This is a genomic window from Pseudomonas mandelii (genome assembly GCF_002251635.1).
GTDB classification, from domain to species: Bacteria; Pseudomonadota; Gammaproteobacteria; order Pseudomonadales; family Pseudomonadaceae; genus Aquipseudomonas; species Aquipseudomonas mandelii_B.
Genome location: NZ_NMOJ01000168.1, coordinates 1 through 57,671, shown reverse-complemented (window position 1 = coordinate 57,671; position 57,671 = coordinate 1). Strand labels below are relative to the sequence as shown.

The 57,671-nt window shown below is 60.7% G+C and carries 53 protein-coding genes and 2 pseudogenes (1 of these 55 running past the window's edge); 22 read left to right on the top strand and 33 right to left on the bottom strand.

Annotated elements, in window-relative coordinates; all coding sequences use genetic code 11:
- Window positions 1–1,136: the 3' portion of an MFS transporter gene (locus B7L09_RS21485; RefSeq protein ID WP_094470532.1), read on the top strand. It extends 103 nt beyond the left edge of the window; the window shows 1,136 of its 1,239 coding nt (coding positions 104–1,239); its start codon lies off the left edge, out of view; its stop codon occupies window positions 1,134–1,136.
- On the opposite strand, the gene B7L09_RS21480 is transcribed toward B7L09_RS21485, so the two are convergent.
- The 5 genes from B7L09_RS21480 to B7L09_RS21460 all read right to left on the bottom strand — a co-directional run bounded on the left by B7L09_RS21480 (window position 1,133) and on the right by B7L09_RS21460 (window position 6,101).
- On the bottom strand, window positions 1,133–3,334 hold the full coding sequence (locus tag B7L09_RS21480; protein WP_094470531.1) for a xanthine dehydrogenase family protein molybdopterin-binding subunit: 2,202 nt from the start codon (window positions 3,332–3,334) through the stop codon (window positions 1,133–1,135). The genes B7L09_RS21485 and B7L09_RS21480 overlap by 4 nt on opposite strands.
- Window positions 3,331–4,320 (bottom strand): FAD binding domain-containing protein, encoded by a 990-nt coding sequence (locus tag B7L09_RS21475; protein ID WP_094470530.1) that lies wholly within the window; start codon window positions 4,318–4,320, stop codon window positions 3,331–3,333. Before B7L09_RS21475 ends, B7L09_RS21480 begins: the two co-directional genes overlap by 4 nt.
- On the bottom strand, window positions 4,317–4,841 hold the full coding sequence (locus tag B7L09_RS21470) for a (2Fe-2S)-binding protein (RefSeq protein WP_064454231.1): 525 nt from the start codon (window positions 4,839–4,841) through the stop codon (window positions 4,317–4,319). The genes B7L09_RS21475 and B7L09_RS21470 overlap by 4 nt, the downstream gene beginning before the upstream one ends.
- A 182-nt stretch (window positions 4,842–5,023) precedes the next feature.
- On the bottom strand, window positions 5,024–5,575 hold the full coding sequence (locus B7L09_RS21465; protein ID WP_094470529.1) for a DJ-1 family glyoxalase III: 552 nt from the start codon (window positions 5,573–5,575) through the stop codon (window positions 5,024–5,026).
- A 67-nt stretch (window positions 5,576–5,642) separates the two neighbouring features.
- A complete protein-coding gene (locus B7L09_RS21460; protein ID WP_094470528.1) occupies window positions 5,643–6,101 on the bottom strand; it encodes a DUF4879 domain-containing protein in 459 nt (152 codons plus the stop codon).
- A gap of 214 nt (window positions 6,102–6,315) precedes the next feature.
- Between B7L09_RS21460 and B7L09_RS21455 the strand changes: the two genes are divergently transcribed.
- Both B7L09_RS21455 and trmA read left to right on the top strand, forming a co-directional pair.
- Window positions 6,316–7,611 carry an NCS2 family permease gene (locus B7L09_RS21455; protein ID WP_094470527.1) on the top strand — a complete coding sequence of 432 codons (1,296 nt, stop codon included), beginning with the start codon at window positions 6,316–6,318 and terminating at the stop codon, window positions 7,609–7,611.
- On the top strand, window positions 7,608–8,687 hold the full coding sequence (gene trmA / locus B7L09_RS21450) for a tRNA (uridine(54)-C5)-methyltransferase TrmA (protein WP_094470526.1): 1,080 nt from the start codon (window positions 7,608–7,610) through the stop codon (window positions 8,685–8,687). The genes B7L09_RS21455 and trmA overlap by 4 nt, the downstream gene beginning before the upstream one ends.
- Before the next feature lie 53 nt (window positions 8,688–8,740).
- Here trmA and B7L09_RS21445 read toward each other — a convergent pair whose 3' ends face one another.
- From B7L09_RS21445 to B7L09_RS21435, 3 genes are all read right to left on the bottom strand, one after another.
- Window positions 8,741–9,187 (bottom strand): DUF2442 domain-containing protein, encoded by a 447-nt coding sequence (locus B7L09_RS21445; RefSeq protein ID WP_094470525.1) that lies wholly within the window; start codon window positions 9,185–9,187, stop codon window positions 8,741–8,743.
- On the bottom strand, window positions 9,184–9,612 hold the full coding sequence (locus B7L09_RS21440; protein ID WP_094470524.1) for a DUF4160 domain-containing protein: 429 nt from the start codon (window positions 9,610–9,612) through the stop codon (window positions 9,184–9,186). Before B7L09_RS21440 ends, B7L09_RS21445 begins: the two co-directional genes overlap by 4 nt.
- A gap of 212 nt (window positions 9,613–9,824) precedes the next feature.
- Window positions 9,825–10,031 carry a tautomerase family protein gene (locus B7L09_RS21435; RefSeq protein ID WP_094470523.1) on the bottom strand — a complete coding sequence of 69 codons (207 nt, stop codon included), beginning with the start codon at window positions 10,029–10,031 and terminating at the stop codon, window positions 9,825–9,827.
- A gap of 111 nt (window positions 10,032–10,142) precedes the next feature.
- On the opposite strand from B7L09_RS21435, the gene B7L09_RS21430 reads away from it, so the two are divergent.
- The 3 genes from B7L09_RS21430 to B7L09_RS21420 all read left to right on the top strand — a co-directional run bounded on the left by B7L09_RS21430 (window position 10,143) and on the right by B7L09_RS21420 (window position 12,501).
- Entirely contained in the window at window positions 10,143–11,054 is a 912-nt protein-coding gene (locus tag B7L09_RS21430) for a LysR family transcriptional regulator (RefSeq protein ID WP_094470522.1), read from the top strand.
- A gap of 140 nt (window positions 11,055–11,194) precedes the next feature.
- Window positions 11,195–11,635, top strand: a complete 441-nt coding sequence (gene aroQ / locus B7L09_RS21425) for a type II 3-dehydroquinate dehydratase (RefSeq protein WP_094470521.1) — start codon at window positions 11,195–11,197, stop codon at window positions 11,633–11,635.
- 5 nt (window positions 11,636–11,640) lie between these two features.
- Window positions 11,641–12,501, top strand: coding sequence for a shikimate dehydrogenase (locus B7L09_RS21420; protein WP_094470536.1), 861 nt, complete (start codon window positions 11,641–11,643; stop codon window positions 12,499–12,501).
- A gap of 66 nt (window positions 12,502–12,567) precedes the next feature.
- Here the strand turns inward: B7L09_RS21420 and B7L09_RS21415 are convergent, their stop codons facing one another.
- Both B7L09_RS21415 and quiC read right to left on the bottom strand, forming a co-directional pair.
- A complete protein-coding gene (locus tag B7L09_RS21415; RefSeq protein WP_094470520.1) occupies window positions 12,568–13,245 on the bottom strand; it encodes a TetR/AcrR family transcriptional regulator in 678 nt (225 codons plus the stop codon).
- 102 nt (window positions 13,246–13,347) lie between these two features.
- Window positions 13,348–15,249: a 3-dehydroshikimate dehydratase QuiC gene (quiC, locus tag B7L09_RS21410; protein WP_094470519.1), complete on the bottom strand. Its 1,902-nt coding sequence runs from the start codon at window positions 15,247–15,249 to the stop codon at window positions 13,348–13,350.
- 387 nt (window positions 15,250–15,636) lie between these two features.
- Here quiC and B7L09_RS21405 point away from each other — a divergent pair, with 387 nt between their 5' ends.
- The gene (locus tag B7L09_RS21405; protein WP_255142336.1) at window positions 15,637–16,938 is read left to right on the top strand and encodes an MFS transporter; all 1,302 of its coding nucleotides are present in this window, start codon (window positions 15,637–15,639) and stop codon (window positions 16,936–16,938) included.
- Window positions 16,939–16,987: 49 nt separating this feature from the next.
- Here B7L09_RS21405 and B7L09_RS21400 read toward each other — a convergent pair whose 3' ends face one another.
- Together B7L09_RS21400 and B7L09_RS21395 are read right to left on the bottom strand one after the other, a co-directional pair.
- Entirely contained in the window at window positions 16,988–17,866 is an 879-nt protein-coding gene (locus B7L09_RS21400; RefSeq protein WP_094470517.1) for a DMT family transporter, read from the bottom strand.
- Between the two features lie 227 nt (window positions 17,867–18,093).
- Window positions 18,094–18,870, bottom strand: a complete 777-nt coding sequence (locus B7L09_RS21395; RefSeq protein ID WP_094470516.1) for an IclR family transcriptional regulator — start codon at window positions 18,868–18,870, stop codon at window positions 18,094–18,096.
- Between the two features lie 253 nt (window positions 18,871–19,123).
- Between B7L09_RS21395 and ypfJ the strand changes: the two genes are divergently transcribed.
- Both ypfJ and B7L09_RS21385 read left to right on the top strand, forming a co-directional pair.
- Window positions 19,124–20,017, top strand: coding sequence for a KPN_02809 family neutral zinc metallopeptidase (ypfJ, locus tag B7L09_RS21390; protein ID WP_094470515.1), 894 nt, complete (start codon window positions 19,124–19,126; stop codon window positions 20,015–20,017).
- Window positions 20,018–20,977 carry an alpha/beta fold hydrolase gene (locus tag B7L09_RS21385; RefSeq protein WP_094470514.1) on the top strand — a complete coding sequence of 320 codons (960 nt, stop codon included), beginning with the start codon at window positions 20,018–20,020 and terminating at the stop codon, window positions 20,975–20,977.
- Between the two features lie 96 nt (window positions 20,978–21,073).
- Here the strand turns inward: B7L09_RS21385 and B7L09_RS21380 are convergent, their stop codons facing one another.
- From B7L09_RS21380 to B7L09_RS21370, 3 genes and pseudogenes are all read right to left on the bottom strand, one after another.
- Window positions 21,074–21,667 carry an HAD family hydrolase gene (locus B7L09_RS21380; protein ID WP_094470513.1) on the bottom strand — a complete coding sequence of 198 codons (594 nt, stop codon included), beginning with the start codon at window positions 21,665–21,667 and terminating at the stop codon, window positions 21,074–21,076.
- Entirely contained in the window at window positions 21,664–22,533 is an 870-nt protein-coding gene (gene tesB, locus B7L09_RS21375; RefSeq protein WP_094470512.1) for an acyl-CoA thioesterase II, read from the bottom strand. Before tesB ends, B7L09_RS21380 begins: the two co-directional genes overlap by 4 nt.
- Window positions 22,534–22,638: 105 nt before the next feature.
- Window positions 22,639–23,207: pseudogene (locus B7L09_RS21370) on the bottom strand (GNAT family N-acetyltransferase).
- Between the two features lie 74 nt (window positions 23,208–23,281).
- On the opposite strand from B7L09_RS21370, the gene B7L09_RS21365 reads away from it, so the two are divergent.
- Together B7L09_RS21365 and B7L09_RS21360 are read left to right on the top strand one after the other, a co-directional pair.
- On the top strand, window positions 23,282–24,202 hold the full coding sequence (locus B7L09_RS21365) for a histone deacetylase family protein (protein WP_094470511.1): 921 nt from the start codon (window positions 23,282–23,284) through the stop codon (window positions 24,200–24,202).
- 294 nt (window positions 24,203–24,496) lie between these two features.
- Window positions 24,497–25,732: a TIGR03862 family flavoprotein gene (locus tag B7L09_RS21360; protein ID WP_094470510.1), complete on the top strand. Its 1,236-nt coding sequence runs from the start codon at window positions 24,497–24,499 to the stop codon at window positions 25,730–25,732.
- Window positions 25,733–25,872: 140 nt separating this feature from the next.
- Here B7L09_RS21360 and rhlE1 read toward each other — a convergent pair whose 3' ends face one another.
- Window positions 25,873–27,207 carry an RNA helicase RhlE1 gene (gene rhlE1, locus B7L09_RS21355; protein ID WP_094470509.1) on the bottom strand — a complete coding sequence of 445 codons (1,335 nt, stop codon included), beginning with the start codon at window positions 27,205–27,207 and terminating at the stop codon, window positions 25,873–25,875.
- 65 nt (window positions 27,208–27,272) lie between these two features.
- Window positions 27,273–28,199 carry a drug/metabolite exporter YedA gene (gene yedA / locus B7L09_RS21350; protein WP_094470508.1) on the bottom strand — a complete coding sequence of 309 codons (927 nt, stop codon included), beginning with the start codon at window positions 28,197–28,199 and terminating at the stop codon, window positions 27,273–27,275.
- 163 nt (window positions 28,200–28,362) lie between these two features.
- Here yedA and B7L09_RS21345 point away from each other — a divergent pair, with 163 nt between their 5' ends.
- Window positions 28,363–28,818, top strand: coding sequence for an Lrp/AsnC family transcriptional regulator (locus tag B7L09_RS21345; protein WP_094470507.1), 456 nt, complete (start codon window positions 28,363–28,365; stop codon window positions 28,816–28,818).
- Between the two features lie 285 nt (window positions 28,819–29,103).
- Here the strand turns inward: B7L09_RS21345 and B7L09_RS21340 are convergent, their stop codons facing one another.
- From B7L09_RS21340 to B7L09_RS21320, 5 genes and pseudogenes are all read right to left on the bottom strand, one after another.
- The gene (locus B7L09_RS21340; protein WP_255142342.1) at window positions 29,104–29,460 is read right to left on the bottom strand and encodes a BRO-N domain-containing protein; all 357 of its coding nucleotides are present in this window, start codon (window positions 29,458–29,460) and stop codon (window positions 29,104–29,106) included.
- Window positions 29,461–29,513: 53 nt separating this feature from the next.
- Window positions 29,514–29,636, bottom strand: a pseudogene (locus B7L09_RS32450) (DUF6124 family protein); the annotation flags it as partial.
- 460 nt (window positions 29,637–30,096) lie between these two features.
- The gene (locus B7L09_RS21330; RefSeq protein WP_094470506.1) at window positions 30,097–30,708 is read right to left on the bottom strand and encodes a 3'-5' exonuclease; all 612 of its coding nucleotides are present in this window, start codon (window positions 30,706–30,708) and stop codon (window positions 30,097–30,099) included.
- Between the two features lie 22 nt (window positions 30,709–30,730).
- The gene (locus B7L09_RS21325; RefSeq protein ID WP_094470505.1) at window positions 30,731–31,210 is read right to left on the bottom strand and encodes a LabA-like NYN domain-containing protein; all 480 of its coding nucleotides are present in this window, start codon (window positions 31,208–31,210) and stop codon (window positions 30,731–30,733) included.
- 262 nt (window positions 31,211–31,472) lie between these two features.
- Entirely contained in the window at window positions 31,473–32,237 is a 765-nt protein-coding gene (locus B7L09_RS21320; RefSeq protein ID WP_094470504.1) for a DUF2076 domain-containing protein, read from the bottom strand.
- 177 nt (window positions 32,238–32,414) lie between these two features.
- Here B7L09_RS21320 and B7L09_RS21315 point away from each other — a divergent pair, with 177 nt between their 5' ends.
- Together B7L09_RS21315 and B7L09_RS21310 are read left to right on the top strand one after the other, a co-directional pair.
- On the top strand, window positions 32,415–33,089 hold the full coding sequence (locus B7L09_RS21315; protein WP_094470535.1) for a YciC family protein: 675 nt from the start codon (window positions 32,415–32,417) through the stop codon (window positions 33,087–33,089).
- Window positions 33,090–33,156: 67 nt separating this feature from the next.
- Window positions 33,157–34,236, top strand: coding sequence for an endonuclease/exonuclease/phosphatase family protein (locus B7L09_RS21310; RefSeq protein WP_094470503.1), 1,080 nt, complete (start codon window positions 33,157–33,159; stop codon window positions 34,234–34,236).
- A 49-nt stretch (window positions 34,237–34,285) separates the two neighbouring features.
- Here the strand turns inward: B7L09_RS21310 and B7L09_RS21305 are convergent, their stop codons facing one another.
- From B7L09_RS21305 to B7L09_RS21285, 5 genes are all read right to left on the bottom strand, one after another.
- Window positions 34,286–35,122, bottom strand: a complete 837-nt coding sequence (locus B7L09_RS21305; RefSeq protein ID WP_094470502.1) for an ABC transporter ATP-binding protein — start codon at window positions 35,120–35,122, stop codon at window positions 34,286–34,288.
- Window positions 35,110–35,913 carry an ABC transporter permease gene (locus tag B7L09_RS21300; protein WP_010467403.1) on the bottom strand — a complete coding sequence of 268 codons (804 nt, stop codon included), beginning with the start codon at window positions 35,911–35,913 and terminating at the stop codon, window positions 35,110–35,112. Before B7L09_RS21300 ends, B7L09_RS21305 begins: the two co-directional genes overlap by 13 nt.
- 9 nt (window positions 35,914–35,922) lie before the next feature.
- Window positions 35,923–36,909 carry an ABC transporter substrate-binding protein gene (locus B7L09_RS21295; protein ID WP_094470501.1) on the bottom strand — a complete coding sequence of 329 codons (987 nt, stop codon included), beginning with the start codon at window positions 36,907–36,909 and terminating at the stop codon, window positions 35,923–35,925.
- Between the two features lie 395 nt (window positions 36,910–37,304).
- Complete coding sequence (locus B7L09_RS21290; protein ID WP_094470500.1) at window positions 37,305–38,675, bottom strand: aspartate aminotransferase family protein; 1,371 nt, start codon at window positions 38,673–38,675, stop codon at window positions 37,305–37,307.
- A gap of 21 nt (window positions 38,676–38,696) precedes the next feature.
- A complete protein-coding gene (locus B7L09_RS21285; RefSeq protein ID WP_094470534.1) occupies window positions 38,697–40,187 on the bottom strand; it encodes an aldehyde dehydrogenase in 1,491 nt (496 codons plus the stop codon).
- A gap of 225 nt (window positions 40,188–40,412) precedes the next feature.
- On the opposite strand from B7L09_RS21285, the gene B7L09_RS21280 reads away from it, so the two are divergent.
- Window positions 40,413–41,333 carry a LysR substrate-binding domain-containing protein gene (locus B7L09_RS21280; RefSeq protein WP_094470533.1) on the top strand — a complete coding sequence of 307 codons (921 nt, stop codon included), beginning with the start codon at window positions 40,413–40,415 and terminating at the stop codon, window positions 41,331–41,333.
- Between the two features lie 166 nt (window positions 41,334–41,499).
- On the opposite strand, the gene hrpB is transcribed toward B7L09_RS21280, so the two are convergent.
- Window positions 41,500–44,016 (bottom strand): ATP-dependent helicase HrpB, encoded by a 2,517-nt coding sequence (gene hrpB / locus B7L09_RS21275; protein ID WP_094470499.1) that lies wholly within the window; start codon window positions 44,014–44,016, stop codon window positions 41,500–41,502.
- Between the two features lie 110 nt (window positions 44,017–44,126).
- Between hrpB and pmcY the strand changes: the two genes are divergently transcribed.
- Window positions 44,127–44,546, top strand: a complete 420-nt coding sequence (gene pmcY / locus B7L09_RS21270; protein ID WP_094470498.1) for a periplasmic Zn2+ metallochaperone PmcY — start codon at window positions 44,127–44,129, stop codon at window positions 44,544–44,546.
- Between the two features lie 29 nt (window positions 44,547–44,575).
- Window positions 44,576–45,481: a cation diffusion facilitator family transporter gene (locus B7L09_RS21265; RefSeq protein ID WP_094470497.1), complete on the top strand. Its 906-nt coding sequence runs from the start codon at window positions 44,576–44,578 to the stop codon at window positions 45,479–45,481.
- Here the strand turns inward: B7L09_RS21265 and B7L09_RS21260 are convergent.
- Window positions 45,466–46,488 (bottom strand): DUF6515 family protein, encoded by a 1,023-nt coding sequence (locus B7L09_RS21260; protein ID WP_094470496.1) that lies wholly within the window; start codon window positions 46,486–46,488, stop codon window positions 45,466–45,468. The two genes, B7L09_RS21265 and B7L09_RS21260, sit on opposite strands and share 16 nt — an antisense overlap.
- Before the next feature lie 435 nt (window positions 46,489–46,923).
- Here B7L09_RS21260 and B7L09_RS21255 point away from each other — a divergent pair, with 435 nt between their 5' ends.
- Together B7L09_RS21255 and B7L09_RS21250 are read left to right on the top strand one after the other, a co-directional pair.
- Window positions 46,924–47,403: an Lrp/AsnC family transcriptional regulator gene (locus B7L09_RS21255; protein WP_094470495.1), complete on the top strand. Its 480-nt coding sequence runs from the start codon at window positions 46,924–46,926 to the stop codon at window positions 47,401–47,403.
- A gap of 211 nt (window positions 47,404–47,614) precedes the next feature.
- Window positions 47,615–47,824: a DUF2788 domain-containing protein gene (locus B7L09_RS21250; protein WP_003228500.1), complete on the top strand. Its 210-nt coding sequence runs from the start codon at window positions 47,615–47,617 to the stop codon at window positions 47,822–47,824.
- Here B7L09_RS21250 and B7L09_RS21245 read toward each other — a convergent pair.
- From B7L09_RS21245 to B7L09_RS21230, 4 genes are all read right to left on the bottom strand, one after another.
- A complete protein-coding gene (locus tag B7L09_RS21245; RefSeq protein WP_094470494.1) occupies window positions 47,819–48,460 on the bottom strand; it encodes a pseudouridine synthase in 642 nt (213 codons plus the stop codon). The two genes, B7L09_RS21250 and B7L09_RS21245, sit on opposite strands and share 6 nt — an antisense overlap.
- A 70-nt stretch (window positions 48,461–48,530) precedes the next feature.
- Window positions 48,531–50,030, bottom strand: coding sequence for an AMP nucleosidase (amn, locus tag B7L09_RS21240; protein ID WP_176457744.1), 1,500 nt, complete (start codon window positions 50,028–50,030; stop codon window positions 48,531–48,533).
- A 176-nt stretch (window positions 50,031–50,206) separates the two neighbouring features.
- A complete protein-coding gene (locus tag B7L09_RS21235; protein ID WP_094470492.1) occupies window positions 50,207–51,856 on the bottom strand; it encodes an acyl-CoA dehydrogenase family protein in 1,650 nt (549 codons plus the stop codon).
- A 74-nt stretch (window positions 51,857–51,930) separates the two neighbouring features.
- Entirely contained in the window at window positions 51,931–54,315 is a 2,385-nt protein-coding gene (locus B7L09_RS21230) for a hybrid sensor histidine kinase/response regulator (RefSeq protein ID WP_094470491.1), read from the bottom strand.
- Window positions 54,316–54,729: 414 nt separating this feature from the next.
- Between B7L09_RS21230 and B7L09_RS21225 the strand changes: the two genes are divergently transcribed.
- The 3 genes from B7L09_RS21225 (at window position 54,730) to hemL (ending at window position 57,482) form a co-directional block, all read left to right on the top strand.
- Complete coding sequence (locus tag B7L09_RS21225; protein ID WP_094470490.1) at window positions 54,730–55,527, top strand: hydroxymethylpyrimidine/phosphomethylpyrimidine kinase; 798 nt, start codon at window positions 54,730–54,732, stop codon at window positions 55,525–55,527.
- Window positions 55,528–55,559: 32 nt separating this feature from the next.
- Entirely contained in the window at window positions 55,560–56,183 is a 624-nt protein-coding gene (gene thiE / locus B7L09_RS21220; RefSeq protein WP_094470489.1) for a thiamine phosphate synthase, read from the top strand.
- Between the two features lie 15 nt (window positions 56,184–56,198).
- Complete coding sequence (gene hemL, locus B7L09_RS21215; RefSeq protein WP_094470488.1) at window positions 56,199–57,482, top strand: glutamate-1-semialdehyde 2,1-aminomutase; 1,284 nt, start codon at window positions 56,199–56,201, stop codon at window positions 57,480–57,482.
- The last annotated feature ends 189 nt before the right edge of the window (window positions 57,483–57,671 follow it).

The following is a 57,671-nucleotide window of genomic DNA, read 5'->3' as shown; positions in this document are numbered from 1 at the left end:
CCATCGGCTGGAACCTCTACCAATTGACCGGCAATGTGNTGGACCTGGGTCTGGTGGGGCTGGTGGAATTTGCCCCGCGGGTGCTGTTCATGCTGCACACCGGACACGTTGCGGACCGCTATGACCGGCGCAAGGTCGCGGCGATCTGCCAGTCTCTGCAAGCGTTGATCGCCCTGTCCCTGGCCATCGGCAGCGCGACCGACCATGTCACCCGAGAGTTGATCTTTATCCTGGCCTTTCTGCTCGGCGCCGCACGCTCGTTTGAAATGCCCACTACCCAGGCGCTGCTGCCGAGCATCGTGCCCAGCGCACTGTTTCCGCGAGCCGTGGCCTCCTCACAATCGGCNCAACAATCCGCCACCATCGTCGCCCCGGCCCTGGGTGGTTTGCTCTATGCCTTCGGCAGCGTCTGGGTGTATGGCCCGACGGTGATCCTCTACATCATTGCCTGCTTGTTGATGCTCAACCTGCCGGCCCGGCAAACGCCGCTGAACAAGGGCAAGGCAACCCTGGATTCGTTGCTCGCGGGTATCCGCTTCATTCGCAGTCGCCCGGACATTCTCGGGGCGATTTCCCTGGATCTGTTTGCGGTATTGCTCGGCGGTGCCACGGCGTTGCTGCCGGTGTTCGCCAAAGACATCCTGCTGACCGGCGCCTGGGGCCTGGGCCTGCTGCGCTCAGCCCCGGCAGTCGGTGCGCTGCTGATGTCGCTGTACCTGGAGCGATTTGCCGTGGAGCGCAAAGTCGGGCGGGTGATGTTCACGGCCGTCGGTGTGTTCGGTGTCGCGACCATCGCGTTCGGGCTGTCGACTTCGTTCTGGTTTTCCCTGGCCGTGCTGGTGGTGCTCGGCGCGGCGGACATGATCAGTATGGTGATCCGCGCCTCNTTCGTGCAACTCGAAACCCCGGACGAAATGCGCGGCCGGGTCAGCGCCGTGAATGGTTTGTTCATCGGTGCTTCGAACCAGTTGGGCGAGTTCGAGTCCGGCATCACCGCCCATTGGTTCGGCACCGTGCCCGCCGTGGTCATGGGCGGGATCGGTACGCTGCTGGTGACNGGGGCGTGGATCAAACTGTTCCCGACCCTGGCCAACCGCGACCGCATGCATGTGCCGGTGGAAGAAGNNAAGGTCTAAAGCACCTTGTCCAGGGTGATGGGAAAGTCCCGTACCCGCTTCCCGGTGGCGTGATAAATCGCATTCGCGACCGCCGCCGCGACCCCGACAATGCCGATCTCACCCACGCCCTTGGAACCGAGCGCATTGACGATCTCGTCGTGCTCTTCGACAAAAATCACATCAATGTCGCCGATATCGGCATTTACCGGGATGTGATACTCGGCCAGGCTGTGGTTCATATTGCGCCCCAGTTGGTGGTCGGTCTGGGTTTCTTCGTGCAGCGCCATACCAATGCCCCACACCACACCGCCCAGGATCTGGCTGCGCGCCATCTTCGGGTTGACCACGCGCCCGGCGGCAATGGCGCTGACCACCCGCCGCACCTTGATCGTGCCAAGGTCTTCGTCTACCTGAACTTCGACAAACACCGCCGAGTGAGTAGCGCTCGCATAGCCTTGACGCTTTTTGTCCGGCTCGCTGTCGACCTGCACTTCCAATGCCTCTTCACCACTGTCCTTGACCAATTGTGCCAACGACACCCGCGCATCGCCAAATGACAGATATCCGCCTTCAAAAGCCGCTTGTTCCGAGGTCACACCACTGAACGCGGGTGAGGTTTGCCGCGCAACGGCGAGCAGTTTTTCCTTTAAGGCTTCGCACGCTTGCTGCACGGCGGTGCCGACGGACGACACGGTAAACGAGCCGCCCTGCAACGGCGCGGTGGGCAATGACGAATCCCCCAGCAAAAAGCGGATATCCGCCATCGCCACACCGCTGGCCTGGGCGGCAATCTGGGTCATGACCGTATAAGTGCCGGTGCCGATATCAGTGGTGGCGCTGCTCACCGTCAATTGGCCCTTCGCATCGATCCGCGCCTTGGCGCTGGCCTTCATCTGCAAGGCTTCCCACACACCACCGGCCATGCCCCAGCCGATCAACTGGTTGCCGTCGCGCATGCTGCGCGGTTCCGGGTTGCGCTGGGCCCAGCCGAAGCGCTCGGCGCCTTCGCTGTAGCACTCGCGCAAGGCTTTGCTCGACCAGGGTTTGTCCTCGTTCTGGTTACGTTCGGCATAGTTGATCAGCCGCAGTTGCACCGGGTCGATGCCCAAGGCGCAGGCCAGTTCATCCATGGCGCACTCCAGGCCGATCACGCCCAGCGCAGCCCCCGGCGCCCGCATGTCCAGCGGGGTAAATACGTCCAGAGGCACCAGTTTGTAAGTCAGCTGCACGTTGTCGCAGTGGTAGAGCATGCCGCTCCACTCCACTACGTGTTCACTGAAGTCTTCGAAACGGGAAGTCTGGCCAATCGCGGTATGCCCCAACGCCAGCAGGCGGCCATTGGCAGCGGCGCCCATCTGCAAGCGCTGCAAAGTGCGCGGCCGGTAGCCGAACGTGAACATCTGTTGCCGGGTGAGCGTGACACGCACCGAGCGCTTGAGCGCCAATGCCGCCATCACCGCCAGCGGCAACTGGTATTGCGGGCGCAGGCCCGAACCGAAGGCGCCACCGACGAACGCAGCGAAGATGCGCACCTGGCTTTTATCCAGACCAAAGATTTTTTGCACATACGCCTGGCAGTTCTGCGGGCCTTGGGTCTTGTCGTGGATATGCAGGGTGCCGTCCGGCTGATACAGCACGGTGCTGGCATGGGGCTCCATCGGGTTGTGGTGTTCGATGGGCGTGCTGTAGTGCACATCGAGGTTGACGGCAGCAGCGGCCCATTCAGCCTGGAAGTTACCGCGTGGCGCGGGCGGCGTTTGCGGTGATGGGTGCGCCTGTTCCTGCATGGCCAGCAAGTCGGTTTCAAAGGCTTCGCTTGCGTACTCGATCTGCACCAGCGAACCGGCGTGCCGCGCCAGCTCCAGGTTGTCTGCGATCACCAACGCCAATGGCTGGCCGCTGTAGAGCACACGGTCGTTATACAAAGGCCGAAACGGCGAGCCGTCAGCCGAGTCGGCGTCTTCGTAATCCTTGTCATAACTGGCGATTGTCGGACGCTGGAGGTGATCGATCACCGCGACAACACCGGGCAATGCCAGCGCCTCCGAGGCGTCAATGCTGAGCACGCGACCGCAGGCGATAGAACTTGAGACAACGCTGCCGTGGAGCAGGCCCTCCTCAGGAAACTCACCGGCGTAGCGGGCCTGGCCGGTGACTTTGAGAGGACCGTCGACCCGGTCCAGTGGCTGGCCCATGGGTAAGGTAACTGTGTTCATCGGGCTTGCCCTCCTCGCGCGGCATCGCTCAAGGCGCGAACAATTGCCTCTCGCGCCAGTTTGACCTTAAAGGCGTTATGTTCGAGCGGTTCGGCCTTTTGCAGGAGCATGTCGGCAGCGGCGCAGAAGGTTTCATGGGTGGCCGCCCTACCCTCCAGCCATTGCTCGACGGCATTGTCACGCCACGGTTTATGCGCCACGCCACCGAGGGCCAAACGCGCTTCGCGAATGGCCGGCCCGGACAAGTCCAGCGCTGCGGCGACCGACACCAGGGCGAAGGCGTAAGAGGCGCGATCGCGAATCTTCAAATAATGGCTGTACTCGGCAAAACCGGCGGCGGGCAACTCGACCGCGGTAATGAGTTCATCGTCGGCCAGTTGGTTATCGCGCTCAGGGGCATCGCCCGGCAATCGGTGGAAGTCGGCAAACACAATGGTTCTGGCACCGTCGCGCCCCTGGACGTGGACGATTGCCTCCAACGCCGCCAACGCCACACACATGTCGGAAGGATGGGTGGCGACGCAATGCGTACTGGCGCCGAGGATCGCGTGAATCCGGTTGAGACCGTCCCGTGCAGGGCAACCACTGCCGGGCTCCCGCTTATTGCACGGCACGCTGGCGTCGTAGAAGTAATAGCAGCGAGTGCGTTGCAGAAGATTGCCGCCGGTGCTGGCCATGTTGCGCAATTGCGGCGAAGCACCTGCCAGGATCGCCTGGGATAACAGCGGGTAACGCTGTTCAATCAGCGGATGCCAGGCCAGATCGGCATTGCTGACCAAGGCGCCAATCATCACGCCGCCGCTGGCCGTTTCCTTGACCTCGCGTAGTGGCAAACCGGTGATATCGATCAAATGTTCGGGGCGAGTGAGGTTCTCTTTCATCAAATCCAGCAGATTCGTACCGCCGGCAATGAAGCGCGACGCCGCACTGCTCAGGTGCACCGCCTCGTGCACATCGGCCGGCTTGCTGTACTGGAAGGGGTTCATTGCTCACCTCCCTTTGCGCGGCAGGCGGGCAAGGCTTCTTCTATGGCATCGCGGATGTTGCTGTAGGCGCCGCAGCGGCACAGGTTGCCGCTCATCAGTTCCTGAATTTGCGCCGTATCGTGGGCACGGCCCTCATTGGCCAGGCCAACAGCCGAGCAAATCTGGCCGGGGGTGCAGTAGCCGCACTGGAAAGCGTCATGCTTGATAAAGGCCTGCTGCATCGGGTGCAACACGTCGCCGTCGGCCAGGCCTTCTACAGTGGTCAGCTCCGCGCCGTCGCACATCACCGCCAGGGTCAGGCAGGCGTTCACGCGTTTACCGTCGCGCAACACCGTGCAGGCGCCGCATTGGCCGTGGTCGCAGCCTTTTTTACTGCCGACCAGGTCAAGTTGCTCGCGCAGCAGATCCAGCAAGGTGGTCCAGGGCAACACGTCCAGCTGGCGGTCCTGGCCATTGAGGCTCAGGCGTATGGAGTGGGTGGCGAACGGTGGGGCCGCCGCACCATTGGGAATTGCGCTCATAAACACCTCACGGGTTGGTGTACATCCGCGGCGTTCAGGGAAATCGCCGTCTCAGGGGTACGACTTCCCGGGGTATCGAGCGTTCAAGGAGATTGATCAGCGGATGTTGAGCAGGGTTCTGGCAAGCGGAGCATCGCGAGCAACCGTTTATCCAACCCATTGCCATTCACGCCTGACGCTTTTCAAACCACCAACTCCCCCGCCACAGCCGTCCGCATGGCTTTACCGCAGAGTTGCTCCACCAGCGTCAGGGCAAACTCCAGAGCAGCTCCCGAGCCTTGGGCGGTGATGCAGTTGCCGTCGACCACCACAGGCTGGTCGACAAAAGTGCAGCCCGACAATTGATGGCTGGCCGATGGCAGGCAGGTCATGCGCCGCTGACGCAAGACGCCAAAGGTTTGCAACGCCAGCGCCGGGGATTCGGCGATGCCCGCGAACAGACGCCCGGCGGCGGCCTGGTCCTTGATCAACTGTTGCAGGGGTTGATGCGCGGCGAGATGCTGTGAGCCCACCTCGCCTCCAGGCAATACGAGAAGGTCGAACGGCTGGGCCAGCAAATCCACCAACATCGCATCGGCAGTCAGGCGGGTACCGCGAGCACACGTGATCATGCGTCGGCCCTCGATGCTCGCCGCCACCACTTCAACTTTGGCGCGGCGCAGTACATCGATCAGGGTCACGGTTTGCAGGTCATCGATGCCCTCGGCGAGGGTAATCAAAGCTCTAAAGGTCATGGGCGCGGTCCACAGAATGATCTTTAAAGCGTAGACAGCTTTACTGAGACTTGTTCCAGCGCAGCCGTTACTTGATGTAAAGCTGCGTCGACATCTTGTCGCCCGGGGCATTGATTGAGGTGTTGCTGAACGTGAAGATCCCGTCCTGCTTGCCTGCAAGATTGAAGATATAGAGGTAGCCGACGGTCTTTGCTCCAGGTGTGCACTCGGTCAGGTTGCCGGTTTGAAAGGCGCACACCGGCGTCCGGGTGCCATCTATTTCAAAACCATCCAGCGCGACATGTGGACTAGGGCTACCGTAGCCGACTTCCAGCACGTAGACCTTGATGCTCGGGCCGCTGTGATCGCAACTCGTCTCGGTCTGCCCGTCGGCAATGTTCTCAAAACCACAGGACGGCGATTCAACCTTGACCACCTTCAACTGGCTCAATCGCGGCGCCATCGCCGCCGAGGCCGTTTGCGCCCCCAGCCACACCGCCATCGCGACGCCAATCACCGCAACCGCACGCTTCTTAATGCAATTCATAACGCCCCCCAAAACCAGCGCGCAGTATGGCTCACTTCGCTTTAGCGCAAAACATCGACGACGATCGCAGCCATAAGCAGCCATAGCCCCACGCTGCTGGTATGATGCGCGGCTTTTTCCGGCCCACAGAAAATTACCAGGCGCTATCAGCGGTCTGTGCTTTGCTGTTGAGGTCGATACATTCACGGCGCCGGGCGCGCCACGGGGAGCAGACATGCTGGAAAGGCTGTTTCAACTCAANGCACACAACACCAACGTGCGCACCGAGATTCTCGCGGGTATCACCACCTTTTTGGCCATGGCCTACATTCTGTTCGTCAACCCGAGCATCCTCGGCGAGACAGGCATGGACAAGGGCGCGGTGTTTGTCGCGACCTGCCTGGCCGCCGCCATCGGTTCGACCGTGATGGGCCTGATCGCCAACTACCCGATCGCACTGGCGCCGGGCATGGGCCTCAATGCCTTCTTTACCTACACCGTGGTCCTGCACATGGGCCACACCTGGCAAGTGGCGCTGGGCGCGGTATTCATTTCGGCGGTGTTGTTCTTCCTGCTGTCGATCTTCCGCATCCGTGAGTGGATCATCAACAGCATCCCGCTGCCCCTGCGCTCGGCGATTGCAGCCGGTATCGGCCTGTTCCTGGCGCTGATCGCCCTGCACAACGCCGGCATCGTCGTCAGCAACCCGGCAACCATGGTCGGCCTCGGTGATTTGAAGCAACCCGCTCCGATCCTCGCGACCCTCGGTTTTGCCCTGATCGTTGCCCTCGAAGCGCTCGCCGTGCGCGGTGCGGTACTGATCGGCATTCTGGTCGTGACCATCACGTCCATCGCATTGGGCTTCACGCCGTTCGGCGGCGTGACGTCGATGCCACCGTCCCTGGCCCCCACCTTCCTGCAGCTGGATATCAAAGGCGCACTGGATATCGGCTTGGTCAGCGTGATTTTCGCTTTCCTGTTCGTGGACCTGTTCGACAACTCCGGCACCCTGATCGGCGTTGCCAAGCGCGCCGGCCTGATGGGCAAAGACGGCCACATGCCGAAAATGGGCCGTGCGCTGATCGCCGACAGCACCGCGGCCATGGCCGGTTCGCTGCTGGGCACCTCGACCACCACCAGCTACATCGAATCCGCTGCGGGCGTGAGTGCCGGTGGCCGCACCGGCCTGACCGCCGTCGTGGTCGCGATCCTGTTCCTGCTGGCGCTGTTCTTCTCGCCATTGGCTGCCAGCGTTCCAGCCTTCGCGACCGCGCCGGCGCTGCTGTTCGTGGCCGTGCTGATGACCTCGGGCCTGGCCGAAATCGACTGGGATGACATTACTGTTGCAGCGCCGGTGGTGATCACCGCCCTGGCGATGCCCTTCACTTACTCCATCGCCAACGGCATTGCCTTCGGTTTCATCGCCTGGACCGCCATCAAGCTGCTTTCGGGCCGCTACCGTGAGCTGAACCCGGCACTGGTGATCCTGTCGATTCTGTTTGTGATCAAGCTGGGCTGGTTCAACGCATGACTTTTGACGCCACAAGCTACACCGCTCAGCTCGAAGAAAAGGTCACGCGCCTGCGCGACCTGCTGGCCCCGTTCGATGCACCGGAACCTGCGGTGTTTGACTCGCCGCTGCAGAACTTCCGCCTGCGGGCGGAGTTCCGCCTGTGGCGCGAAGGCGGTGAACGCCACTACGCGATGTTTTCCCAGGACGACAAACGCACGCCGATCCTGATCGAAGAATTCCCCATCGCCAGCCAACGCATCAACCTNNTGATGCCGCAGCTCAAGGCGGCCTGGAAGGCAAGTGCGGCGCTGAGCCACAAGCTGTTTCAGGTGGAGTTCCTGACCACCCTGGCCGGCGATGCGATGATCACCCTGTGCTATCACCGCCCACTGGACGAACACTGGCACGCGGCGGCGTCGAAACTGGCCACCGACCTGAACGTCAGCGTTATCGGTCGTTCGAAAGGCAAACGCGAAGTGATTGGCCAGGATTACGTGGTCGAGAAACTGGACGTCGGTGGTCGCACGTTCAGCTACCGCCAGCCCGAAGGTGCATTCACCCAGCCCAACGGCACGGTGAACCAGAAGATGCTCAACTGGGCTTACGACGCCTTGGGTGATCGCCCGGATGATTTGTTGGAGCTGTATTGCGGCAATGGCAACTTCACGCTGCCTTTGGCTACCCGCGTACGAAAAGTGCTGGCCACCGAAATCAGCAAAACCTCGGTAAACGCGGCCCTGAGCAACCTCGATGAAAACGCGGTGGATAACGTCACCCTGGTGCGCCTCTCCGCCGAAGAACTCACCGAAGCACTTAACGAAGTGCGTCCGTTCCGCCGCCTGCACGGCATCGACCTGAAAAGCTACGAATTCGGAAGTGTCTTCGTCGACCCGCCGCGTGCGGGCATGGACCCGGACACCTGCGAACTGACCCGACGCTTCGACAACATCCTGTACATCTCCTGCAACCCTGAAACCCTGGCGGCCAACATCGACCAGTTGCACGACACCCATCGCATCACCCAGTGCGCGATGTTCGACCAGTTTCCGTGGACACATCACATGGAATCCGGGGTGTTGTTGACCCGTCGTTGATTGCAGCCCGCCCTACAAAACAGCCGTCAGTACGACGGCTTTTTTGTGGGTGATCAATCGGTGACCTCTGCCTTGCGCGGACGCCCGCCTTTACGGCCATTGGTCCGCGCAGCCTCGGCTTTGGCGGCGCTGCTTTGGCGACCGTTGCGCGAGGCAATGACCGAAGCAGCCATGTCCATCAACGGCTTGCTCGCTGAAATCATCCCGGCGATGGACACGTTCAGATCCTTGCCTTCATGACATAAAGCGGTGCCGGAAAAGCCGACTTTCAGGTCTGCGAAATCCTCGATGTCGAAATCATCGAATTCCGGATAGTGCTGCACAGGCAGCAGCACCCCACTGCCATCAATGAAGCCGACCGCCAGACAAGGTTCCGCAAACTTTACCGAAGTCGCCTGCAATCCGTTTTTCTGGCGCACTTGCCCGCGCTGGATGGCTTCATCCAGCACGGCCTCGGTGACAGGCCGATCGGCCAGCATTCCTGCCTGAATCGTTTTCATAGTTGGATCTCCACACCTTCCGGAACGCCGATCAGCGCCAACAGGGTCTTGTTCGTCTCGGGTTCGTAGCAAGCCGAGCCAATCATCCAGGTCGTACTCGCAATCCTTTTTACCACCACGACTTCGCTGGTCTGCCAGTCCCATTTCTGATGATCGAGACAGACCGTTTGCAGCTTGTCCCACCAGATGGCCCGGGCGCGACGCAAGTGCGCGGGTTGTCCGAGTGCGTGACGCAATCCTTCCAGCACGGCCACAGGTGGCCGATTTGAATGAGGAACCACATCCCACAGCTCGACACTGTTGTGCCAAAAGCAGAATTTGAAGCGTGCGCTCCAGCTTCCGGCGTCTACATGTGCGTGCGGCGGACAGTGCTCATCACGCAACATGATCACCATTGAAAAACCTTTGTAGCTGAATAACCGCATACTAACCCATCCGTTAGGTTAACGAATCCAAAGACCCGACACTCCCTGGAAAAACCGACGATTGGCTCTGCGCCAAATCGCCTTTACGCCTCTGAGACTAGCGCCAAGCATCGCCTTGGGCCGGTGGATAACTGCGCAAAATAGTAAGCAATCCTTTCGCCGCGCCCACAAAAAAGCCGTCGCGAGGACGGCTCTGCGGGCTTGTCATCCCCTCATCCCGGCTGGTTTTTTCGATACTCGGTGGTGGTCATGCCGGCGTAACCCCAGTTATCGGTGTCGACTTCTTCGATCACGATGTGGGTCAATTTCGGATCCTTGCCGAGGACTCGCTCCAAGGTGTCGGTAATCTCGGCAATGACCTGAGCTTTCTGTTCCCGGGTAACGCCGTCACGGGTGATTCGTACGCTGACGAAAGGCATGATGCTGCTCCTGTCCGGTTATCCAATGAGAGGCCGGTCAAGTAAAGCACTGCTGCGGCGATTTCATCTACAGTGGCGCAGTCCCTCATTTGATCCTTGGTGTCATCCATCATGCAGCGAGTATTCGACGATCTTCAGTTGGGCAGCATCGAACTGTTTTGCCTGGCGGCCGAGGCCGGCAGCTTTACGGCGGCCGCGTTGGTGGCCGGCGTAACACCGGCCGCCGTGAGTCGGTCGGTGTCGCGCATGGAAGAACGCCTCGGTGTGCGGCTGTTTGCGCGCACCACCCGCAGCGTCAAGCTGACCGACAGTGGTCGCCGCTATTACGAGGAATGCCGTCAGGCACTGGCGCAGTTGGTGGAGGCTCAGCGCGAGGTCATGGGCCAGCAGCAGCAACCGTCCGGCACGCTGCGCATCAGTATTCCCACGACGTATGCGCACCACCGGATCTTGCCGTTGTTGCCGGCATTCCGGGCGCGCTTTCCAGACGTGAAGGTCGAGTCGCACATCAGCAATCGCAACATCGATTTCGTCGGCGAAGGCTATGACATGGCGATCCGCGTACGGGCTATTCCGGATTCCGGCCTCATCGCCCGTCACCTTGAGGACGCCGAGCTGGTGATGATTGCCAGTCCCGATTACTTAAAGCGCGCGGGAACTCCGCAAAGCCTGGACGACCTTGCGCAACACGAATGCATTCAATACGAACTGCCCAGCAGCGGTCGGCGGATTGCCTGGCTGTTCAACGACAACGGCGCACCGCGGGAGATTCTTGCCGAAGGCAGCTTCAGTTGTTCTGACGATGTGCTCGGCGGCGTGACCCTGGCCAAAAACGGCGCGGGGTTGTTTCAGACTTACCGGTTTATTGTCGAAAACGAACTGGCCGATGGATCGTTGGTGGAGGTGCTCAAACCTTATGGCGGACGCTCCCGGCCCTTCACATTGCTTTATCCACAGAGCCGTCATATGCCGTTGAGACTGCGGGCTTTCATCGATTTCCTGGTTGAACATCTGCCGCGATAAACAGTGAGACTGTCCGATCACCGCACACAAAACCTCAATGAAATCTCTCTTCAATTGACCGAAGTAACCAGCTAGTACAATTTATCTCCACAGGCTGAACACCCCGGCCGATTCCAAAAATAATAAGTGGAGAGACCTCGATGTCCCCTATCGTTCTGGTGCTTAACGGCCCGAATCTGAACCTGCTCGGTACCCGTGAACCGGCGACTTACGGTCACGAAACCCTGTCAGACATTTCGGCGCTGTGCGGACGCGCCGCCGAAGAATTCGGCCTGGCGGTGGAATTTCGCCAGACCAACCACGAAGGCGAATTACTTGACTGGATCCACGGTGCCCGCGCCCGCTGCGCCGGGATCGTGATCAATCCGGCGGCCTGGACCCACACCTCGGTGGCGATCCGCGATGCCTTGATCGCCAGCGAATTGCCGGTGGTCGAAGTCCACCTGTCCAACGTCCACGCCCGCGAGCCCTTCCGGCATCACTCCTTCGTTTCAGCCATCGCCACTGCGGTGATGGCAGGTTTCGGCAGCCATGGTTATCGCCTGGCGCTGGATTACTTCAGCCAACGCTTGAAGGGGTGAACGCCGTGACTCAGAACAACGCGGTATTGGCCGGGCTGATCGGCGCCGGCATCCAGGCTTCCCGTACCCCGGCGCTGCACGAACACGAAGGCGATGCCCAGGGCTTGCGTTATCTCTATCGTTTGATCGACCTCGATCAGCTGAAACTCGACAGCAGCGCCCTGCCCGATCTGTTGATGGCCGCCGAGTGCATGAACTTCACCGGCCTGAACATCACCTTTCCGTGCAAGCAGGCGATCATCCCGTTGCTCGACGAGTTGTCGCCGGAAGCGCGTGGCATCGGAGCGGTGAACACGGTGGTGCTGAAGGAGGGTAAACGCATCGGCCACAACACCGATTGCCTGGGGTTCGCCGAAGGTTTTCGCCGGGGCTTGAAGGACGTTGCCCGTGAGCGCGTGGTCCAGATGGGCGCTGGCGGCGCCGGTGCGGCAGTGGCCCACGCGCTGTTGAGCGAAGGCGTACAACTGCTGAGCATTTTTGATGTGGAGATCAGCCGCGCACAGGCGCTGGCGGACAACCTCAATCAACACTTCGGCGCTGGCCGGGCCGTGGCCGGGCATGATTTACCGAGCACGTTGGCCCAGGCGGATGGGTTAGTGAACACCACGCCCATGGGCATGAAAAAACTGCCGGGCATGCCGGTGCCGGTGGCGTTGCTTCGGGCTGAGTTGTGGGTGGCGGAGATTGTGTATTTCCCACTGGAAACCGAGCTGCTACGCAGCGCCCGCGCCTTGGGCTGCCGCACGCTGGATGGCGGCAACATGGCGGTGTTTCAGGCGGTGAAGGCGTTTGAGTTGTTCAGTGGCGAAGCGCCGGATGCGCAAAGGATGTTGGCGCATTTTCAGAGCATGAACACCTCGCAGTAGAAACCCAATTCAAATGTGGGAGCGGGCTTGCTCCAGCCCCCTCGCCACAACCGTTCTCACCACAGGTCAGGCCTGCAAATACCGCAACACCGACTCGCAGATCATCACCCGATGACGCTGCTTGATGTTTTCGTCCGGCAAGTCGATCTGAAAGATCTCACCGAATGTATGGCGGTTCGACACGCGATAAAAGCAAAACGAGCTGATCAGCAGATGCACATCCAGCGGCTCAAGCCCGGAACGGAACACGCCTTCTTCGGCACCGCGGCGCAAAATCACGCCCAATGAGTCGAGGATGGTGTTGTTCATCGCCTTGATCGCGTCGGAGCGCTTCACGTACTCAGCGTTGTGGATGTTCTCGATGCTGACGATGCGCACAAAATCGACGTTGCGATCATGGTGATCGAAGGTGAATTCCACCAGTCGCCGAATCGCCTCCACCGGCGCCAGTTCGGCCAGGTGAAGATGGTTTTCCGTATTGCGGATATCGCCGTAGAGTTTCTCCAGCACCTCGACGTACAACTGCTCCTTGCTGCCGAAGTAGTAATAGATCATGCGTTTTGAGGTGTGGATGCGCTCGGCGATGGCATCGACGCGAGCACCGGAAAGCCCTTGCTGGACGAACTCGACAATCGCCTCTTGAAGGATGTTCTCGCGGGTCTTTTCCGGGTTGTTCTTGCGACTCTTGCGCGGCCCGGCAATCGGTTCGGCGGGCGCTGCGGAGAGTTCTGAAGTTATCGTCATTGCGGGCTCACGGCCATCACTGCACAGGCTGGCGATTATGGGCCGCACCGCCCAGTGAAGGAAGCCGCGCGGCAGTGGTTTGTCGCCGTGTTTACGATTTTCCTACAACTTTGCCGGACGTACCGCACCAATTCGGGATTTGGCCATNGCTGCCAGGCGCACCGCCACGTTGGCCGCGCCATAACCGGCGTAGCCATTTTTGCGTTGGATGATCTCAAAGAAAAACCGCCCTTCGAACGGCTCGGTGTAGACATGAAACAACTCACCGCCCTGGGCGTCACGGTCGTACAACACGTTGTAGTACGCCAGTTCGCTGAGGAACTCGTCGTCGAAATCAAACCGCGCCGCCAGGTCATCGTAATAGTTGAGCGGAATATCCAGCANCGGCACGCCCGCCTCTTTGGCGCGGCTCACCTCGGCGAAAATGTCCGCACAGTCGAAGGCAATGTGATGCACACCCGAGCCGCGATAACTCGACAGCGCGTGGGAAATCGCGGTGTTGCGGTTTTCGGAAATGTTCANCGGCAAGCGAATCGAACTGCAGCGGCTGCGCAACGCGCGNCTCTTCACCAANCCGTAGGGGTCGGGGAGCACCACTTCGTCATCGGCTTCAAAGTCCAGCAGGCTCTTGTAGAACAGCACCCAGCTGTCGAGGCTGTCGGCCGGCAGCGCCATGGCCATATGGTCGATGCGTTTGAGGCCGCCACCGGCCACGGCGGGCGGTTGCAGATGGAAATCGGTGCCGTAGACATCGGCGTCCTGATCCACCAGATAAATCAGACTGCCATCCGGTGCGCGCACGGCAGCCAGTTCAAGCTCGTTGGGGCCGACCAGTCCGCGATAGGGCTGGCCCTTGTAGGCCACCGCCCGCTCCAACGCTTTAGCGCTGTCCTTGACCCGCACCGCGGTGGCGCACAGCGATGGGCCGTGCGCTTCGAAAAAACTGTGGGCAAACGAGTAAGGCTCGGAATTGAGGATCAGGTTGATGTCGCCCTGACGCAGCAGGCTCACGCTCTTGGAGCGATGTTGCCCGGCCTTGACGAAACCCAGTCGCTCCAGCCAATGGGAAAGCTTGGCGCCGAGGCTTTCGTCCACAGCGAATTCAAGAAACTCGATGCCGTTGTATTCGCTGGCCTTGGGCGTCTCGAACAGAATGTCGAGGCTGGCCGCCGGTGGCGTTTCCTGGGCCAGACGCTGACGGGTTTTCTCCTCCAGATACAGCAACGAACGCAATCCATCAGCGGCGTTGGCCCGAGGCGGTGCGGCGCGGAAACCGTCGTTGAAGATTTCCAGCGACAGCGGCCCGGTGTACCCGCTCTTGATGATCGGAGCCAGGAAACCCGGCAAATCGAATTCGCCCTGGCCTGGGAAACAGCGGAAATGTCGACTCCACTCCAGCACATCCATGGCCAGGATCGGCGCATCGGCCATTTGCACAAAAAAGATCTTATCGCCAGGGATCTCGGCGATCGCACTCGGATCCCCCTTGAGCGACAGCGTGTGAAAGCTGTCCAGCAACACGCCAAGGCTTGGGTGATCGNCCTGACGGACNATGTTCCACACCTGTTGCCAGGTGTTCACATGCCGGCCCCAGGCCAGCGCTTCGTAGCCGATCCGCAGCCCGCGTGCGCCGGCGTGTTCGGCCAGCAGGCGCAAGTCGTCGATGAGGATGTGTTCATCACCGATGGAATCGGTGGACGCATTGCTGCACACCAGCACCAGGTCGGTGCCCAGCTCCTGCATCAAATCGAACTTGCGCTCGGCGCGCTCCAGGTTGCGTGCCAGGCGATCACGGCGGCAGCCTTCAAAGTCGCGAAACGGCTGGAACAACGTGATGGCGATCCCGAGATCGGCGCACATCTGCTTGATTTCCCGCGGGCTGCCGTCGTAATACAACAGGTCGTTTTCGAAGATCTCAACCCCATCAAACCCGGCGGCGGCAATGGCTTCGAGCTTTTCCGGCAGGGTACCGCTCAAGGAAACGGTGGCAATGGAACGCTGCATATTTCGACTCCCGGTGGAGGCTATCTTTTCAGGGCCTGGCACGCTTTCGCTTTAGGTAGGAGCCGGCTTGCTGGCGATGGCGTCCGCGAGATTGCCATCGCCAGCAAGCCGGCTCCTACAGAGACCGCGTTTTTCTTGAGGTGAATTATTGGCTGCAAGACCCTGCACAGCAATTCAAAGTGTACTACCCGGTTAGTTTTGCGTGCGATTATCGAACACTATGCCGATTGGCGAATTGACGATTTTTCAGCCACTGCCCACCATCGACGACACATTGAGTCCGATCGAAAACACCGGTCTCGATGACCAAAGAAACAGAACACCACATAAAAATAATCGGTGGCCTACATGACTCCTTCTCAAAGTTCTCCCGTGGAGCGCTCCTCCATGACTCCTGCCAGCGGCGTTATCGGCGACAAGATTCGCGGCGCCATGGCGGTCGGCAAGACCCGTTGGGGCATGCTGGCACTGGTGTTCTTCGCCACCACCCTCAACTACATCGACCGCGCCGCCCTGGGCGTGATGCAACCGATCCTGGCCAAAGAGATGAGCTGGACGGCGATGGATTACGCCAACATCAACTTCTGGTTCCAGGTCGGCTACGCCATCGGCTTTGTGCTGCAGGGTCGCTTGATCGACCGCGTCGGCGTGAAGCGCGTGTTCTTCTGCGCAGTGCTGTTATGGAGCCTGGCAACCGGCGCCCACGGCCTGGCCACCTCGGCCGTCGGCTTTATGGTGTGCCGCTTTATCCTCGGGCTGACCGAAGCCGCCAACTACCCGGCTTGCGTCAAGACCACACGGTTGTGGTTCCCGGCCGGTGAGCGCGCGGTGGCCACCGGTATCTTCAACGCCGGCACCAACGTGGGCGCAATGATGACGCCGATGCTGCTGCCGCTGATCCTGCATGTATGGGGCTGGCAGGCAGCGTTCCTGTGCATGGCATCGCTGGGCGCAATCTGGCTGGTGTTCTGGGGTTTGAAGTACTACAACCCGGAAGACCATCCAACGGCCAAACAATCGGAACTGGACTACATCCAGAAGGAAGTCGAGCCGGAGCAGACCCGTGTACCGTTCTCGAAAATCCTGCGCATGCGTGGCACCTGGGCCTTCGCCCTCGCCTACTCNATGACCGCACCGGTGTTCTGGTTCTACCTGTATTGGCTGCCGCCGTTCTTGAACCAGCAATACAACCTGGGCATCAACGTGACCCAGATGGGTATCCCGCTGATCATCATTTACCTGACAGCCGACTTCGGCAGCGTGGGTGGGGGGATTCTGTCGTCATTCCTGATCGGCCGTGGGATGAACCCGATCAAGGCGCGGCTGATGTCCATGTTGCTGTTTGCCTGCTGCATCGTCGGCGTGATCATGGCGGCCGGCTCCAGCCAGTTGTGGGTCGCGGTGTTTGCGATCTCCCTGGCCATCGGCGCGCACCAGGCCTGGACCGCCAACATCTGGAGCCTGGTGATGGACTACACGCCCAAGCACATGATGAGCACAGTGTTTGGTTTCGGCGGTATGTGCGCAGCCATCGGCGGCATGTTCATGACCCAGATCGTCGGCCATATCCTTACGGTGACGAACAACAACTACACCGTGCTGTTCACCCTGATCCCGGCGATGTACTTCATCGCGCTGACCTGGATGTACTTCATGGCTCCGCGCAAGATTCCTACCGTCACCGAGTAAAATGCCCTCCCTTGGCAGGTCTGGTTCCAGGCCTGCCTTTTTGATTTTCCTACCGACGACTCTGCTGCCACGCCGCCGCCAATCCGCTGCAGCAAATCACCGCGATCCCGATCACCGTAGTCAGGGTCGGTGTGTGCGAGAACAGCAGCCAGCCCAGCAGACCGGCAAACACGATCTGACAGTAACCGAACGGCGCCAACAACGCGGGCGCGGCATGACGGAAAGCCTGAGTCAGAAACAGGTGCGCAGTCATCCCGCAGCTGCCCAGCGCCAGCATCAACACACCGTGCCACAGCGTAGGGAGCTGCCAGAAGAACGGCACCAGCGCGCTCATCACCAAGGTATTGCACAGGCCAGCGAAGAAGTTGCTGGTGGTCGGGGTGTCGATGTTGCTGAGCTTGCGAGTGAGCACCTGATAAAAGCAAAAAAACAGCGCCGAACAGAGCGGCAGCAGCACCGCTGGCGTGAACAGATCGCCGCCCGGGTGGATGATGATCAGCACGCCGATAAACCCGCAGATCACCGCCAGCCATTGGCCACGCGTCACGCGCTCCCCCAGCAGCGGCACCGACAGCGCAGTCACCAGAACCGGCGCAAGAAAGTTGACCGCCGTCGCTTCGGCCAACGGGATGTACTGCAGGCCGGTGGTAAAAAACAGACTGGTGCCCAACAGGCACAACGCCCTCACCAACTGCAGCATCGGCCGTTTGGTCCGTAGGACGCGCAACCCGGACTGCGGCAGAAAAATCCCGGCCATCAACAGGGTGTGCACCACATAGCGGGCCCAGACCACCATCACGATCGGATAGAAGCCCGAGAGGTATTTCGAAAAGGCGTCATGACTGGAAAACAGGAAAGTGGCGACGACAATCAGCAAAATCCCTTTGAAGGGCTGGTTGACGCCGGAGAGCGGTGTGCTGGCAGTCATGGGTATCCCTTGCGAAGTGCAACGTGTCGCGGGCGGTGAGTTCCAATAATTTAGAACCTGGTTCCAGATTCCAACACAAGCATCAGCCGAAAGTGTTCGAATACCGCACAGTTTTACAGCCAATAAAAATCAATTATGGGAGCGAGCCTACTCGCCCCCCACAAATCAACTGAACAACTCCGACGCCANANTCAATTATGGGAGCGAGCCTACTCGCCCCCCACAAATCAACTGAACAACTCCGACGCCAGACTCGCCGCCGCCAATTCTTCGGTATACCTCAACAACAGCGGCGCCAATTCATGCAACCGCGCCCCCGGCATCCGCGCACTCGGCCCGGCGATGCTCAGCACACCAATCACTCGCCCTTCGCTCGGGTGCCGCACCACCGCCGCGATCGCCGAGGTGCCCACCGCCGAGCTTTCCTCGACCCAGGCGTAGCCCTGCTCTCGCGCCAGACGCAGGCGTTCGAGTAGTTCAATGTTGGAACGCGGAGCATTCGGCCCAAGGTCCTTTGGCCGCTCACCGCCCTGGCGCTCCACCAGCGACAATGCCTCGGCATCGCTCATGCACGCCAGCCACGCATGGCCCGACGCGGTATAGAACAACGGCGCATCGCGGCCCATTTCCGGGTCGTAGCGCAGGCCGGAACGGGCCCCTTGGGATTTGGCAATCCAGATCTGCCGCTCGCCTTCAATCACCCCGAGACGCACCAACTCTCCGGTCTCCTGGGCCAGGCGATCCAGCACCGGCTGCACGATATCGGCGCCGCTGCCTGACAAGTAACGAAACCCCATCGCCACCAGTTTGGTGGACAAGTGATATCGCAGGTTCTCTGGATTCTGTCGCACATAACCCAACCGGATCAGCTCCGCGAGCAGGCGGTGAGTTGCGCTTTTCGGGATGTCCAGTTGCTCCGCGAGCATCTGCATCGGCAGACCCCGAGGGTCACTGGTGAGGCTTTCGAGCACATTGAAGACACGTTCGATCTGACTGCCGGCCATGGGAGGTTCCACCTACAATTTGCCTGATTCTAGAAGATGAACCCTGTAATGCGAAATCTGGAACCCGATGCTCGACAGACCCGCGGGTCGCCCGTTCGATAAAAATCCGCGCCCTGACGGAATTCGATGGGTGATCCATGTTCCTACAGTCAGCGATTCTTCCGGCCAGTGAACGAAAAGCCGGACAGCCGGACTGGCGCCGCCCCCACACACCAGCAACACTCATCACCACGGACAATCAGAGGATTCCCACATGCTATGGAAAAAAGGCCGACGCAGCGACAACGTGGTCGACGCCCGTGGTGATGATGTCGGNNGCGGTGGTGGCGGCATGCGTTTTGGTGGCGGCAANGGCCTGAGCCTGACCGCGATCATCCTGATTGTGGGGATTGGCTGGCTCACAGGCCAGGACCCGATGCAGATCCTCGGGCAACTGACCGGACAAATGACTGAGCAATCGGCACCGGCCACCAACCAAAGCCGCAAGGCGCCGCCGGCCACTGATGAAGGCGCCGAATTCGTGCGCTCGATCCTCGGCGATACCGAAGACACCTGGGGCCAGATTTTCCAGCAGGCCGGTCGGCAGTATAAAAACCCGACACTGGTGCTGTTCAGCAACCGAGTGAATTCGGCATGCGGCCTGGCGACATCGGCGACCGGTCCGTTCTATTGCCCGGCCGACCAGAAGGTCTACCTGGACATGGCCTTTTTCCAGGAAATGTCGCAACGCTTTTCCGCGGCCGGTGACTTCGCTCAGGCCTACGTGATCGCGCACGAAGTCGGACACCACGTTCAGACGTTGCTCGGCGTTTCCGCGAAAATTCAGGCAGCCCGCCAGCAAGGCCGGCAGATGGAAGGTGATGGCGGCTTGTTGGTGCGTCAAGAGTTGCAGGCCGATTGCCTGGCCGGTGTCTGGGCCAACAATGCGCAAAAACGCCTGAACTGGCTGGAACCGGGTGACATCGAAGAAGCACTGAATGCGGCCAACGCCATCGGCGACGACCGTTTGCAGCAACAGGGTCAGGGTCGGGTGGTACCGGACTCGTTTACCCATGGCACATCGGCGCAAAGGGTGCGCTGGTTCAAAACCGGATTTGCGCAAGGCCAGGTGGGCCAGTGCGATACCTTTGCGGCGAAAAACCTTTAAATGAATAAGTGGTTGTTGATGTTGTTGTTCACCTGCGCGAGCACCCAGGCTGCGGAGCATGGCGTCAAAGAGCTCAGCCCCGGGCGGTTGTTGTTGAAAGAAGGTGAGATGGCGGTGAGCCTCGGCCCGGCGCCCGCGAAAATCGAACGCGTGCTGATCATCATCCATGGTCGCCTGCGCAACGCTGAAACCTATCGCCAGAGCGCCGAGCGCGCGGCGGAACTGGCCGGGCAAAGTGCAAGCACCCTGGTGATTGCCCCGCAATTTCTCAACGAAACCGACATCGCACTTCATCCTGTGGCAGAAACGGTGTTGCGCTGGCAGGGCAATGACTGGATGGCAGGAGGTTTATCCACCGCTCCTTTTGCGCTGAGTTCCTTTGCAGCCCTCGATCAGATCATCGAGCGAGTCGGCGACCGTCGACAGTTTCCGGACGTGAAGCAAATCATCATCGCCGGCCACTCTGGTGGCGCTCAGGTGGTGCAGCGTTATGCGTTGCTGGCCCGTGAGCAACCGGCCCTGACGGCCGCCGGCGTGAAGCTTCGCTACGTGGTCGCCAACCCTTCGTCCTATGCGTATTTCAATGAGCAACGGCCGGTGGCGTTCAACCATGCGGCGTGTCCCGGTTTCAATCGCTGGAAATACGGGCTGACGGATTTACCGGTTTATGCCAGTGGGCAAACGGCATTGCAGATTGAAGGAAACTACGTCAAACGGGACGTGACTTATCTGCTCGGGCAGCAAGACACCGACCCGCAGCATCCGGCGCTGGACAAAGGTTGCGAGGCCGAAGCGCAAGGTGCTTATCGTCTGATTCGCGGGAAGAATTTTTTCAATTACCTGCTGCGTCGCAATCCGCAAGGGGTGAATCAGCGGCTGGTTGAAGTGCCAGGGGTCGGGCATAACGGGGATGGGATGTTGACGTCGCCGGAGGGGCAAAAGGTGTTGTTTGGTCAGTGAGTTTTTGGTGTCTGGCCTGACGCCATCGCGGGCAAGCCCGCTCCCACAATGGTTCTCTATATCCCTGTGGGAGCGGGCTTGCCCGCGATGGGGGCCTCAGGCAGACAACATCTCCCGCAACACCCTGCAATCCGCCGCATGCCAATCCGTCAGTTCCGGCCAAGGGTTATCCGGCAAATTCACCAACACCGTCCGCGCCCCCGCCGCTCGACCGCAATCCAGATCAAAGCGGTAATCCCCGACCATCACCATCTCGCTCGGCGCCACCTCCCAAGCCGTCGCCAGTTTCAGCAAACCACCCGGATTCGGCTTGGGCGGCGCATCTTCACGCCCCAGCACATCCTCGACAGCAAAGCAGTCCGCCAGACCAATCGCNTCCAGGGTTACGTGCGCCAGCTCCCGGGCATTGCGCGTGAGAATGCCCAGGCGATAACCACGCCCGGCCAACTCACGCACCAGCTCCACCGCGCCCGGCGCAGCTTTCGAACCCAGCGCCAGATCACGTTCGTGCTCCAGCAGCCACGCATGCTTGGCGGCCGCTTCATCGGCCGGCAGCGCCGCGAGGTGGGTCAGGATGTCGTCTTCGGCGGGAATCGCCAACGCCACGCGGATCGCCGCGAAGTCATGCACAGCCACCGTCAGGGTGCCGTCCATATCAAAGACCCAGTGCTTAACGTCCGCCAGGCTCATGCCCAATCCTTGCGATGGCGAATCAAGCCTTCCTGGGTGACCGAAGCCACCAGTTGCCCGGCGCGGTTGTACACGCTACCCCGCGAGAAACCACGCGAGTTGCCGGCCCACGGGCTGTCCATCGCGTACAGCAACCAGTCATCGGCGCGCAGGTCAGCGTGGAACCACAGCGCATGGTCAAGGCTGGCGACTTGCATGTCTTTTTGCCACACCGTCTTGCCGTGGGGCAGCAGCGAGGTGGTCAGCAGACCGAAGTCCGACGCATAGGCCAACAGGTATTTATGCAGCGCCGGCGAGTCGGCCAAGGCACCGTCGGCTCGGAACCACACGTACTTGACCGGGTCGGACGGTTGCGGGTTGAACGGGTCTTTCTCGGTGACCGGGCGCACTTCGATGGGCTTGGGGCACAGCAACTTTTCGCGCATGTGCTCAGGGATCAGGTGCGCGCGCTGTTTGGTCAGCTCCAGTTCCGACGGCAGGTTCTCCGGGCCAACGACCACCGGCATGGTGGTCTGGTGCTCGAAGCCTTGTTCGTCGTACTGGAACGAAGTGGTGCAGGTAAAAATCGGGTTGCCTTTCTGGATCGCCGTCACCCGGCGCGTGCTGAAACTGCCGCCATCACGCACCCGGTCAACCTGATAGACGACTGGCAACGCGGAATCGCCCGGGCGCAGGAAATAACCGTGCATCGAATGCACATGGCGCGTTTCTTCGACTGTCTGACTGGCCGCCGACAACGACTGACCGATCACTTGACCGCCGAACAACTGACGAAAACCCAGGTCCTGACTGCGGCCACGAAACAGGTTTTCTTCGATCGGTTCCAGGGTCAGCAAATCGACCAGATCATCCAACACTTGGCTCATTCAGACTCTCCTCACACAAAGCTTGCCGCGCAGTCTTGGCTGCGGCGGTCGATTCAGTTTATGGCCGGGGCCAACATGGGAGCCATTGTAAACGTCCGTGCCTGCTTATCCATGCAAGGTTTGCAGCCATTGTTCACGGGAGATGCGATACAGCACATGGTGACGCAAGGGATGATCGGCCGCGAGCTTGGGATGGTCAAAGTCATCGGCTGAATCATGGTGCATGCCGATCGCTTGCATGACTTTTTCCGAAGGCAGGTTGTCTTTGGCGGTGAACGACACGACTTCTTGCAGCGCCAACCGGTCAAAGCCGCAACGCAGAGCGGTCCACGCCCCTCACTGGCATAACCCAGGCCCCAATGCTCACGCGCCAAGCGCCAGCCGATTTCGGTCGCAGGGGTGAATGGCGCGTCGAAACCGACCATGCCGAGGCCGGTGAAACCGATGAATGCCCCGGTGTCCTTGCGTTCCAGCGCCCAGAGACCAAAGCCATGTTCGGCAAAATGCCCGCGAATCCGTCCGATCAGCGAAGCACTCTCCAGACGACTCAAAGGGGCCGGAAAATAGCGCATGACCTGTGGATCGGCGCACATCGCCGCAAACTCCGGCAAATCCTCATCGCGCCACTGCCGCAACACCAGTCGCGCGCTCTCGAGTTCCAGTATCGGCTCCATCGTGTCCTCCCCTTTCCATGCCGCAAGTCTACAACGCTGGTAGGATCCTTCACTCATTCCTACCTGAATTCGTTATGCCGCTGCCGCTGATCTACCACGAAGACTACAGCCCCGAATTCCCGGCGGATCACCGCTTCCCCATGGACAAGTTTCGCCTGTTGCGCGACCACCTGGTGGACAGCGGCCTGACCGAGGACAGCCAATTGCTGCGACCGGAGCTGTGCCCGACAGAGATTCTGGCCCTCGCCCATGAACCTGGGTATATCGAACGCTACATGAGCGGCGAGTTGTCCCGCGAAGACCAACGCCGCCTTGGCCTGCCCTGGAGCGAAGCACTGGCCCGGCGCACGGTGCGGGCGGTCGGCGGTTCCTTGCTCGCGGCAGAGCAGGCGCTGGAACACGGGTTGGCCTGTCATTTGGCCGGTGGCACCCATCACGCGCATTACGACTATCCGGCGGGTTTCTGCATCTTCAATGACCTGGCGGTGATCAGCCATTTCCTGCTGGAAAGCGGCCGTGTGAATCGGGTGCTGATCTTCGATTGCGACGTGCACCAGGGCGATGGGACTGCACGGATTCTGCACAACACCCCGGACGCGATAACCGTTTCCCTGCACTGCGAAAAAAACTTCCCCGCCCGCAAGGCCCAGAGCGACTGGGACATCCCGCTGCCCATGGGCATGGGCGATGCCGACTACCTCAAANCCGTGGACGACGCGTTNAATTANCTGCTGCCGCTCTACCAACCGGATCTGGTGTTGTATGACGCCGGTGTCGACGTGCACAAGGATGACGCCCTCGGTTACCTCAAGCTGACAGACGCAGGCGTCGCCGCGCGTGATGAAAGCGTGATGCGCCACTGCCTGGGTCGCGACATCCCGGTCATGGGCGTGATCGGTGGTGGTTACAGCAAGGACCGCCCTGCCCTGGCCCGCCGCCACGGCATCCTGCATCACAGTGCACAGCGGGTGTGGACGTCATCCGGTTGTCATTGAAGTGTGGGCGTTACCCACAATGCCTGTGGAACTGCCTGTGGATAACCTGAGTGAAAGGGCCTGCAGGCCATGCGACGTATGGGCTACAACTTAGTGGTTGTTTTTTGATCACCTCTCAAAAACACCAATGAACCCTGTGGGAGCGGGCTTGCCCGCGATGAGGCCGGCACTTCCAACATCTTTATTGACTGACAGTCCGCTATCGCGGGCAAGTCGAATCGTCGCACCGCCGCTCCCACAGGTATCGCGTACTGCTAGAATGTGCGGCTATTTCGCCACACCGCAGCGCTCATCATGACTCAGCCCTCGACCTCCTCCTCTTCTCACGTAGCCATCATCGGCGGCGGCCCCGCCGGCCTGATGGCGGCCGAAGTGTTGAGCCAGGCGGGCGTGCAGGTTGACCTGTATGACGGCATGCCGTCGGTGGGGCGCAAGTTCCTGCTGGCGGGCGTGGGCGGCATGAACATCACCCACTCCGAGGCNTACCCGGCATTTCTNTCNCGCTACGCCGAACGCGCGCCGCAGATTGCCCCGCTGCTTCGCTCATTCGGCGCTGATGCGTTGTGCCAATGGATTCATGACCTGGGCATCGAAACCTTCGTCGGCAGCTCCGGCCGGGTGTTTCCGACNGACATGAAGGCGGCGCCGCTGCTGCGCGCCTGGCTCAAGCGCCTGCGCGACCAAGGCGTGGTTATCCACACCCGGCANCGTTGGGTCGGCTGGGATGACCACGGTGGATTACGCATCGACAGCCCCGACGGCGAAACCCTCATCAAGCCCGACGCCACCTTGCTGGCCCTCGGCGGCGGCAGCTGGTCACGCCTCGGATCGGACGGCGCGTGGATGCTGCCACTGGAACAGCGCGGCGTAGGACTGATGCCGTTGCAACCGAGTAATTGCGGCTTCGAGGTGCAGGCCTGGAGCGAGTTGATGGTCAGCAAGTTCGCTGGCGCACCGCTGAAAAACATCGCCATCGGCCTCAATGACGACGTGCCGCGCTTGGGCGAATGCGTGATCACCGCGACCGGGATCGAAGGCAGTTTGATCTACGCCCTCTCGGCACCGATTCGAGAGGCCATCAATCAGCACGGCTCCGCCACCATCCACCTCGACCTGCTACCGGGCCGGCCTGTGGATAAAGTTAAGGCGGCGCTGAGCAAACCACGTGGCTCCCGCTCCATGTCCAAGCACCTGCACAGCCAACTCGGGATCGATGGGGTGAAAGCGGCGTTGCTGCGCGAACTTACGCCAGCCGAATGCTTTGCTGATCCGGCGTTGCTGGCCAAAGCGATCAAGGCGTTGCCGCTGACTTTAGTGAAAACCCGTCCACTGGACGAGGCCATCAGCAGCGCCGGTGGCGTGATGTTCGAGGCGCTGGATGAGCGGTTGATGCTCAAGCAATTGCCGGGCGTGTTTTGTGCGGGGGAGATGCTGGATTGGGAAGCGCCGACCGGCGGCTACCTACTGACAGCGTGTTTCGCCAGTGGGCGCGCGGCGGGGTTGGGGATGGTGGAGTGGTTGAAGCGCTAGGCTTGAAACCGAGGCGCGCCCTTCGCGGGCAAGCCCGCTCCCACATTTGATCTTTGGCGTTCACAAATTATGTGCTCACAGAAAATCCAGTGTGGGAGCGGGCTTGCTCGCGAAGACGTCCTTCCAGACGCCGGAGCTTTTTAAGGCTTCTTCTTACGCGGCCCAGTGTTAAACACCGGCACTTTTCGCACAGGCTTGATCGAAGGCTCCGGCGCCGAAGCATCCCCACTCTCAACCCATTTACCCAGGTTGCGTTTACCGCCACCGGAAGTCTTCGGCTTCTTCGGTTTTTTTGGCTTCTTCACTACCTGACCGCTGGCGTCAGTATCCGGTACCCGATGCTCAGGTTCGAAGTCGTGTTCCATCTGGCGAGGCAACGTCTGACGGGTCAGCATCTCGATGGCCGACAGCATNTTCACTTCATCGGCGCAGACCAGCGAAATCGCCTGCCCGGTTGCACCCGCGCGACCGGTACGACCGATCCGGTGGATGTAGTCCTCCGCCACGATCGGCAGGTCGAAATTGATCACCAATGGCAGATCTTCGATATCCAGACCACGGGCCGCAACGTCGGTGGCCACAAGAATCTGCACTTCACTGGCCTTGAAACGGTCCAGNGCGCGCTGGCGGGTGGCTTGGGGTTTGTCGCCGTGGATGCCGTCGGCATTGATGCCCAGGCCTTGCAACTTATCCACCAGCGCATCCACGCCATTACGGGTCTTGGCGAACACCAGCACCTGCTTCCAGCGGCCTTTGCGCATCAGGTGCACAAACAGCTCTGCCTTGCGCTTCTTGTCCACCGGCACCACCCATTGCTTCACGGTGTTGGCGGCGACGTTGCGCGGGCTGACTTCGACGGTCAGCGGGTCNTTGAGCATTTGCCCGGCCAGCAAGCGGATCGCGTCGGAGAACGTCGCGGAGAACAGCAGCGTCTGACGTTGCTTGGGCAGAACGCGGTAGATATTCCCCAGTTCCTCGGAGAAACCCAGATCAAGCATGCGATCGGCTTCGTCCAGAATCAGGGTTTGCAGCTGATTGAACTTGAGGGCCTTCTGGCGATACAGGTCGAGCAAACGACCCGGCGTCGCCACCAGAATGTCGACGCCCTTGCGCAGCTTCATCATCTGCGGGTTGATGCTGACGCCGCCGTACACCGCGTAAGTGCTCAACGGCAGGTTCTCGGCGTACTGACGCACGGCTTCGTGAACCTGTTCGGCCAATTCGCGGGTCGGCACCAGGATCAGTGCGCGCACCGAGTTAGACGCGACTTTCGGCCCTTCCATGGTCAGCAATTGCAGGAGCGGCAGGGCGAAACCGGCGGTCTTGCCGGTGCCGGTCTGGGCCGCGGCCATCAGGTCTCGACCGGCCAGCACCGCCGGAATGGCTTGCGCCTGCACCGGCGTCGGGGTCTGGTAGCCAAGCGTCTCAAGGGCGCGCAGCAAGGGTTCGATCAGGCCAAGGGTGGCGAAAGTCATGGGATTACCGTAGGAAAATTCAGCGCGGTTGTGCAGAACAAGTGTGCAATGGCGCGCAGTTTACCCTAATTCACGCGCGATTCTGTCTGCACCACGGCAGGAGGTCTTTGCGGAGCCCGGCGCCACTGCGGCAATCCGATCAACACCACGGCACTGATGATCACCAGCATCGCCAAGGCTTCTTCCATGCCGATGGTCTCGCCGACAAACACAATGCCCAACAACACCGCGACGGCCGGGTTNACGTAGGCATAACTGGTGGCCGCCGCCGGACGCACGTTTTTCAACAGATACATATAAGCGTTGAAAGCGATGATCGAGCCGAAAAAGGTCAGGTAGGCCAGGGCCGCCCAGCCTTCGATCGGCGGCATGGCTTGCAGATGCTCACCACTCAGCGCACTGCCGATCAGCAGCGCTACACCGCCCACCAGCATTTCCACGGCACTGGCCATGGCGCCTTGGGGCAGCGGCAAGTGTTTGCTCCAGACCGAACCGAAGGCCCAGGAGGCGGCGGCAAACAGTAGCAACATGGCACCCGTCGGGCTCGATTGCAGGTTGGAGCCCATGTTAAGCATCGCGATGCCGATAATCCCCAGCACCACCCCGGCCCACTCCAGACGCGTATTGCGCGCGCCCCAGAAATACCCGCACAGCAAGGTGAACAACGGCACCGTCGCCACCGCCAGCGCGGCCACACCCGAAGCGACGCCCGTGTGTTCAGCCACGCTGACCGCGCCGTTACCGAACGTCAGCAGCAAGATCCCGATGATCCCGGCGGCTTTCCACTGCACCCAGGTCGGTGCCGGCGCCCCGCGCCAGCGCAGGAAGGCGTACATCAAACTCCCGGCGATCACAAAGCGGATACCGGCGAGCAGGAGCGGCGGCCAGTACTCGACGCCGATGCGGATCACCAGGTAAGTCGAGCCCCANATCACATACAACGCAAAAAAGGCGGCGATCAACGGTAAGGGAAAACGACGTAAGCCAGGCATGGGCAGCTCGATGACAGGACAATGTGAACAGCTATTCTAGAAAGGCCAGCGGCGCAAAATAAGTTACAAAACCTGTTTATAGCGCCGGTACACTTTTCAAAACACGGAGATTGGCGCTATATACCGTGCTTTCGAAAGTCAGTCATTTTCCAGGAATACAACGATGGATAAATACGACCGCATGCTCCTCAGCGCCCTGCTGGAAAACGGTCGTGCGTCCTACGCCGACCTGGCNCGCACGGTAAACCTCTCCGCGCCGGCCGTGGCCGAGCGCGTGGCCAAGCTGGAAGCCAGCGGNGTCATCACCGGTTACCAGGCCAAAGTTGACATGGCAAAGCTTGGCTTGCCTATCCAGTGCGTGATCGAACTGCGCCTGAACCAACACGGTAACCAGAAGGCCTACGACGACCTGATCAAAATCCCACAACTGACGGAATGCCACCGAGTGACGGGCGACCCGTGCGTGATCATGCAGGCGGCGGTGGGGTCGATGCCGGAGCTGGAGAACCTGATCAACCGGGTGGCGAAGTTCGGGTTCAGCAAGACCTCGATTATTTTGTCNAGCGCCATCGAAAAGCGCGTGCCGTTGGGGCAACTTGAAGGCAATGGAAAGCTTTGATACGACACGCCCCCTGTAGGAGCCGGCTTGCTGGCGATAGCGGCGGATCAGTCGACTTCTTAGTTGAATGATAGATAGCTATCGCGAGCAGGCTCGCTCCCACAGGGGATGTGCGCTAACTGGAGACTGAAATGCCAGCCATGTTCAGGTGCGACGTCAGGTTGGCCGCCATTTCAGCATCGGCCATGGCCCGGTGAGCCTGTCCACAACCCCACCCTCACGGATGTCACCTGATTCCTGTGGGAGCGGCGGTGCGACGATTCGACTTGCCCGCGAAGCGATCTGTCAGACGCCGCAGTAACTTGCAGGCAACAAGCCCGGCATATCCCGCAGGCGCACCCAAGGTTCTTTGCGCCAATGCAGCAGCCGCAGCGTTCCTCCCGCCCATTCCATCGCCCGCATATGCGGCGCTTGATTCGAAATGGACCCGACTTCCTCCCGCAACATCGGCACCACGTCGTGGGTCAGCCAACGTCGTAAATGGCGGTTTTCCGGGCAGTAGTGGTACACCAACATCGCGTATACGCCCGATTCACTCAGCATCAAGGTCTCTTCGAGGTCATCATCTCCGGACAGACACATCAGTTGCTTCTGATCCGCATCAAGCTTGAGCACTTGCCTTCCATTTATGTCCACACCCATCAATCGACCGATATCGCGGGCGCAAAACCAGGGCTCTGCGTGCATCAACAGTGCACGGATGCCAGGTCTTGGGAGGCGTTGGCGAGCAGGGTTTCGCTGTTCAGGTTGGGCAGTACGGTGAAAATATGGTCGGTAGATTGAGAATCAGATGGAGGATTGGGACTGTCTTTGATCATGGTAAATCTCCTGAAAAATAGGAGCTGCCAACATCACTTGCAGATGATGGGAGGCAGCTGTGCGCGGGTCTGCAAGACCGAGTCAGGAGCAGCTCGGCAGACCCGAAGGTCTCCCACGCACAGCCACCACAAAACGATGACCATGAAAAACGCCACGATTATAGCGGCGCTTCTTAGCTCCCAACATGATTTCGGCAGGCTTGCAGTCCCGATCGCTGAATTGGCAGCGACTGGCGAAGGTTAATGAGGCCAGTTCCGAGGGACAACCTGAAAGGCCTGTGGGAAATCTCCGAGACCTGAAGATAGCGCANACTTGAAGGCAATGGAAAGCTTTGATACGACACNCCCCCTGTAGGAGCCGGCTTGCTGGCGATAGCGGTTNGTCATTCACCATTGATGTCGACTGATACACCGCTATCGCCAGCAAGCCGGCTCCTACAGTGTGATTGTGGTGTGTCAGTCAGAACCCGCGATGCCGCTTGAGGTGTTCGTTGATCTTGGCCGCCGGCACCTTCTGCAAGCTGACCAGCAGATCATGCGACAACTCGCGCAACCCATGCTTCTGCTGCAGTTCCTGAAGCAGATGCCCCGTCANGTTGGCTGCCATCTCCGCATCCGCCATCGCCCGGTGAGCCTTGCCGGTGTGGGGAAGTTGGGCGTAGCTGTTGAGGGTGCCGAGTTTGTGGTTCGGCGCCGCTGGCATCAGGCGACGGGCCAGCAGCAGGGAGCAGGCGAATTTTTGCAGGCGGGTGCGGCGAATCAGGCCCAGTTCGAAGTCCCAGAACTTCTGGTCGAACGCAGCATTGTGCGCCAGCAGTGGCGTGGTGCCGACGAACTCGTTGACTTCGTTCATCACCCGCTCGGCCGNGGGCGCGGTGCGCAACATGGCGTTGCTGATGCCGGTGAGTTGTTCGATAAAGCCCGGCACACGCACGCCGGCATTCATCAGGCTCTGGTAGCGGTCCACGATCTGGCCGCGCTCAAGGATGACCACCGCGATTTCCGTAGCCCGGCAGTGGCTGCTCGGGGNGATCCCGGTGGTTTCAAAGTCGATGACTGCTATGCGTTCCAAACCTGTTTCAACTCCGTAAAAATCAATTCTTGAGCAGCAACGCGCCTTCGATCGGCACGTAGCGGCTGGCGGCGCGGATCAGCGAGTTGGCCGTCAGGCCCGGCACGCCGTAGGCCACGGCTTCGACGCCATGCTTTTGGATGATGCGGTCGAGCAGCATGTCGAAATCACCGTCGCCGGAGGCCAGCACCACTTCGTCGACGTGGTCGGCGGCGTCCATGATGTCGAGGGTGATGCCCACGTCCCAGTCGCCTTTGGCCGAGCCGTCGGCGCGCTGGATGTACGGCTTGAGTTTTACCGTAAAGCCCAGGTTGCGCAGGATCTGCTGGAATTGCTGCTGCTTGCTGTCGCCACGGTCGATGGCATACGCATACGCCTCGACGATCTGCCCGCGCGCGCTGATGTCAGCCCACAGGGCGGCGTAGTTGAAGTGGCAGCCATACGCCTGACGCACGGTGTAATAGAGGTTTTGAACGTCGGCGAACACTGCGATTTTTTTCACCGTGCATCCTCTTTGGCGCAGTCGCGCGCAGGCTGGGTCAGGCACCAGGCCCGAAAAGTGGCCCAGTATGCCAGCCTCAAGGATTGTTCCGCGAATAATCGGCCATGTGGCGAGGCTGCGCGCTCCCGCTGGCGCTCGAAACGCACCCTCACTTTAGAACGTAAGGGGCCTGCTTCGCACCCTCACTTTAGAACGTAAGGGGCCTGCTTCGCACTCCAGCGGGACGGTGCTGCGTTCCGACAAGCGCCCTCGCCACAGGGGATCAGACGAAGGAGTCGTCGTCGCCGCCGAAGAACGATGAGTTGTCATCGCTGTAGTCGGCGTCGGTAAAGCCGCCCTGATCACTGGAGTTGTCAGCCACACGCTGGTCGTCACCCCAACCGTTGCCGCTATCGCTCTGATCGTTGACCTGGGCCGGTTCTTCCTTGATGACTTCGACGACTTCCTGAGGTTGCTGATTGCTGTGGAACAGGCTGCTGATGCCTTGTGCCAGCATCACGCCACCGGCCACACCGGCGGCGGTTTTCAGTGCGCCGCCAAGGAAACCACTGCCAATCCCGGGGGCTTGCTGCTGCGGTGCGTAATTCTGCTGCGGCGGTGCTGCACCGAAGTTCTGTTGCTGTGGCGGCTGCGAATTGAACGACGGCCGCCCCGGCTCACGCCATCCACCATTGGAGGACGGCGCGCTTTGCGTCGGTGCAGGCTGCGGATCACGGGAACCGCCGCCAAAGATGCTCGACAGGAAACCACCGCTGGCAGGCGCCGACGGCTGAGCCTTGGCCGATTGCAGTTCGGCCTGCAATTGCTGGACTTGCTGAGCGAGCTGCTTGTTCTGTGCGTCGAGGCTTTTGATGGCCGCTTCCTGAACCAGNATCGACTGGGTCATGTAGTAGCCGGCGGCCGGTTGGCGAGTCATGTGCTCCTTGATCCGCGCTTCAGCCAGGGCGTCGCGGGGGGCTGAGTCCGTTTCGGCTTGCTGCAACCGTGAAAACAGTCCATCGATCAGGGTTTGCTCTTCGCTGTTCATGGCGACCTCGTAGATTGCCGGGAATATCGTCGCCCTTATCCACTGTGGATAAGGTGCTCTCCAGTAATGGGGCTGATACAGGATGTTTCAATGACCTTTACCGAACGTTTACGTTTGCGCCCCAAAGGGCTTCATCGGTTAAAGTGGGCCACTGCTTTCAACCTGCGATACCGACTGATGAATTCGTTCGATGTACTGCGTGACTCTCTGTATTTCTTCAAGCGCAATCTGGGCCAGATCGTGCGCCTGTGCCTGCCGCTGGTGATCTTCGAAGCGCTGCTGCAACAAGTGGTCGATCGCTCCACCGAGCCGGACAGTTTCCCCGGCATCAGCGTGATGGTCGGCTTGCTGGTCTATCCGCTGTACACCGCCGCACTGATCCTGTTTCTCGATGCCCGCAGCCGTGGAGAATCACCGAGCACCCGCGAGTTGCTGTCGAGGTCGGCCTACCTGTGGCCGCGCTTCGCCCTGCTCACTGCCCTCAACACCTTGTTGATCCTGATCGGCTTGTCGCTGTATTTCCTGCCGGGCATCTGGCTGATGGTAACCCTGGCATTCGGCGAGTACCTGCTGGTGCTGCGCGGCCTGTCGGCGCTGGNGGCGATGAAGGAAAGCCTGCGCCTGACCCGCGGCCATTTCCTGCGAATCCTGGTGTGCATCCTGTGTGTGATGGGCCCGTTGTGGGTGCTCAAGGGCGCGACCCTTGCGGTTTACCCGGAGCCGCAGAACCCGGTGATTTCGCTGCTGATCGACAGCGCGCACAGCTTTTTACAACTGTTCACCAGCGTGGTGCTGTTCCGGTTGTTCATGCTGATTGCCGATGCCCCCGAGAAAATTGACGGGCCGCTATGACCCATGGGCTTAAGCCCGACGCTCGGTTATGCTCGGGCTCATCTTTTGTAACGCTATAAGCCGAGCCATGACCCGTCTACTGCGCTACACCCTGCTGGGCCTGCTGATCGCGGCGGGCCTGATTGCCTTGCTGGTTTACAACCTGACCTGGCGTCCCGGTGCCAAAGAAGCAGCACCGGTCGGCTGCAGCGCTCAGGCGCCCACGCTGGTCCCCGGCCAGGCCCTGAAAGTCATGACCTGGAACGTCCAGTACCTGGCGGGCAAGCGCTACGTGTTCTGGAATGACCTGGCCGAAGGCGACGACGAAAGCCCCACTGCCGAAGACATGGCCTTCAGCCTCGATGAGGTGGCGCGGGTGATTCGCGACGAGCAACCGGACATTGTGCTGTTGCAGGAACTGGATGACGGCGCCAAGGCCAGCGATTACCAGAACCAGTTCAAGTTGCTCCAGGAACGGGTCGCCGACCTTTATCCGTGCAGCGCTCACGCCTTCGACTGGAAAGCCGATTTTGTGCCCAACCTGCATATCTTCGGCAGCGTCGGCCGCAAACTGGTGACCCTGAGCCGTTACCAGATCGAACACGCCGAACGCCTGCAACTCCCGGTGTCGCCGGCCAACATCATCAGCCGTCAGTTCAAACCGAAAAACGCCTTGCTGACGACTTACCTGCCGCTGAGCGACGGCGGGCAGATCGCGGTGCTCAATACCCATCTGGACCGCGTCATCCAACCTGATGAAACCCTGCTGGCCCAAGTGACCGCCGTGGCCAAGGTGCTCGACAAATATGAAAGCCATGGCACCCCGTGGTTGATCGGTGGCGACTTCAACTTGTTGCCGCTAGGCCAGTACCGACGCCTGCCCGACGAACAACGCACGCCCTACTCCGTGGACAGTGCCTTGCATGTGCTGTGGGACAAATACCCGATGATCCCGACCAACAACGAAGCCAGCGGGATCGACCGGGCGCGGTGGCTGACCCATTACCCAAATGATCCAGGCCTGAACGGCCCGGACCGAACGGTTGATTACCTGTTCTACAGCCCGCGGATCAAACGGGTCGAGGCGATGGTGAGGCAGGACGATACCTTGCGGATCTCCGATCATTTGCCGGTGATTGCGAGGTTCCTGCTACCTGCGGTCCCCTAACGGCAAATCACCATAAAACCTGTGGGAGCGGGCTTGCCCGCGNNCAAGGTCAATGCACTTCCTCCAAGTCGTCATGCAGTAACCCGAAAATCCTGCGTTTCATGTCGATGAACGAGCGCTCCATCACCATGTCCAGGGTCCGTGGGCGTTCGATCGGCACATCCAGAATCTGCTTGATCCGCCCAGGCCGGGCGCCCATGACATAGACCCGATCCCCCAACAGAATCGCCTCATCGATATCGTGGGTCACGAACAGCACGGTCTTCTTGCTGTTGCCCCAGACCCGCAACAACAATTGCTGCATTTGCAGGCGCGTCTGGCTGTCGAGCGCGCCGAAGGGTTCGTCCATCAGCAGGATTTGCGGGTCATTGGCCAACGCTCGGGCAATCGCCACACGCTGCATCATGCCGCCGGACAACTGCTTGGCGTAGTTGTCGGCGAACCCGGTCAGCCCCACTTCATTGACGTAGTAATCGACGATCTCCTTGCGCTGCACGGCCGCCATGCCGCGCCGCTTGAGGCCGAACTCGACGTTCTGCCGCACGGTCAGCCACGGGAACAGCGTATAGCTCTGGAACACCATGCCGCGATCCGCACCCGGCCCCTGCACTTGCTGGCCGCCGACATAGATCTCGCCTTCCGTGGGCTCATTCAAACCCGCCGTGAGGTACAGCAGACTCGACTTGCCGCAGCCCGACGGCCCGACCAGCACGGCGAATTGTTGATCCGGCACTTCGAACGACACCTGCTCCAGCGCGGTGAACATACCGCCGTCAGGTTTCTGATAACGCAGGCTGACCTTGTCCACTTGCAGCCGTGGCGCGGCCTGCACCGGGGCGGCCGTGGGTGTGATGAAACGCGGGTTTACGGCGCTTACTGAGCCCATGCGGCGATCCTCAGACGGAGAAAACGGAACAGTTGATCGGTGACCAGGCCCAGCAGGCCGATGATCGCGATGGCCAGGAAAATCACATCCACCTGAAAGCCGCGCATGGCTTTCAGGCTCAAGTAACCCAGGCCACTGGAAGCGGCCACCAGCTCGGCGACCACCAGATAAGTCCAGGCCCAGCCCATGGTCACGCGCAGTGTGTCGAGCACGCCGGGCAATGACGCCGGGGCGATCACATGCAGCACCGCATCGCGGCGGGTCGAGCCCAAGGTGTAGGACGCGTTGATCAGGTCCTTGGAGATGCCCTTGGACACGTCCGCGATCATCACCAGTTGCTGGAAAAACACGCCGAAGATGATCACCGAAACCCGCTGCTCCAGACCGATACCGATCCACAAAATGAACAGTGGCACGAACGAGGTCACCGGCAGGTAACGGATGAAATTGACCATCGGCTCAAGGAACGCCTGAACGATGCGGAAGCTGCCCATCAGCAACCCCAGCGGCACCGCCACCAGCGACGAGACAATGAAACCGACCATCACCACTTCGAGGCTGGCCCACACATGCAGGCCCAGGGTGCCGTCGCGGCTCAGGCGCACGGCGGCTTCGGCCACCGCGCCCGGTGTCGGCAGGAACATGCCCGGCACCACGCCGCCGTAAGACAACCCGGCCCACAGGCCGATCAACAACACCCAGGCCAGGCCGCTCGCGCTCCAGATCACCTGCACCGGCAGGCCAGTCTTGGGCGTGATGCAGCGGCTCAGCCATGAATTGCGCTTGAACATGCGGACCTCCTACAGCGGGCTGACGAAGCGGTTGTCGATCAGGTCGTCATTGCTGACGTTGTAGGGCTTGCCCTGCAATTCGCTGGCGGTTTCATTGGCCAGTTTGATCAGTGGCTCGCTGTCGCCCGGCTTACCCGGAGAACCGAGGAGTTTTTCGCTCATGGCTTGATCGTAGAAGCGCACGCCTTGAGCGGCAGCGGCCAGCTCCTTCGGATCGGCGAGGTAACCGCCGACGCCTTTGGCCATGATTTTGTAAGCTTCTTGCGGATGGTCCTTGGTGTACTGCACGGCTTTGTAGAGACCGGCGACCAGGGCCTTGACGTCTTCCGGTTGCTTCTCGATGACGGTGCAGTTGAGCGCGACCACATCGACAATCACCCCCGGCGTACTGCTGCTGTCGATCAGCACTTTGCCTTGTTGCTTGCTGCGGACCATCGACAGGTGCGGCTCCCAGGTCACGGCGGCCGGCACACGACCGGCGATGAACGCGGTGGCGGCGTCATCGGCCGTCATGTTTTGCACGGTGATGTCGCTCATGCTCATGCCGTGTTTTTTCAGCAGGTACGACAGCCAGAACTGCGAGGTTGACCCTTCGTTCACCGCCACCGCCTTGCCTTTCAGTTCTTGCAAGCTCTTGACGTCCTTGCCCACCAGAACACCGTCGCCACCATGGCTGTCATCGAGCGCGGCGACGGCCTTGAAGCAGAATTGCGGACGGTACTTGAGCACTTCGTCGATGGTCGACGCCGAGCCCGACAACTCGCCCGATGCCTGGGCGGCCATGTACATCGAGGCTTCTTCGACGACGGGCAATTCGACGGTCAAACCGCCTTCCTTGAAGTAGCCAAGGTCCTGAGCGAGATAGAGGGTGCCGTAGCCGACCCACGTGGTGTGGCCGATGGACAGGGTGCCGGCCTGGGCGCTGGTAGCGACCGTGGCGGCGATGGCGGTGACCGCCAGTGGATGAGCGACGCGGTTAAGCAAGGACTTGATCATGGAGCACTCCCAAAGCTGTTGATTTAGTTTTGTCATGGGCAGTACGGCCAGTGGCCTTGGATCAGTTGCCACCGGTGGTCTCTGATGGACCTTTCGGTGGTCAGCATTCGGCTGACTGGCGAAGTCGATGTTGGACCAGCGGCGGGGATAGGAAAATCAGGAAATATGTCGTTGGGAGTGATGAAAAAACTGGGTAGTGCGCGCCGTAAAAGTGCGGTGTTGGCGGGGGTGCACGGGGAGGGTGCAAAAGCTGAGAGGTGTGTTGAATGAACGAAAGCAATCGCGGGCAAGCCCGCTCCCACAGGTTATGTGTCGAGCCTTAATCTTGAGGCCGACACAAATCCCTGTGGGAGCGGGCTTGCCCGCGATAAGGTCCGAAGGACCTTCCGACAATGTCAGAGCCGGCCGTATTCCTGAGCCGTCCGATCAACCGCTTTCAGGGTCTTGCCAACCAGCTCATCGATTTCCTCACGACGGGCAATCAACGCCGGCGCCATGATCATCCGCCCCAGCGTCGAGCGAATGATCACCCCTTCCTCAAAGCCAATCGTGCGGCAACGCCAGGCAATGTCGTTCTCGTTGGCAAAGCGCTTGCGGCTGCTTTTGTCCTCCGCAAATTGCAACGCCGCCACCATGCCGACACCCTGGATATCGCCCACCAACGGGTGATTGCCGAACACCTCGCGCAAGCACTGTTGCAGGTAAGGCCCGATGTCATCCTTGACCCGCGCCACCACCCCCTCATCGCGCAAAGCCGTGAGGTTGGCAATCGCCACCGCTGCCGCCACCGGGTGCCCGGAGTAAGTCAACCCGTGCGCAAACACCCCGCCCTGCTCCACCAATACCTGAGCCATTTTCTTCGACAGGATAAGCCCGCCCATGGGGATGTAACCCGAGGTCAAACCTTTGGCGATCGACAACGTGTCCGGCTCAAAACCGAAGTGCTCGTGAGCGAACCATTCGCCGGTGCGACCGAAGCCGCCGATCACTTCATCAGCGCACAACAGCACGTCGTACTTGCGGCAGATCCGCTGAATTTCCGGCCAGTAACTTTCTGGCGGGAAGATCATTCCGCCCGCACCCTGGAACGGTTCGGCGATAAATCCGGCGACCTTGTCCGCGCCCAGTTCGAGAATCTTCGCTTCCAGTTGCTGCGCCGCCCGCAGGCCGAATTCAGCCGGCGACAGGTTGCCCTCGTGGGCAAAAAAGTACGGCTCGTCGATGTGCTCGATGTCGGGAATCATGCCGCCCATTTCGTGCATGAATTTCATGCCACCGAGCGCCGTCGCCGCCAGTGTCGAGCCGTGATAACCGTTCCAGCGACCGATCATGATTTTCTTCTCGGGCTTGCCGAGAATCGTCCAGTAACGACGCACGGTGCGGATCAGCACCTCGTTGGCTTCGGAGCCGGAGTTGGTGTAGATCGCGTGGCTGTAGTGTCCGGGCAACAAGCTGAACAACAGCTCCGAGAGCTCGATCACCTGCGGGTGGGTGGTGTGGAAAAACATGTTGTAGTACGGCAGTTGCTCAAGCTGTCGGGTCGCCGCGGCCGCCAGGTCCTTGCGCCCGTAACCGAGGTTGGTGCACCACAACCCGGACATGCCGTCGAGGTAACGCCGGCCATCGTTGTCCCACAGGTGCAGGCGCTCACCCCGGACCATCACCCGCGGCCCTTCGTCGTTGAGCGCTTTTTGATCGACAAACGCGTGGATGTGGTGCGCAGCGTCGGCGGCCTGGTAGTCGCGGGTTTCACGTGGTGTGGTCATCGCCAGTTCTCCGTTTTGTTATTAGCGCAGCTGAAACCAGGTGGTCTTCAACTGGGTGTATTTATCGAATGAGTGCAGCGACAGGTCGCGGCCGAAACCGGACTGTTTGCCGCCACCGAAAGGCACGGTCACGTCCAATGCATCGACGCTGTTGACCGACACCGTGCCCGCTCGCAATTGCCGCGCCACACGGTGGGCGCGGTTGAGGTCGTCGGTCCACAGCGAGGCGGCCAAGCCGTAGACGCTGTCGTTGGCCAATTGCAAGGCATGGGCCTCGTCGTCGAACGCCGTGACCGCCAGCACCGGGCCGAACACTTCATCGCGAAACAGCGGCATGTCCGGGCTCACACCGGTAAAAATCGTCGGCTGAATGAAGTTGTCGGAGCCGTTGAATATCGACTGCCGACCGCCACAAAGTTTCGTTGCTCCTTGGCGCTCGGCCTGCTGGATGAACTTCATGATGCGTGCCGTCTGGCGGCTGTCGACAATCGCCCCGGCGCTGCTCGACGGGTCCAGCGGATCCCCCGGCTGCCAGCGCTCGGCCTGCACGTTCAGGCGCTCGACGAACTCGTCATGAATCGAACGCTGCACCAGCAGCCGGGAGTTGGCCGAGCAGACTTCGCCCTGATTAAAGAAGATGCCGAACGCGGCTTTCTCGGCGGCCAGGTCCAGGTCCTGGCAATCGGCGAACACCAGATTGGCGCTCTTGCCGCCGCACTCCAGCCACACCTGTTTCAGGTTCGATTGCGCGGAATACTGCATGAAATATTTGCCGACTTCGGTGGAGCCGGTGAACACCAGGCAATCGACGTCCGGGTGCAAACCGAGGGCTTTGCCGGTCTGCTCGCCGAGGCCTGGCAGCACGTTCAGCACGCCTGGCGGTAGACCGGCTTCCAGTGCAAGCTCAGCAAGACGCAACGCGGAGAACGGTGACTGCTCGGCAGGTTTTAGGATCACCGAATTGCCTGCGGCCAAGGCTGGCGCGAGTTTCCACGCGGCCATGTCCAGCGGGAAATTCCACGGCACCACGGCGGCGACCACACCCAGCGCTTCGCGGGTAATGGTCGCCAGCACGTTTTGCGCACTCGGGGCGATCTGATCGTAGAGTTTGTCGAGGCTTTCGGCGTACCAGCGAAACACCCCGGCGGCGCCCGGCACGTCGATGTTGTAGGCGTCCGTCACAGGCTTGCCCATGTTCAGCGAGTCGAGCAGCGCCAGTTCTTCGCGGTGGGTCATGATCAGCTCCGCCAGACGCAGCAACACGTGCTTGCGCTCGCTCGGCGAACGCCCCGACCAGGTGCCGACCTCGAATACCCGCCGCGCAGTGCGCACCGCCGCGTCCACCTCTTCATCACCGCAAGCGGTCACGCTCGCCAGACGCTGGCCAGTGGCGGGGTTGATCGCTGTGAAGGTCTGCCCCGACTGCGCCGAACGGGGTTTGCCGTCGATCAGGGCCTGATCGGGAAACCGCAGCGCGGCGGCTTTGTTTTGCCAATATGCAAGCTCGAACACGTTCAGATGCTCCAAGGGCTTTTCTTGTGTCTGGATGGTGGCCCAGGCCCGAGTCCAGTAAAAATAGTAAAAATGTCTTTGCAGACCATGAAAAAACTGGGCAGCCAATCTCCCCGGTGGCGCGGGATGTGGTTATTGTTCAAACACAACAACACCGTCGTCAGAACGGATGCAGTCGGCGCAAAAATTGCCTGGATGTCGAGTCCATCCACCCCGAGGTTTGCCGTGGCTGCCTACAACCTGCGTCAATTGAAATACTTCATCACCACCGTCGAATGTGGCAGCGTCGCCGAGGCTTCGCGCAAGCTGTATATCGCGCAGCCGGCGATCTCCACAGCGATCAAAGGCCTGGAAGACAGCTTCGGCGTGCAACTGCTGATCCGTCATCACGCCCAGGGCGTGTCCCTGACACCGAGCGGCGCACGCTTCTATCGCAAGGCCCAGGAACTGCTGCGCATGGCCAAGGAGTTCGAACAGAACGCCCTCGCCGACAACGACGTGGTGGCCGGGCAAATCGATATCGGCTGCTTCGAAACGGTCGCACCGCTGTACTTGCCGCAACTGATTGCCGGGTTCTCGGCGCTGTACCCGGGGGTGAAAATCCGCATCCGCGACGGCGAGCAGCAAGAGCTGGTGCAAGGCCTGACGTCGGGCACCTTCGACCTGGCGATCCTCTATGAGCACGAACTCGACGCCACCATTCAGACCGAACCGCTGATGCCGGCGCAACGGCCTTATGCGTTGCTGCCGGCGGACCATCGCTTCGCCCAGCTCAAGCAAGTGTCGCTGCGTGATCTGTGCCTGGAACCGATGATTCTGCTGGACGTGCAACCGAGCCGGACTTACTTCGTCAGTCTGTTCGAAGAACTGAACCTGTCGCCGAACATTGCCTTCAGCTCACCGTCGATCGAGATGGTGCGGGGGATGGTTGGGCAAGGGTTTGGTTTCTCGATACTGGTGACGCGACCGCATTCGGAATGCACTTACGACGGGAAGAAAGTGGTGTGCGTGGATATTGTCGAAGAGGTCACTGGTTCAGGGCTGGTGGCGGCGTGGTTGAAGCGCGGGCAGCTGACCAAACCGGCGCAGTTGTTTGCCGATTATTGCCGCGAACAACTCACCGCGAAGGCCCAGACAAAACCTTGATGCCGAGTGAGGTCTGCAAACCACAACAGATCTACTGTGGGAGCTGGNTTGCTGTGGGAGCTGGCTTGCCTGCGATGACTTCGGCACATAAAGCATTGATGTTGCCTGACACTCCGCTATCGCAGGCAAGCCAGCTCCCACAGGGTTCTTCGTTGTTTTTGGAAGATCATTTACGCGGTTTGATCCGCGCCGTCGCCTCAGCCACCAACGGATCATCCGGCCAGTAATGCTTCGGATACCGCCCCTTCAAATCCTTCTTCACCTCGACATACGTGCTGCGCCAGAAGTTCGCCAGGTCCTGCGTCACCTGCACTGGCCGGCGCGCCGGGGACAGCAGATGCAACTTCACCACTTGCCGTCCCCCGGCAATGCGCGGGGTATCGGACAGGCCGAACAGCTCCTGCAAACGCACCGCCAGAATCGGNGGNTGTTCGCTGTAGTCCAAACGAACCGAAGAGCCCGACGGCACTNTCAGGTGATGCGGCGCCTGTTCATCCANACGTTGCGGCAGCGGCCAGGGCAANAGGTTATGGACGATGCTCGACAGGTCGAGGTTGGCGAAATGGCTCAGGCGCGAGACTTTGCCCAGATACGGCATCAACCAGTGCTCAAGGTTTTTGAGCAGCGCGGCATCACTGACATCCGGCCACTCACTCTCGCTCTTGCTGCCAAGGTCCAACTGACGCAACAACGCCACCCGTGCCTGCCACTGACGCAGTTCCGGGGTCCATGGCAACAGCTCCAGACCTTTGCGCCGCACCAGATTGACCAGCGCCTGACTGCGGGCGGTTTCATCGAGCCCCGTCAGCGGCTCACGGCTGAGGATCAATTCACCGACCTTGCGCTGACGCTCGGCGCGCAACACGCCTTCGCGCTCGTCCCAATCCAGTTGATCGACCACGCGCACTTGCTCGGCCAGCACGGAATCGAACAGCGCCGGATCAAAATCCGCCGCCAGATAAATCCGTTCCTCACGCTGCCCCTGACGACTGCCCAGATCCGCAATCACCAACCACGCTTGCTTCATCAGACTGTCCGCTTCAGCGAACAACGCAGCACGGCCGTTGGCCAGCCGATATTCAGCGCCACCGGNGCGACGTTGCTGGGCGACACGGTCCGGGTAGGCCAACGCNAGCAGCGCACCGAGCCAGCGCGGATGATCGGGATCGCTGACCGGCTCCGACGCCTTGCCACGCAGATAACCGCGATACTGCCGCGCCAGTTGCCGGGCACGTTGCACACCACCCTGAGCGCCGCGTGCGGCCCGCTCTTCGCCGGACAACAGCACCAATCGGCTATGCAGATCCGCCCCGGCGCCACGCAAAATATCCCGCTCACCGAGCAATGCCGCGACATCGCACGCCATGTCGGCCAAGCCGAGCGCCTGACCGCGCAACAGCAAATGGGCGATGCGCGGATGGGCCGGCAGTTCGGCCATGGCCTGACCGTGACGGGTCAGCGCTTCGCCGTCCAATGCACCCAGGCGATCAAGCAAATCCTGAGCCTGTGCATAAGCGGCGGCGGGCGGCACGTCGAGCCACACCAATTGCGTCGGTGTCACGCCCCAGCGCCCGAGCTGCAAGGCCAGACCGGCGAGGTCGGCCGAGAGAATCTCCGCGCTGGCATAGGCCGCCAGTTGCTCGTGCTGATCCTGCGACCACAGCCGATAACACACGCCCGGCTCCAACCGCCCTGCCCGGCCGGCGCGCTGAGTAGCACTGGCACGGGAGATTCGTTGGGTGTCGAGGCGGGTCATGCCGCTGCCGGGATCGAACCGCGGCACCCGCGCCAGCCCGGCGTCGATCACTACGCGCACACCGTTGATGGTCAGGCTGGTCTCGGCGATGTTGGTGGCCAGCACCACTTTGCGTTTGCCCGCTGGGGCCGGATCGATTGCCGCGCGTTGGGCGGCGAGGTCCAATTCACCGTGCAACGGGCAGAGCAAAACCTGTGTGCTCTCGCCCAGCGCATCCGCCAATTGTTGATGCACGCGCCGAATTTCCGCCTGCCCCGGCAGGAACACCAGCACGCTGCCGGTCTCGTCATTCAAGGCTTCGAGAATCGTCTGCACCAGACGCGACTCAATGAATTCGCCGGGCTGGTACGGCCGCCCCCAGCGCATCTGCACCGGGAACATGCGCCCTTCACTGCGCAGGATCGGCGCGTCATCCAGCAGCCCGGCCAGGCGTTCGCCTTCGAGCGTTGCAGACATCAAAAGGATTTTCAGCGGCTGGTCGTCGCGGAACAGCTCCCGGCCATTCAGGCTCAGGGCCAATGCCAGGTCCGCGTCGAGGCTGCGCTCGTGGAATTCGTCGAAGATCAGCAGGCCCACGCCCTCCAGCGCCGGGTCGTCCTGCAGGCGGCGGGTGAGGATGCCTTCGGTGACCACTTCGATGCGCGTCGTGGGGCCGACCTTGCTGTCGAGGCGGATACGATAGCCGACGGTTTCGCCGACCTTTTCACCCAACTCACTGGCCAGGCGCTCGGCGGCCGCGCGCGCGGCGAGACGGCGAGGTTCGAGCATCAGGATGGTTTGCCCCGCCAGCCAAGGCTCGTTCAATAGCGCCAAGGGTACGCGGGTGGTTTTACCGGCGCCGGGCGGCGCTTCNAGCACGGCTTCGTGGCGTGTAGCCAAGGCGTCACGCAGGACGGGTAAAACTTCATCAATCGGCAAAGAAATCATGCTGGCTCCAAAACAGAGGCCCGAGTATAACGGCGAACTGTCCGGGCTTTATCACGGTCCTAATTCATATGGACGCCCCTTCGTTTACCAGATGACTCAGGAGATTTCTCATGCGTGTTCCCTTTCGCCTGATTGGCGGTGTATTGGTCGCCACCCTGCTCACCCAGGTCACCGCGTGCGGATCGATTTTCTACCCCGACCGTCGGGGGCAGATTGACGGCAAGATCGACCCGGCCATTGCGGCGCTGGATGCCGTGGGCTTGCTGTTCTACATCATCCCCGGCCTGATCGCGTTTGCCGTCGACTTCGCCACCGGGGCGATTTACTTCGAGCCCGGCCACACGGCCCAAGTGGCTCCGGAAAAACTCAAGGAAGCGATCGGCGCCGACGGCAAAGTTGATAACCATAAGTTGCAGACTATTCTCGAAACCGAGTTGGGTCGCAGCTTCCCTCTGGATGACCCACGCCTGATTCAACACAAAGGCAGCACTCAGCAACTGGCCATGTTTGGCCTGCAGCCTGCCGCGTAACCCGTGCATTTAAAGGAATAGCCGCACCTATGATCTCCAGCTCCGAACACGCCCGCCTGCTGCGGCTGGCGACCCGTGCCTCGGTGGCGGTGGCATGTACGCTGATCGTCGCCAAAGCCATCGCCTGGTGGTTGAGCGGTTCGGTGAGTATGCTCGCCGGGTTGACCGACTCGCTGCTCGATGGCGTGACCTCGCTGCTGAATTTGCTGGCGGTGCATTACGCCCTGCGCCCGGCCGATGATGATCACCGTTACGGGCATGGCAAGGCCGAGTCGCTGGCGGGCATGGCTCAAGCGCTGTTCATTGGCGGTAGTGCGGTGCTGATTTCTTTGCAGGCGATCGAGCGGCTGAAACATCCGGAACCGGTGGGCGCGCCGTGGATCAGCATCGGGGTCATTGTGTTCTCCCTGGCGCTGACCCTGGCGTTGCTGATGTTGCAACATCGGGTGGTCAAGGCCACAGGCTCCAATGCGGTGCGCGCCGACTCCCTGCANTACCGCTCGGACTTGATGCTCAACGGCAGCATCCTGGTGGCGCTGGTGTTGGCCGGTTTTGGTTTCCATCAGGTTGACGCGTGGTTCGGCCTGGCAATCGCTGCGTACATTTTCTGGAGCGCGATTCAGATCGCCAAGGAAAGTTTTACGGTGCTGATGGATGAGGAACTGCCGCCGGATGTGAGCCAGCACATGCTTGAGCTCGCCTGCGGCGTTACGGGGGTTTTGGGCGCGCATGACCTGCGCACGCGGATTTCCGGCAACCAGTGGTTCGTGCAGCTGCACTTGGAATTGCCGGGGGACCTGACCCTGTCAGTCGCTCACGGCATCAGCGATCAAGCCGCCGATGCGATTCACGCCGCCTACCCNCGGGCCGAAGTGCTGGTGCACGCCGACCCGCTGGAAGTGGTGCTGACTGCCAAGGCTCAGAAAGAAACCTGATAGCCGCGACTGCCCAGGCAATTGCCCTGTGCCTGGCGATAGGCTTGTACCACCGACGGGTCTGGCTGGTAGGTAGCCGTCCGCGGATTGAAGCCACTTTGTTGCACCGCGTATTGATAACACTCGTAACCGTCCTGGTTGACCTGTTCCGGCGACTGCCCGTTGGCCGGATAGGCCTCCACGTCGTAACTGTTGCTGACCGGCTGCGGCTGCGGCTGCATTTGCACCGGCGGCTCGACCACTACGTAATCCTGGGTGTTTTCCTGATAGGCGTAATACGAACCGGCCGCCAGGAACAGCAGCGCCCCGCCGATCCACACTTCACGTGCGTAGTCAGGCAAGTAGCTGACTCGAATTCCGCGAGGCGGTTGAACCACCACATAACGCGGGCCTTGCGGGCGGTACCAGTAGCCGCCGGAATAGAAATAATCCCGACCACCATATGGCACGCGGTAGTCACGGTCCGGGAAGCGGTCGATCACATGACCCGGGCGATATTGCGGGCCGGGGCCCCAGCCATTACCGTGCCCATCCGGACGACCCGCCCAATGGCGATCATCGGGACGTGGACCGTTGTTCTGCCATTGCTGGTTGTAATTGTTGCGCTGTGGGTTGTCCTGATAATAACCACGCTGTGGCTGCTGGGTCTGGCGCACGGTGTCAGGCCGCCCTTGGATCGGCAGGTCATTGGCCGGCAGTTGCGGCGGTGGCGGCGGTGGTCGAACCGGATTGTTGTAGTTGGGCGGCTGGCGGTTCTGCCACTGGCCGTTGTTCTGATTCTGGCCGTTGTGTTCGAACTGGCGGCTGTTGTCGCCACGAATGATGTCGTTGTTCTGCGGGCGCGGCTGATTATTGCCGCCATGCCCCTGATTGTTGCCCTGCTGGCCGTCCGATCCACGTTGCCCGCCATCGGGACCACGGTTTTGCTGATCATCGGCCAGCGATTGCGCAGTGACACTCACACACAGCAAACCAACACCGGCCAAACGCCAGATGCGCGACTTCATGCTTTTCCTCACTGCGGGTTAGGGCCTGTACGTAAGACTGGGAAAGTACAGAGCGGTTCTGCAACAGGTTATCAGTCGCGCAACTTATTTATTGAGGGCTGGGCTTAAATTGAAGGCAAAAGAAAAGGGAGACCCGTCGGCCTCCCTTTGAGAACTTCGTCCTGGCTCAACGCTTTTGACGTTGGCTCACCTCACGCCGTCTTGTGGACAGTGTGCAGCCTGGAGGCCGGCTCAACCCTGCTGGGGGTGGCGGCCGCCGCCGGCCTGATTGGGCGAGCGGCTGTGGACTGTTTGTCCGAGCAGTGATTCTGGTGATAAGAATAGGCCGCAGGCGCCGGCAGAGGATTGCGAATATTGCTCAATTAAACATCACTTGCGCAATTTTTAACCCTGGATAGATAATCTGCCGCAATAGTTATGACAAAGGCCTGATTGATGAGCAAACTCGACCGATACGACCTGAGTATTTTGGCGGAATTGCAGCGCGACGCGAGGATCTCCAACCAGGAGTTGGCCGAACGCATCGGCCTGTCGCCGTCGCCCTGCTCGCGCCGGGTCAAGCAGCTGGAAGATGACGGCTATATCGCGCGCCAGGTCGCCCTGCTCGACCGCAAGATGCTGGGCTTGAGCCTTACGGCCTATGTGCTGATCGGCATGGACCGCCACACACCCGAGCGTTTCGAGAACTTTGAAGCCGCGATTCGCACCTTGCCGCAGGTGCTGGAATGCAGTTTGGTCACGGGGATGGATGCGGACTATCAGCTTAAAGTCGTCGTGCCGGACATGGATCACTATCAGAAACTGCTGCTGGGGCATTTGACCCGAATTGAAGGGGTGACCAGCGTTCGTTCGAGTTTTGTGTTGAACCAGGTGCTCAATAGTACCGAGCTACCTTTAACCCATCTGCGCAGCTAAGTACGCCATCGCGGGCAAGCCCGCTCCCACAGGTTATGTGTCGGTCACAGAATTGCGATCGACACAAAACCTTGTGGGAGCGGGCTTGCCCGCGAAGGGGCCGGCACAGGCGACGAATAGCTGCGACACACTGCCGCAGGTCAATCCTCCAGCACTCCCCCATGCCGTATACTCCAGCGCCTTTTAGCCCCGCCCGCGCTGGAGATACTCAATGGATCCTGCCGTATTCGAAGAGTGGATGATGACCGGACTGGTCAGCATCCTGATCATTTTCATGGGTTTCATCGTCTGGGACCTGGCGAAGAAATCCAAAGCCGGGCGCTTTGGCTCGTTCATCCTGTTCTTCGTATTGGGCCTGGGCGTGGCCGCATTCATCATCAAAAGCGTGGTGATCGGCCTGATCGAGTCCGGCGCCCTATAACCGCGCCGGCACTTCCTTCCATTGGCCTTGATCCAGGCCATCGATCGTCCAGTCGCCAATTCTGACCCGTACCAGACGCAACGTCGGCAAGCCGACCGCCGCCGTCATGCGCCGCACCTGACGGTTACGCCCTTCGCGAATCACAAGTTCCAGCCAGTGCGTCGGCACGCTTTTGCGAAACCGTACCGGCGGATTGCGCGGCCATAGCTCGGGCTCATCCAATTGCCGGGCTTCGGCGGGCAAGGTCATGCCGTCGTTAAGCTCCACGCCGTCACGCAGGCGTTGCAGNTGCTCAGCGCTCGGTTCGCCCTCCACCTGCACCCAGTAAGTCTTCGCCAGCTTGTGTTTCGGGTCGGCGATTCGCGCTTGCAGCTGGCCATCATTGGTCAGCAGCAGTAATCCTTCACTGTCGCGGTCCAGCCGCCCTGCCGGATAGATCCCCGGAATCTCGATGTAATCCTTGAGGGTCGCACGCCCGCCTTCGTCGCTGAACTGGGTCAGCACGTCGAACGGTTTATTGAACAGGACCAACTTCGGCTCGGCCGGCGGCGCTTTGGCAACACGGCGCGGGGCTGGGGAGGATGGCGCAGGCTTCGCGCCAGGGCGGCGAGAAACGGGACGTTGGGGACGGGACATGGGAAAGAGGAGCATCTAACGGTCAGGGCTGCCAATGCTAGTGCCCTGACCGTCAAATGACCATCACGAATCAGCGGAACGGCGGTTCGTCGAAACTGCGCAGTTTGCGCGAGTGCAGCGAGTTGAGTTCGGTGCGCAACAGGTCCACCGCCTCGATGCCGATCTTCAAGTGCTGGCTGACCGCACGCTCATAGAACGCGTTGGCCGAACCCGGCAGCTTGATTTCGCTGTGCAGCGGTTTGTCCGAGACACACAGCAACGTGCCATACGGCACCCGCAAGCGGTAACCCTGGGCGGCGATGGTGCCGCTTTCCATGTCCACCGCCACGGCGCGGGACAAGTTGATCAGTGGACGTTCCTGCGCCCAGCGCAATTCCCAGTTNCGGTCGTCGTAGGTCAGCACGGTGCCGGTACGCAGGCGTTTTTTCAGCTCTTCGCCTTTTTCGCCCGTGACATTCGCCGCCGCTTGTTGCAAGGCCATCTGCACTTCGGCCAGGGCCGGGATCGGGATGTTCGGCGGCACCACGCGGTCGAGAATCCCGTCGCGGCGCATATAGGCGTGGGCCAATACGTAGTCGCCGATGGTCTGGGATTGGCGCAGGCCGCCGCAGTGGCCAATCATCAGCCAGCAATGTGGGCGCAGCACCGCGAGGTGGTCGGTGATGTTTTTCGCGTTGGACGGGCCGACGCCGATGTTCACCAGGGTCACGCCGTGGCCGTCAGTGGCCTGCAGGTGATAGGCCGGCATCTGGTAACGGTGCCAGACCACGCCGGCAGCAATCGCCGACGCTTCGCCGTGGTCCATGCTCTTGTCGATGATCACGTTGCCCGGCAGCACCATGCGGATAAACCGTGGGTCGCTGCGCAGTTGCTCCAGGCCATGCAGGATGAACTGGTCAACATAGCGGTGGTAGTTGGTCAGCAGGATCCACGGCTGCACATGACGCCAGTCGCTGCCGGTGTAATGCACCAGTCGGCGCAGGGAGAAATCGACCCGCGCGGCATCGAACAGGGCCAATGGCAGCGGATCGGTGTTTTCCCAGTCGTACAAGCCATCGGCAATGCCGTCGGTGGCGGCGGACAGGTCGGTACTCGGGAACACCCGCGCCAGCACGGCAGCCGTGACGCCGGAGCCGGCCAGTTCATCGCCCTGCTCCACCACATACGGGTAAGGAATGTTCTGCTGGCTGACGCCGACTTCAACCGTCACGGTGAAGTCGTGCATCAGCGGCACCAGTTGCTCCAGCAGGTATTTACGGAAGGCGGCCGGATGAGTGACGGTAACACTGTAGGTTCCGGGCAACTGAACCTTGGCGTAAGCGCGCGTGGTCTGTGGGACTTCGCCCTGGCAGTGGTAGGTCAGACGCAGCTCGGGATAACGAAACATCGCACGCTGTTCAGCGTCCGGCTCGACTCGGTCCTTGAGATAACGCTTGAGCGCCTGGTTCAGCGCGGTGGTTGCACGATTGTGCAAGAGCGCAAGCCGATCCACGGCTTCTTCGGCGGTTTGAACGACAACAAAAGCTTCGGTCACGGTAAGCATCCTGTGTTCTGACTTGCAGAGCTTCATCTTGCCTGCATCATCGCTTCACGGGAACCCTGTGGGAGCGGGCTTGCCCGCGATAGCTGTCTATCAGCCAACATTGATGTTGAATGTAAAACCGCAANCAACATTGATGTTGAATGTAAAACCGCAATCGCGGGCAAGCCCGCCCCCACAGGTTCAGTGGTGTTGATCAAATGTGATCAGAATCCTTGCGGGGTCGAGCGGGCGACGATCGCTTCAACATCCAGCCCACGCGGCAACGCGCCATACACCCGGCCGGCCGAACCGAGGCGGCTGGCGATGAAGGCATCGCTGACCGCCGAGTTTCCGGCCTCCAGCAACAGCTTGGCCTGAAGCCCCAACGCAATGTCTTCAGTGAGCTGCCGCGCACGGTATTGAATATCGCTGGTGTCTTTGAACGCCGTTTGCAACTGGCTGATGTGCGCGGCCAGGCGCTTATCGCCATGGCCATCGCCCAGCTCGCTGAACAGCACATCGAGCACACCCGGCTCCTTGGACAGCGCCCGCAGCACGTCCAGGCACTGAACATTGCCGGAACCTTCCCACGTCGAATTCACCGGTGCCTCACGGTACAGGCGCGGCAGGATACTGTCCTCGACATACCCGGCACCGCCCATGCACTCGGCGGCTTCGTTGATCATCGCCGGCGCGCGCTTGCAGATCCAATACTTGCCCACCGCCGTCACCAGCCGGGCGAATTTGGCTTCCTGCTCGTTATCGAGGTGATCCAGCGCGCGGCCCATGCGCAGGCTCAAGGCCAAAGCCGCTTCGCTTTCCAGCGCCAGATCGGCGAGTACGTTCTGCATCAACGGCTGTTCGCTAAGCAACTTGCCACCGACGCTGCGGTGGGCGCAATGATGGCTGGCCTGGGTCAGCGCCTGACGCATCAGCGCGCTGGAGCCCACCATGCAATCGAAACGGGTCATGGCGACCATTTCGATAATGGTCGGCACACCACGCCCCTCTTCGCCGATCATCCAGGCCAGGGCGCCCCGAAACTCCACTTCGCTGGAGGCGTTGGAGCAGTTGCCGAGTTTGTTTTTCAGGCGCTGGATATAGAACTCGTTGCGTGTGTCATCCGGCCGGTGCCGGGGCAGCAGGAAACAGGTCAGGCCTTTGTCGGTCTGGGCCANCGTCAGGAAGGCATCGCACATCGGCGCGGAACAGAACCACTTGTGCCCGACCAATTCATAGGCTTGGCCCGGGCCACTGGCGCCAACCGGGTACGCCTTGGTGGTGTTGGCCCGCACGTCGGTGCCGCCCTGCTTCTCGGTCATCGCCATGCCGATGGTGACACCGGCCTTGTGGGCCATACCGACNTTGCGCGGGTCGTATTCGGTNTTGAGGATCTTCGGCAGCCAGATCTGCGCCAGATCCGGTTGCAGGCGCAGGGCCGGGACGCAAGCGAACGTCATGGTCAGCGGGCAACCGGTGCCGGCTTCGGCCTGGCTGTGCAGGTANGNCATGGACGCGCGAGCCACATGGGTGCCGGACTGCGGATGCGTCCAGGGCAACGAGGTCAAACCGTGTTCGACCGCCGTGCGCATCAGCTCGTGATACGCCGGGTGAAATTCCACCAGGTCGATGCGATGGCCGTAACGGTCATGGCTGTTGAACACCGGTTTGTTCTGGTTCGCCAGGAACCCTGCTTCCATCAGCGGCCCGCCAGCCAGTGCGCCATACGCGTCAATCCGCGACTCGGCCCAACCGGCCCCGAAACGCCGCGACCACTCCTGCAAAGGCAGGTCGATACGGTAGAGGTTGGTGCCATCCAGCGACGGTGGCTGGTTGGTGACGTCGTGGGTTTCGGCGAACTGATGCAGGTTCATGACGGGCCTCCTGGAAAAAGCCAAGGGAATTCAGTTAAGCACCGCCCCCGGGCTGAACAAAGTGTCATACCTGCCTAAATGTCGGCGCTTTCGCCTTGCCCCGAACAGAGTACCCGGCGATAGAGCGCCGCTTGCAGATCCTCGAATTTCACCGGTTTGCTCAGGTAATCGATCAAGGCTCCCGTCGGACAGCGCTCCCGATCGGCGCTCACGGCAATCACGAACACCGGCAACTCGGCACAGCCCGGCAAGGCTCGGATCTGGCAGCAAAGGGCGGTGCCATTCAGCGTCGGCAACTGACAATCGAGCAGCACCGCATCGAAGGTTTCTCGCTGCAAGAGATCGAGCGCGGCCGCACCGCTGTCGGTGGCGCGCACCCGGAACCCGAGCTTGAGCAACATGCCACGCATCACCAATTGATTGATGCTGTTGTCATCCACCAGCAGCACCGTGCAGTCCTGTGGCAACCGAAGACGCGAAAACTCGCGGGTCATCAAGGGCACTGCCGGCCGCTCGACCACGGGCAGTTCGAACTCGACGTCCAACTGGAAACGGCTACCGCTGCCGGGCTCGGATCGATGGGTCAGGCGCCCACCGAGCAGTTCAATCAACTGCCGGCAAATCGCCAGGCCGATACCCATGCCGCCGTATTCGCGGGTGGTCGAGCCGTCGAGCTGGAAGAACCGCTGGTACAACGTCGCCTCTCCCAGATCGGTGAAGCCGATACCGGTGTCGATCACCGCAAACGACAGCGACATCCGACCGTTTTCCACCGGTTTGCCCGTCACGCGAAGGGCCAGCCCGCCGACCCGGGTGAATTTGATGGCGTTGTCCAACAGGCATTCCAGGCATTGCGCCAGCTTGACGCTGTCGCCGTTCAAGCGATCCGGCAAGCCCGGCGACACTTCCACTTTGAAGTCCAGCGACTTGCTTGAAGCATTGCCCTCGAACTGGGCGCGCAAGGTCTCGACCACGCCGCGCAGGCTGAACGTTGCCGAACTGACTTTAAGCTTGCCAGCCTGCAATTCGGTCAGGGTGAGGATGCCGTTGACCATGCGCATCATGTCCCGCGCAGAACCGGCGGCGGTTTGCTGGTACTGCTCCAGCTCCGGGTCCATCTCGACGGTCTGCATCAATTCNANCGAGCCAATCACGCCGTTCATCGGTGTGCGCAGCTCGTGGGTCAGGGTGGCGAGGAATTCGTCTTTCAGCCGGTTACTGCGGGCCAATTGCTGGTTGAGCACTTCAAGCTTCTGGCTGGCGTCGAATAGGATCTGCGCCTGCTGCTCGCGCATGCCGTTGATGCGATCCGCCAAGGCCAGGGAAAGCAGCGCCACTTCGATGGCCGAGCCGAGTTGGCTGGCGTACATGGTGAGGAACATATTNGGCAGGTAACCCAACACCATCATCGTGTTGACGATGCCACCGAGCAGGAAAGCCGACCAGGCGATGATGAAATACCGTGCCACCCGCAGGCCACGCAGCCAGGCGCACAGCCCGGCGATAAAAATCACCACGGTGAAGACCAATGCCAAGGCGGTTGCCAGGCGCAAAGCCAGGGCGTAACTGGCCATCAACGACAACCCGACCACCACCGCACTGAACGCCACCAGCGCCAACAGCAGACGGTCGAGCCAGCGACTGTGGCTGGCCGTCTGCAAGAAGCTGCGGGCGAACTGGCTGCCGAACAGTCCGGCGCACCCGATGAAGAACGGCGTCGCGGCGTTGGCCCACCACGGATTGTCCGGCCAGAAATATTCCACGGCTGCGCCGTTCACTGACAGCTGATACAAGCCGAAGGAAGCGATGTAGAAGATGTAATAGAGGTAGCTGGTGTCGCGTACGCTCAAGTAGATGAACAGGTTGTAGACCAGCATCCCCAACAAGACGCCATAGATTGCGCCCAACACATACAGGCGNACCGGCTGTTCTTCGAGGTAAGCGGTGCTCGACCACAAGGTGACGGGCGCCTGGATCGACCCTTCGCTTTGCAGGCGCAAGTACACGGTTTGCGTCTGGCCAGGGGTGAAACTTAGATCGAACAGGTAGTTGTTCTGGCGGAGCTCGCGACTGGCAAACGGCAACGCATCGCCTGTTTGCCGGACCAATCGATACTCACCGCCAGCATCAGGTAAATAGAGATCGAGGTGATCGAGGGGCGGATAGGCCAGTTCCAGCAGCCAGGTCCGTTGCGCCGCCGGGTTCGACGGACGGTAATGCAGATCGATTTTCAGCCAGAACACCGAACGCGAATAACCGGCGTTGAGGGTGGCTTTATCGTGGGGCTTGAAGTTACCGGCCGCGGCTTGCGCACGGACATCGGCGATGGTCGCCTGACTGCCCGCGTCTTCATACACCTGCAGGGTTCGGCCTAGGGGAAGGCTCTGGGTGAATTCATCGAATTCGACGGCGCTCACCATGAGGGGCAAGCACAACAGCAACATCAGCAAATAGCGCATTTAAGCCCCAGCGTGGCCTGTCCGGTTATCTCAGGAAGCCCCTCATTCCCTTTGAGTAGACGTAAAACCGGCATTACCTGTTATTGGTTTGGATCCACTCTAGCATAGCCGTTGATGGCCATTGAGCACCATTGAAATATTTCCTGCGGAGGCTCTAGTACGGGCGTTCCAGCGGCATGATTGGAGCCGATTTATTGATACGGCCAGCCTGTGACAATGCATCGGCCGTTTCACACATTCCTGTAGCAAGTCACTCTCATGACTCGTTGGTCGACTGGTTAACGGGCCTTTCAGCGCGTTTTTTCGACGTAAAAAGCAACCCATAAACAGCCATAAACACGCCTGTGCTGACACTGAAATTTCCCCTTCGCCCAACAGCCACGCAAAAAGCGTTTGGTGGTAAGCTCGCGCACCATGAATATCTACAGCTCTCGCCCCGTTGTCCTCTGTCTCTCCGGCCATGATCCCAGTGGTGGCGCCGGCTTGCAGGCAGATATCGAAGCCCTGCTCGCCCAAGGCTGTCATGCGGCACCGGCCGTCACCGCGTTGACCGTGCAAAACACCGTCAATGTCATCGACTTCCGCGTGCTCGACCGCGAGTGGGTAATGGCCCAGGCCAATGCCGTGCTCAGCGACTCCGAGGTCGCTGCCGTGAAACTGGGCATGCTCGGTTCCCTGGAGATGGTCGACACAGTCGTCGAACTGCTCTCGGCACACCCGCATTTGCCGGTGGTCTGCGACCCGGTGTTGCGCGCCGGTGGCGGCGGACGCCTGGGCAAGGATGAAGTCGGCTACGCCATGCGTGAGCGCCTGCTGCCCCTGTCCATCATCGCCACCCCCAACCTTCCCGAAGCCCGCATCCTCGCCGAACTGCCCGAAGGTACCGCGGACGAGTGCGCTGAAAAACTCCTGCCGTTCGTCAAGCACCTGCTGATCACGGGCGGCCATGGCGACGAACACGAAATCCACAATCGCCTGTACAGCCGCGATGGCCACCGCGAAACCTTTACCTGCCAACGCTTGCCCGGCAGTTATCACGGTTCCGGTTGCACCCTGGCCAGCGCCCTGGCCGGCCGACTGGCCCAGGGTGAACATCTCGCCAGCGCTGTGCAGACCGCGCTTAACTACACTTGGCGTACCCTGCGTGACGCGGAGCAACTGGGCAAAGGCCAGTTCGTGCCGCGCCGTCTGCCGCTGGATTTCTGTTCGTAACTTTCTATTCGCAACGCGGTGAGGCTTGTCCGATGAAACTACGTGGCCTGTACGCCGTTACCGACAGCCAGTTGCTGGCCGGTAAATTTCTCATGTACGTGGAAGCAGCGCTGGAAGGCGGCGTCACCCTGCTGCAATACCGCGACAAGAGCAGCGACGAGGCCCGACGCTTGCGTGAGGCCGAAGCCCTGCGCGACTTGTGTGATCGCTACAAGACACAACTGATCATCAACGATGACGCCGAGTTGGCCGCACGCCTGGGNGTCGGCGTGCACCTGGGCCAGACCGACGGCCCCTTGTCGCCGACCCGCGCGCTGCTCGGTCGCCAGGCGATCATCGGTTCGACTTGCCACGCGCAACTCGAACTTGCCGAACAAGCCGCCAANGAAGGCGCCAGTTACGTCGCCTTCGGTCGCTTCTTTAATTCCAATACCAAACCCGGCGCACCGACCTGCAGCCTCGAACTGCTCGACCAGGCCCGCAGCAAACTGCACCTGCCGATCTGCGCGATTGGCGGCATCACCCTCGAAAACGCCGCCCCGCTGGTGGCCCACGGGGTCGACTTGCTGGCGGTGGTGCATGGCCTGTTTGGCGCCCAGAGCACGGCTGAAGTGACACGTCGCGCCCGCGCATTCAACGAATTACTGAAAATCTGATTTGAGAGCCCGATCATGTCTCGTTCCGAAACCCTGTTTGCCAATGCCCAGAAACACATCCCCGGCGGTGTGAATTCCCCCGTGCGTGCGTTCAAAAGCGTGGGCGGCACACCGTTGTTCTTCAAACACGCCGAAGGCGCCTACGTCACCGACGAAGATGACAAGCGCTACGTGGACTATGTGGGTTCCTGGGGCCCGATGATCCTCGGCCACAGCCATCCGGACGTGCTGGACGCAGTGCGCCAGCAACTGCAGCACGGTTTGTCCTATGGCGCCCCGACCGCCATGGAAACCGAGATGGCCGACCTGGTGTGCTCGATCGTGCCGTCGATGGAAATGGTGCGCATGGTCAGCTCCGGCACCGAAGCCACCATGAGCGCGATTCGCCTGGCCCGTGGTTTCACCGGCCGCGACAGCATCATCAAGTTCGAAGGCTGCTACCACGGCCACTCCGACAGCCTGCTGGTGAAAGCCGGTTCAGGCCTGCTGACCCAGGGCGTACCGAGCTCGGCCGGTGTGCCGGCAGCGTTTGCCAAACACACTCTGACGCTGCCGTTCAANGACATCGACGCCGTCGANCAGATGCTCGCCGAAGTCGGTCAAGAAGTCGCGTGCATCATCGTCGAGCCGGTCGCCGGTAACATGAACTGCGTGCCACCGGCGCCTGGCTTCCTTGAAGGCCTGCGCGAACAGTGCGACAAGCACGGCGTGGTGCTGATTTTCGACGAAGTGATGACCGGTTTCCGCGTTGCCCTCGGTGGTGCCCAGGCTTATTACGGCGTCACGCCGGACCTGAGCACCTTCGGCAAGATCATCGGCGGCGGCATGCCGGTCGGTTGTTTCGGCGGCAAGCGCGAAATCATGTCGCACATCGCGCCATTGGGCCCTGTCTATCAGGCTGGCACTCTGTCGGGCAATCCATTGGCGATGGCGGCGGGTCTGACCACGCTGCGCCTGATCAGCCGTCCCGGTTTTCACGCCGAGCTGAGCAACTACACCAGCCGCTTGCTCGATGGCCTGCAACAGCGCGCCGATGCTGCCGGCATTCCGTTTGTCACCACTCAGGCGGGCGGCATGTTCGGCCTGTACTTCAGTGGCGCCGACGATATCGTCACTTTCGATGACGTGATGGGCAGCGATGCCGACCTGTTCAAGCGCTTCTTCCACTTGATGCTNGAAGGCGGCGTGTACCTGGCGCCGAGCGCTTTCGAAGCCGGCTTCACCTCGATCGCTCATGGCGAAACCGAGCTGAAACTGACGCTGGATGCCGCCGAGCGTGCATTCGCTGCATTGAAATAACGTTGATCCGCTGACGTTGGTGATTGCCAGCGTCAGCTTTCACCTGGATTTACACCCTTATTCCTGTGCTTCTGCTAATAATCCCCCGTGAATTGGGCGATATATTCCCCGCGCAGCAGAAAAACGAGTAAAGACTTTGTAAGGTTGGCCCTGCTTATTTCATAATGCGCGCTTATTGGATCCCCNCGA

Excerpts from the sequence above, each read along its gene's own strand:
- B7L09_RS21480 (WP_094470531.1), bottom strand. The coding sequence starts at position 3,334 with ATGAACACAGTTACCTTACCCATGGGCCAGCCACTGGACCGGGTCGAC.
- B7L09_RS21475 (WP_094470530.1), bottom strand. The coding sequence starts at position 4,320 with ATGAACCCCTTCCAGTACAGCAAGCCGGCCGATGTGCACGAGGCGGTG.
- B7L09_RS21470 (WP_064454231.1), bottom strand. The coding sequence starts at position 4,841 with ATGAGCGCAATTCCCAATGGTGCGGCGGCCCCACCGTTCGCCACCCAC.
- B7L09_RS21465 (WP_094470529.1), bottom strand. The coding sequence starts at position 5,575 with ATGACCTTTAGAGCTTTGATTACCCTCGCCGAGGGCATCGATGACCTG.
- B7L09_RS21460 (WP_094470528.1), bottom strand. The coding sequence starts at position 6,101 with ATGAATTGCATTAAGAAGCGTGCGGTTGCGGTGATTGGCGTCGCGATG.
- B7L09_RS21445 (WP_094470525.1), bottom strand. The coding sequence starts at position 9,187 with ATGAAAACGATTCAGGCAGGAATGCTGGCCGATCGGCCTGTCACCGAG.
- B7L09_RS21440 (WP_094470524.1), bottom strand. The coding sequence starts at position 9,612 with ATGCGGTTATTCAGCTACAAAGGTTTTTCAATGGTGATCATGTTGCGT.
- B7L09_RS21435 (WP_094470523.1), bottom strand. The coding sequence starts at position 10,031 with ATGCCTTTCGTCAGCGTACGAATCACCCGTGACGGCGTTACCCGGGAA.
- B7L09_RS21430 (WP_094470522.1), top strand. The coding sequence starts at position 10,143 with ATGCAGCGAGTATTCGACGATCTTCAGTTGGGCAGCATCGAACTGTTT.
- aroQ (WP_094470521.1), top strand. The coding sequence starts at position 11,195 with ATGTCCCCTATCGTTCTGGTGCTTAACGGCCCGAATCTGAACCTGCTC.
- B7L09_RS21415 (WP_094470520.1), bottom strand. The coding sequence starts at position 13,245 with ATGACGATAACTTCAGAACTCTCCGCAGCGCCCGCCGAACCGATTGCC.
- B7L09_RS21400 (WP_094470517.1), bottom strand. The coding sequence starts at position 17,866 with ATGACTGCCAGCACACCGCTCTCCGGCGTCAACCAGCCCTTCAAAGGG.
- B7L09_RS21395 (WP_094470516.1), bottom strand. The coding sequence starts at position 18,870 with ATGGCCGGCAGTCAGATCGAACGTGTCTTCAATGTGCTCGAAAGCCTC.
- B7L09_RS21385 (WP_094470514.1), top strand. The coding sequence starts at position 20,018 with ATGAATAAGTGGTTGTTGATGTTGTTGTTCACCTGCGCGAGCACCCAG.
- tesB (WP_094470512.1), bottom strand. The coding sequence starts at position 22,533 with ATGAGCCAAGTGTTGGATGATCTGGTCGATTTGCTGACCCTGGAACCG.
- B7L09_RS21340 (WP_255142342.1), bottom strand. The coding sequence starts at position 29,460 with ATGGGTGTGGACATAAATGGAAGGCAAGTGCTCAAGCTTGATGCGGAT.
- B7L09_RS21310 (WP_094470503.1), top strand. The coding sequence starts at position 33,157 with ATGACCCGTCTACTGCGCTACACCCTGCTGGGCCTGCTGATCGCGGCG.
- B7L09_RS21305 (WP_094470502.1), bottom strand. The coding sequence starts at position 35,122 with ATGGGCTCAGTAAGCGCCGTAAACCCGCGTTTCATCACACCCACGGCC.
- B7L09_RS21300 (WP_010467403.1), bottom strand. The coding sequence starts at position 35,913 with ATGTTCAAGCGCAATTCATGGCTGAGCCGCTGCATCACGCCCAAGACT.
- B7L09_RS21295 (WP_094470501.1), bottom strand. The coding sequence starts at position 36,909 with ATGATCAAGTCCTTGCTTAACCGCGTCGCTCATCCACTGGCGGTCACC.
- B7L09_RS21290 (WP_094470500.1), bottom strand. The coding sequence starts at position 38,675 with ATGACCACACCACGTGAAACCCGCGACTACCAGGCCGCCGACGCTGCG.
- pmcY (WP_094470498.1), top strand. The coding sequence starts at position 44,127 with ATGCGTGTTCCCTTTCGCCTGATTGGCGGTGTATTGGTCGCCACCCTG.
- B7L09_RS21260 (WP_094470496.1), bottom strand. The coding sequence starts at position 46,488 with ATGAAGTCGCGCATCTGGCGTTTGGCCGGTGTTGGTTTGCTGTGTGTG.
- B7L09_RS21255 (WP_094470495.1), top strand. The coding sequence starts at position 46,924 with ATGAGCAAACTCGACCGATACGACCTGAGTATTTTGGCGGAATTGCAG.
- B7L09_RS21250 (WP_003228500.1), top strand. The coding sequence starts at position 47,615 with ATGGATCCTGCCGTATTCGAAGAGTGGATGATGACCGGACTGGTCAGC.
- B7L09_RS21225 (WP_094470490.1), top strand. The coding sequence starts at position 54,730 with ATGAATATCTACAGCTCTCGCCCCGTTGTCCTCTGTCTCTCCGGCCAT.